This window comes from Flavobacterium beibuense (genome assembly GCF_004151245.1).
Classification (GTDB): Bacteria; Bacteroidota; Bacteroidia; order Flavobacteriales; family Flavobacteriaceae; genus Flavobacterium; species Flavobacterium beibuense_A.
The window spans coordinates 115343-173013 of record NZ_JUIW01000011.1 but is presented as its reverse complement, the minus strand read 5'-3'; the positions used below and the strand labels follow the sequence as shown (position 1 = coordinate 173013).

56 protein-coding genes and 1 tRNA gene (2 of these 57 running past the window's edge) are annotated in these 57671 nt (G+C 37.5%); 23 read left to right on the top strand and 34 right to left on the bottom strand.

Features of this window, described 5'->3' with window-relative positions; translation table 11 throughout:
- The 9 genes from NU09_RS15540 to aspS form a co-directional block, all read right to left on the bottom strand.
- Positions 1–757, bottom strand: partial view of a 2Fe-2S iron-sulfur cluster-binding protein gene (locus NU09_RS15540; protein WP_129752223.1) — the 5' portion only. The gene continues 287 nt to the left of window position 1, outside the view; 757 of the gene's 1044 nt are visible here — the first part of the coding sequence; the start codon lies at positions 755–757; its stop codon lies beyond the left edge, outside the window.
- Positions 758–856: 99 nt separating this feature from the next.
- Positions 857–2224, bottom strand: coding sequence for an NADH-quinone oxidoreductase subunit NuoF (nuoF, locus tag NU09_RS15535; RefSeq protein WP_129752222.1), 1368 nt, complete (start codon positions 2222–2224; stop codon positions 857–859).
- Positions 2225–2248: 24 nt separating this feature from the next.
- Positions 2249–2773 carry a complex I 24 kDa subunit family protein gene (gene nuoE / locus NU09_RS15530; RefSeq protein ID WP_129752221.1) on the bottom strand — a complete coding sequence of 175 codons (525 nt, stop codon included), beginning with the start codon at positions 2771–2773 and terminating at the stop codon, positions 2249–2251.
- 5 nt (positions 2774–2778) lie between these two features.
- Positions 2779–4014, bottom strand: coding sequence for an NADH-quinone oxidoreductase subunit D (locus tag NU09_RS15525; protein WP_129752220.1), 1236 nt, complete (start codon positions 4012–4014; stop codon positions 2779–2781).
- 13 nt (positions 4015–4027) lie between these two features.
- Positions 4028–4564: an NADH-quinone oxidoreductase subunit C gene (locus NU09_RS15520; protein ID WP_129752219.1), complete on the bottom strand. Its 537-nt coding sequence runs from the start codon at positions 4562–4564 to the stop codon at positions 4028–4030.
- Between the two features lie 4 nt (positions 4565–4568).
- Entirely contained in the window at positions 4569–5120 is a 552-nt protein-coding gene (locus tag NU09_RS15515) for an NADH-quinone oxidoreductase subunit B (RefSeq protein ID WP_129752218.1), read from the bottom strand.
- 53 nt (positions 5121–5173) lie between these two features.
- Positions 5174–5539, bottom strand: coding sequence for an NADH-quinone oxidoreductase subunit A (locus tag NU09_RS15510; protein WP_129752217.1), 366 nt, complete (start codon positions 5537–5539; stop codon positions 5174–5176).
- 290 nt (positions 5540–5829) lie between these two features.
- Positions 5830–6027 (bottom strand): cold-shock protein, encoded by a 198-nt coding sequence (locus NU09_RS15505; protein WP_129752216.1) that lies wholly within the window; start codon positions 6025–6027, stop codon positions 5830–5832.
- 379 nt (positions 6028–6406) lie between these two features.
- Positions 6407–8158, bottom strand: coding sequence for an aspartate--tRNA ligase (aspS, locus tag NU09_RS15500; protein ID WP_129752215.1), 1752 nt, complete (start codon positions 8156–8158; stop codon positions 6407–6409).
- 377 nt (positions 8159–8535) lie between these two features.
- Here aspS and NU09_RS15495 point away from each other — a divergent pair, with 377 nt between their 5' ends.
- Entirely contained in the window at positions 8536–8889 is a 354-nt protein-coding gene (locus NU09_RS15495; protein WP_129752214.1) for a toxin-antitoxin system YwqK family antitoxin, read from the top strand.
- A 113-nt stretch (positions 8890–9002) separates the two neighbouring features.
- Here NU09_RS15495 and NU09_RS15490 read toward each other — a convergent pair whose 3' ends face one another.
- From NU09_RS15490 to NU09_RS15455, 8 genes are all read right to left on the bottom strand, one after another.
- On the bottom strand, positions 9003–10157 hold the full coding sequence (locus NU09_RS15490; RefSeq protein WP_262708033.1) for a PepSY-associated TM helix domain-containing protein: 1155 nt from the start codon (positions 10155–10157) through the stop codon (positions 9003–9005).
- A 60-nt stretch (positions 10158–10217) separates the two neighbouring features.
- Positions 10218–10949, bottom strand: a complete 732-nt coding sequence (locus NU09_RS15485) for a DUF4198 domain-containing protein (RefSeq protein WP_129752212.1) — start codon at positions 10947–10949, stop codon at positions 10218–10220.
- A 72-nt stretch (positions 10950–11021) separates the two neighbouring features.
- Positions 11022–13517, bottom strand: coding sequence for a TonB-dependent receptor (locus NU09_RS15480; protein WP_242501891.1), 2496 nt, complete (start codon positions 13515–13517; stop codon positions 11022–11024).
- Between the two features lie 270 nt (positions 13518–13787).
- Positions 13788–17237 (bottom strand): efflux RND transporter permease subunit, encoded by a 3450-nt coding sequence (locus NU09_RS15475; RefSeq protein WP_129752211.1) that lies wholly within the window; start codon positions 17235–17237, stop codon positions 13788–13790.
- Positions 17238–17260: 23 nt separating this feature from the next.
- A complete protein-coding gene (locus tag NU09_RS15470; protein WP_129752210.1) occupies positions 17261–18418 on the bottom strand; it encodes an efflux RND transporter periplasmic adaptor subunit in 1158 nt (385 codons plus the stop codon).
- A 21-nt stretch (positions 18419–18439) separates the two neighbouring features.
- Entirely contained in the window at positions 18440–19813 is a 1374-nt protein-coding gene (locus tag NU09_RS15465) for a TolC family protein (RefSeq protein ID WP_242501890.1), read from the bottom strand.
- 29 nt (positions 19814–19842) lie between these two features.
- A complete protein-coding gene (locus NU09_RS15460) occupies positions 19843–20436 on the bottom strand; it encodes a TetR/AcrR family transcriptional regulator (protein WP_129752209.1) in 594 nt (197 codons plus the stop codon).
- 80 nt (positions 20437–20516) lie between these two features.
- The gene (locus NU09_RS15455; RefSeq protein ID WP_129752208.1) at positions 20517–21116 is read right to left on the bottom strand and encodes a TetR/AcrR family transcriptional regulator; all 600 of its coding nucleotides are present in this window, start codon (positions 21114–21116) and stop codon (positions 20517–20519) included.
- A gap of 143 nt (positions 21117–21259) precedes the next feature.
- Here NU09_RS15455 and NU09_RS15450 point away from each other — a divergent pair, with 143 nt between their 5' ends.
- A complete protein-coding gene (locus tag NU09_RS15450; protein ID WP_129752207.1) occupies positions 21260–22234 on the top strand; it encodes a polyprenyl synthetase family protein in 975 nt (324 codons plus the stop codon).
- A complete protein-coding gene (locus tag NU09_RS15445) occupies positions 22234–22584 on the top strand; it encodes a hypothetical protein (RefSeq protein WP_129752206.1) in 351 nt (116 codons plus the stop codon). The genes NU09_RS15450 and NU09_RS15445 overlap by 1 nt, the downstream gene beginning before the upstream one ends.
- A gap of 38 nt (positions 22585–22622) precedes the next feature.
- Here NU09_RS15445 and NU09_RS15440 read toward each other — a convergent pair whose 3' ends face one another.
- Both NU09_RS15440 and NU09_RS15435 read right to left on the bottom strand, forming a co-directional pair.
- Entirely contained in the window at positions 22623–23021 is a 399-nt protein-coding gene (locus NU09_RS15440) for a hypothetical protein (RefSeq protein WP_129752205.1), read from the bottom strand.
- A 30-nt stretch (positions 23022–23051) separates the two neighbouring features.
- A complete protein-coding gene (locus tag NU09_RS15435; protein WP_129752204.1) occupies positions 23052–23591 on the bottom strand; it encodes a hypothetical protein in 540 nt (179 codons plus the stop codon).
- Positions 23592–23709: 118 nt separating this feature from the next.
- On the opposite strand from NU09_RS15435, the gene NU09_RS15430 reads away from it, so the two are divergent.
- Together NU09_RS15430 and odhB are read left to right on the top strand one after the other, a co-directional pair.
- A complete protein-coding gene (locus tag NU09_RS15430; RefSeq protein WP_129752203.1) occupies positions 23710–26487 on the top strand; it encodes a 2-oxoglutarate dehydrogenase E1 component in 2778 nt (925 codons plus the stop codon).
- 55 nt (positions 26488–26542) lie between these two features.
- Entirely contained in the window at positions 26543–27769 is a 1227-nt protein-coding gene (gene odhB / locus NU09_RS15425) for a 2-oxoglutarate dehydrogenase complex dihydrolipoyllysine-residue succinyltransferase (RefSeq protein WP_129752202.1), read from the top strand.
- Between the two features lie 69 nt (positions 27770–27838).
- Here odhB and NU09_RS15420 read toward each other — a convergent pair whose 3' ends face one another.
- The 3 genes from NU09_RS15420 to NU09_RS15410 all read right to left on the bottom strand — a co-directional run bounded on the left by NU09_RS15420 (position 27839) and on the right by NU09_RS15410 (position 30589).
- On the bottom strand, positions 27839–28288 hold the full coding sequence (locus tag NU09_RS15420) for a hypothetical protein (protein WP_129752201.1): 450 nt from the start codon (positions 28286–28288) through the stop codon (positions 27839–27841).
- 263 nt (positions 28289–28551) lie between these two features.
- Positions 28552–29871, bottom strand: a complete 1320-nt coding sequence (locus NU09_RS15415) for a T9SS type A sorting domain-containing protein (RefSeq protein WP_129752200.1) — start codon at positions 29869–29871, stop codon at positions 28552–28554.
- A gap of 274 nt (positions 29872–30145) precedes the next feature.
- Positions 30146–30589: a retropepsin-like aspartic protease gene (locus NU09_RS15410; protein WP_129752199.1), complete on the bottom strand. Its 444-nt coding sequence runs from the start codon at positions 30587–30589 to the stop codon at positions 30146–30148.
- Positions 30590–30683: 94 nt separating this feature from the next.
- Here NU09_RS15410 and NU09_RS15405 point away from each other — a divergent pair, with 94 nt between their 5' ends.
- From NU09_RS15405 to NU09_RS15375, 7 genes are all read left to right on the top strand, one after another.
- Complete coding sequence (locus tag NU09_RS15405) at positions 30684–31451, top strand: TatD family hydrolase (protein ID WP_129752247.1); 768 nt, start codon at positions 30684–30686, stop codon at positions 31449–31451.
- A 68-nt stretch (positions 31452–31519) separates the two neighbouring features.
- On the top strand, positions 31520–32656 hold the full coding sequence (locus NU09_RS15400; protein WP_129752198.1) for a 1-acyl-sn-glycerol-3-phosphate acyltransferase: 1137 nt from the start codon (positions 31520–31522) through the stop codon (positions 32654–32656).
- Positions 32646–33677 (top strand): asparaginase, encoded by a 1032-nt coding sequence (locus NU09_RS15395; protein ID WP_129752197.1) that lies wholly within the window; start codon positions 32646–32648, stop codon positions 33675–33677. The genes NU09_RS15400 and NU09_RS15395 overlap by 11 nt, the downstream gene beginning before the upstream one ends.
- Before the next feature lie 47 nt (positions 33678–33724).
- Positions 33725–33812, top strand: a tRNA-Ser gene (locus NU09_RS15390).
- 179 nt (positions 33813–33991) lie between these two features.
- Positions 33992–34552, top strand: a complete 561-nt coding sequence (locus NU09_RS15385) for a hypothetical protein (protein WP_129752196.1) — start codon at positions 33992–33994, stop codon at positions 34550–34552.
- A gap of 113 nt (positions 34553–34665) precedes the next feature.
- Positions 34666–35190, top strand: coding sequence for a hypothetical protein (locus NU09_RS15380; RefSeq protein ID WP_129752195.1), 525 nt, complete (start codon positions 34666–34668; stop codon positions 35188–35190).
- A gap of 253 nt (positions 35191–35443) precedes the next feature.
- Positions 35444–36160 carry a YoaK family protein gene (locus tag NU09_RS15375; RefSeq protein ID WP_129752194.1) on the top strand — a complete coding sequence of 239 codons (717 nt, stop codon included), beginning with the start codon at positions 35444–35446 and terminating at the stop codon, positions 36158–36160.
- An 89-nt stretch (positions 36161–36249) separates the two neighbouring features.
- On the opposite strand, the gene NU09_RS15370 is transcribed toward NU09_RS15375, so the two are convergent.
- The 5 genes from NU09_RS15370 to NU09_RS15350 all read right to left on the bottom strand — a co-directional run bounded on the left by NU09_RS15370 (position 36250) and on the right by NU09_RS15350 (position 40372).
- Positions 36250–36891, bottom strand: a complete 642-nt coding sequence (locus tag NU09_RS15370) for an XAC2610-related protein (protein WP_129752193.1) — start codon at positions 36889–36891, stop codon at positions 36250–36252.
- Positions 36892–36970: 79 nt separating this feature from the next.
- Positions 36971–37498, bottom strand: coding sequence for a hypothetical protein (locus NU09_RS15365; protein ID WP_129752192.1), 528 nt, complete (start codon positions 37496–37498; stop codon positions 36971–36973).
- 73 nt (positions 37499–37571) lie between these two features.
- Positions 37572–38489 carry a helix-turn-helix domain-containing protein gene (locus tag NU09_RS15360; RefSeq protein WP_129752191.1) on the bottom strand — a complete coding sequence of 306 codons (918 nt, stop codon included), beginning with the start codon at positions 38487–38489 and terminating at the stop codon, positions 37572–37574.
- A gap of 20 nt (positions 38490–38509) precedes the next feature.
- Entirely contained in the window at positions 38510–39268 is a 759-nt protein-coding gene (locus NU09_RS15355) for an SDR family oxidoreductase (protein ID WP_129752190.1), read from the bottom strand.
- 156 nt (positions 39269–39424) lie between these two features.
- Entirely contained in the window at positions 39425–40372 is a 948-nt protein-coding gene (locus NU09_RS15350; RefSeq protein ID WP_129752189.1) for a S41 family peptidase, read from the bottom strand.
- A 549-nt stretch (positions 40373–40921) separates the two neighbouring features.
- Between NU09_RS15350 and NU09_RS15345 the strand changes: the two genes are divergently transcribed.
- From NU09_RS15345 to NU09_RS15320, 6 genes are all read left to right on the top strand, one after another.
- Complete coding sequence (locus tag NU09_RS15345; RefSeq protein ID WP_129752188.1) at positions 40922–41782, top strand: TraB/GumN family protein; 861 nt, start codon at positions 40922–40924, stop codon at positions 41780–41782.
- Positions 41783–41789: 7 nt separating this feature from the next.
- Positions 41790–42293 carry an RNA polymerase sigma factor gene (locus NU09_RS15340; RefSeq protein ID WP_129752187.1) on the top strand — a complete coding sequence of 168 codons (504 nt, stop codon included), beginning with the start codon at positions 41790–41792 and terminating at the stop codon, positions 42291–42293.
- The gene (locus tag NU09_RS15335) at positions 42283–42897 is read left to right on the top strand and encodes a hypothetical protein (RefSeq protein WP_129752186.1); all 615 of its coding nucleotides are present in this window, start codon (positions 42283–42285) and stop codon (positions 42895–42897) included. Before NU09_RS15340 ends, NU09_RS15335 begins: the two co-directional genes overlap by 11 nt.
- A 112-nt stretch (positions 42898–43009) precedes the next feature.
- On the top strand, positions 43010–43726 hold the full coding sequence (locus NU09_RS15330; RefSeq protein ID WP_129752185.1) for a YoaK family protein: 717 nt from the start codon (positions 43010–43012) through the stop codon (positions 43724–43726).
- A 117-nt stretch (positions 43727–43843) separates the two neighbouring features.
- Entirely contained in the window at positions 43844–44683 is an 840-nt protein-coding gene (locus tag NU09_RS15325; RefSeq protein ID WP_129752184.1) for an alpha/beta fold hydrolase, read from the top strand.
- 7 nt (positions 44684–44690) lie between these two features.
- The gene (locus tag NU09_RS15320; RefSeq protein ID WP_129752183.1) at positions 44691–45842 is read left to right on the top strand and encodes an alpha/beta hydrolase-fold protein; all 1152 of its coding nucleotides are present in this window, start codon (positions 44691–44693) and stop codon (positions 45840–45842) included.
- Between the two features lie 54 nt (positions 45843–45896).
- Here the strand turns inward: NU09_RS15320 and NU09_RS15315 are convergent, their stop codons facing one another.
- Both NU09_RS15315 and NU09_RS15310 read right to left on the bottom strand, forming a co-directional pair.
- Positions 45897–48041 carry a glycoside hydrolase family 97 protein gene (locus NU09_RS15315; protein WP_129752182.1) on the bottom strand — a complete coding sequence of 715 codons (2145 nt, stop codon included), beginning with the start codon at positions 48039–48041 and terminating at the stop codon, positions 45897–45899.
- Between the two features lie 88 nt (positions 48042–48129).
- The gene (locus tag NU09_RS15310; RefSeq protein ID WP_317125781.1) at positions 48130–48351 is read right to left on the bottom strand and encodes a YqaE/Pmp3 family membrane protein; all 222 of its coding nucleotides are present in this window, start codon (positions 48349–48351) and stop codon (positions 48130–48132) included.
- Between the two features lie 114 nt (positions 48352–48465).
- Here NU09_RS15310 and NU09_RS15305 point away from each other — a divergent pair, with 114 nt between their 5' ends.
- On the top strand, positions 48466–49350 hold the full coding sequence (locus tag NU09_RS15305) for a DUF1080 domain-containing protein (RefSeq protein WP_129752181.1): 885 nt from the start codon (positions 48466–48468) through the stop codon (positions 49348–49350).
- Here NU09_RS15305 and NU09_RS15300 read toward each other — a convergent pair.
- The 4 genes from NU09_RS15300 to NU09_RS15285 all read right to left on the bottom strand — a co-directional run bounded on the left by NU09_RS15300 (position 49338) and on the right by NU09_RS15285 (position 53792).
- Positions 49338–50315, bottom strand: a complete 978-nt coding sequence (locus NU09_RS15300; RefSeq protein WP_129752180.1) for a sugar phosphate isomerase/epimerase family protein — start codon at positions 50313–50315, stop codon at positions 49338–49340. The two genes, NU09_RS15305 and NU09_RS15300, sit on opposite strands and share 13 nt — an antisense overlap.
- A gap of 57 nt (positions 50316–50372) precedes the next feature.
- The gene (locus NU09_RS15295) at positions 50373–51425 is read right to left on the bottom strand and encodes an Omp28-related outer membrane protein (RefSeq protein WP_129752179.1); all 1053 of its coding nucleotides are present in this window, start codon (positions 51423–51425) and stop codon (positions 50373–50375) included.
- Positions 51426–51477: 52 nt separating this feature from the next.
- Positions 51478–52212, bottom strand: a complete 735-nt coding sequence (locus NU09_RS15290; protein WP_129752178.1) for a T9SS type A sorting domain-containing protein — start codon at positions 52210–52212, stop codon at positions 51478–51480.
- A gap of 101 nt (positions 52213–52313) precedes the next feature.
- Positions 52314–53792 (bottom strand): T9SS type A sorting domain-containing protein, encoded by a 1479-nt coding sequence (locus tag NU09_RS15285; protein ID WP_129752177.1) that lies wholly within the window; start codon positions 53790–53792, stop codon positions 52314–52316.
- A 316-nt stretch (positions 53793–54108) separates the two neighbouring features.
- On the opposite strand from NU09_RS15285, the gene NU09_RS15280 reads away from it, so the two are divergent.
- Positions 54109–54585, top strand: a complete 477-nt coding sequence (locus tag NU09_RS15280) for a TlpA family protein disulfide reductase (protein ID WP_129752176.1) — start codon at positions 54109–54111, stop codon at positions 54583–54585.
- A 4-nt stretch (positions 54586–54589) separates the two neighbouring features.
- Positions 54590–56287: a DUF6029 family protein gene (locus NU09_RS15275; RefSeq protein ID WP_129752175.1), complete on the top strand. Its 1698-nt coding sequence runs from the start codon at positions 54590–54592 to the stop codon at positions 56285–56287.
- 79 nt (positions 56288–56366) lie between these two features.
- Here NU09_RS15275 and NU09_RS15270 read toward each other — a convergent pair whose 3' ends face one another.
- A complete protein-coding gene (locus NU09_RS15270; protein WP_129752174.1) occupies positions 56367–56681 on the bottom strand; it encodes an HPF/RaiA family ribosome-associated protein in 315 nt (104 codons plus the stop codon).
- Positions 56682–56855: 174 nt separating this feature from the next.
- Between NU09_RS15270 and NU09_RS15265 the strand changes: the two genes are divergently transcribed.
- Positions 56856–57449, top strand: coding sequence for a TetR/AcrR family transcriptional regulator (locus NU09_RS15265; protein ID WP_242501889.1), 594 nt, complete (start codon positions 56856–56858; stop codon positions 57447–57449).
- Between the two features lie 49 nt (positions 57450–57498).
- Positions 57499–57671, top strand: the start of a protein-coding gene (locus NU09_RS15260; RefSeq protein ID WP_129752173.1) for an acetyl-CoA C-acyltransferase. Its footprint extends 991 nt past the window's final position; the window shows 173 of its 1164 coding nt (coding positions 1–173); it begins with the start codon at positions 57499–57501; its stop codon lies beyond the right edge, outside the window.

Here is a 57671-nt window from a genome sequence, read left to right as displayed (position 1 = left end):
TTTGTATTTCGTTGCCAAACATCCATAGGGTAGTTTTACCGCAACACTTATCACAGTTTCTGTGGGCGTTAAACGGTTTGTTAAACCATACCCTTTGCTTAAAACGGAAAGTTTTATCAGTAAGTGCTCCTACAGGACAAACATCAATCATGTTTCCTGAGAACTCATTGTCTATAGCTTTTGAGATACAGGTAGAGATTTGAGAATGATCTCCGCGGTTTACCACACCGTGAACCCTGTTATCTGTAAGTTGGTCAGCAGTCATTACACAACGGTAGCAAAGGATACAACGGTTCATGTGAAGCTGTATCTTGTCACCAATGTTTTCCGGTTCAAACCTTCTTCTGTCTTCTATATAGCGTGTTTTAGCAGATCCGTGCTTAAAGCTAAGGTTCTGTAAATCACATTCTCCTGCCTGGTCGCAAATAGGGCAGTCAAGCGGGTGGTTTATCAATAGGAATTCGGTAACCGATTTTCTGGCATCAAGCACTCTTTCAGATGAGATACTTTTTACCTCCATACCATCCATAACACCTGTTACACACGATGCCATTAGTTTTGGCATTGGTCTTGGGTCGGCTTCACTACCTTTAGAAACCTCTACTAAACAGCAACGGCATTTACCACCGCTACCTTTTAGTTTAGAGTAGTAGCACATTGCCGGCGGTACAGATTCGCCGCCTATCATTCTTGCAGCCTGAAGGATGGTGGTCCCCGGTTCTACATTTATTTCCTGACCGTCTATTGTTACTTTCATAATTATTAAGCCCCCTAAACCCCTAACGGGGGAATTCGGGTAATTAAATTTTACTTACGTTGTGCCTCTCTCCTCCCTTTTAGGGAGGCCGGGAGGGGCCTATATTTCCTGCTTTGCTACCAGGTGTCTTACCTTTTCAAAAGGCTCGGCAACAAAGTGATCTCTGTTCTTAACTTTTTCTGGGAAACGAACGTGGTATTCAAACTCTTCCCTAAAGTGGCGTATAGCTGCTGCTACCGGCCATGCTGCCGCATCTCCTAGAGGACAAATGGTATTACCTTCAATTTTTCTCTGGATATCCCATAGCAGTTCAATATCTTCTTCACGGCCGTGGCCTGTTTCAATCCTGTGAAGTACTTTCTCCATCCATCCTGTACCTTCACGGCAAGGCGAACACTGTCCGCAGCTTTCGTGGTGGTAAAAACGGGAGAAGTTCCATGTGTTGCGAACGATACAGGTAGTATCGTTATAAACGATAAAACCACCTGAACCAAGCATAGAGCCCGACTGGAATCCGCCTTCGCTTAATGACTCATAAGACATTAAACGGTCACCGCCTTCTGCATTCTTATAAATAAGGTGAGAAGGAAGAATTGGCACTGATGAACCTCCCGGTACTAATGCTTTTAACGGCCTGTCGTCCATCATACCTCCAAGGTATTCATCAGAGTTCATAAACTCGTCTACGCTAAGGCCAAGTTCTATTTCATATACACCAGGGTTCTTAATGTGACCTGAAGCAGAAATTAGTTTTGTTCCTGTAGATCTGCCAATACCTATTTTAGCATATTCTTCTCCGGTATTGTTTACAATCCACGGCACTGCTGCAATAGATTCAACATTATTTACCACTGTAGGGTTTGCCCATAACCCACTTACCGCAGGGAACGGTGGTTTAATTCTTGGGTTACCTCTTTTACCTTCAAGCGATTCTATAAGGGCAGTTTCCTCACCACATATATATGCTCCGGCACCACAGTGTACGTGCAGGTCAAGGTCGTAACCAGAACCTAATATATTTTTGCCCAGCCATCCTGCAGCATAGGCTTCTTTAATTGCTTTTTCCAATATGCGGAATACCCACATATATTCTCCACGAATGTAGATGTAAGAAAGGTTACAGCCCAGTGCATAGCTCGAAGTGATCATACCTTCAATAAGCAGGTGAGGGATGTACTCCATAAGGAAACGGTCTTTAAAAGTTCCCGGCTCCGACTCATCCGCATTGCACACAAGGTGTCTTGGCTTTCCTGATTTTTTGTCAATAAAACTCCATTTCATACCGGTAGGGAAACCTGCCCCCCCGCGTCCTCTAAGTCCTGAAGTTTTAACTTCTTCCACAACTTCATCCGGAGTCATGCTTTTTATAGCTTTCTCTACAGAGCGGTACCCCCCGTTTTGGCGATACACTTCGTAGGTTTTAATACCCGGTATGTTTGCGTGTTCTAATAATATTTTTCTAGCCATTGTTACTTGGTATAATGGTCCTTATTAGTGTAAATTAACTTTGCCGTTCCTGCAATCCTCTATAATCTCATCTACTTTTTCTTTAGTAAGATGTTCTTTATAGTAATCTCCCAGCTGCATCATAGGTGCATAACCACAAGCGCCAAGGCACTCAACACCTACTACGGTAAACATACCGTCTGGAGTTGTTTCGCCTTCCTTAATACCTAACTTTTCGCAAGTGTAGTCCATAAGGTTTTCGGCACCGCGAATTGCACAGCAGGATGTTCTGCAAAATTCAAACATGTACTTGCCTATAGGCTTTTGGTTAAACATGGTGTAAAACGAAACCACCTCATAAACCTCGATAGGTTTAATTTCCAGTATTTCGGCAACCTTGTCCTGAAGCTCTATGCTCAGCCAGTTATCGTGAGCATCCTGTACCTCGTGAAGTACCGGAAGCAAAGCCGATTTTTTCTTATCGGCAGGGTAGTGGCTTAATAGTTCGTTGATGCGCTCCGTTAGTTTAGCATCTATATTTATAACCTGTTTTGCGTTTGAAATCTCCATAGTCATTAAGCGTCTAATTCGCCTGCAATTACATTGAGGCTTGATAGTGTTGCGATTGCATCAGAAAGCATTTGTCCTCTAACCATATCATTAAAGGCCTGATAGTATATAAAGCATGGCCTTCTGAAATGTAATCTGTATGGTGTACGGCTTCCGTCGGTAATAAGGTAGAAACCAAGTTCTCCGTTACCGCCTTCCACTGCGTGGTACACTTCAGTTTTTGGTACAGGCACTTCACCCATAACAATTTTAAAGTGGTATATAAGTGCCTCCATGTTGTTGTAAACATCTTCTTTAGGAGGGAGGTAGTAATCCGGTACATTAGCATGGTAAGGGCCTTCCGGAAGTTTGTCTAAAGCCTGACGGATTATGCTCAAACTTTCCCAAACCTCTGCGTTACGCACACAGAATCTGTCGTATGTATCACCTGATTTACCTACTGGTACATTAAATTCAAAATCTTCGTAAGAGCTATATGGTGTGATAACACGAACGTCATAGTCAATGCCCGCAGCCCTTAGATTAGGGCCTGTAAAACCATAGCTCATTGCTTTTTCTGCAGAAATAGGGCCTACATTAATTGTTCGGTCCATGAAAATCCTGTTACGGGTAAGCAGGTTTTCAAATTCTGTCCAGATAGCAGGGAATTCCTCAAGGAATTCGTTTATCTTTTTAAAAGCGGCAGGGCTCCAGTCCCTTTCAAAACCACCTATACGACCCATATTGGTTGTAAGGCGGGCACCGCAAATCTCTTCGTATATCTCGTATATTTTTTCCCTGTACTGGAAAACGTATAAGAAGCCTGTAAGCGCACCGGTATCTACACCCAGTACTGAGTTACAGATAATGTGATCGGCAATACGTGCCAACTCCATTATGATTACCCTAAGGTACTGTACTCTTTTAGGAACTTCTATATCAAGAGCCTTTTCCAGAGTCATCCACCATCCCATATTATTAATAGGAGCAGAGCAGTAGTTCATCCTGTCTGTTAGCGGAGTGATTTGGTAAAACGGCCTGTTTTCTGCAATTTTTTCAAATGCACGGTGAATGTACCCTACAGTACCTTCGCCATCCAGTATTCTTTCGCCATCCATTAACAGGATGTTTTGGAAAATACCATGGGTAGCAGGGTGCGTAGGCCCAAGGTTTAGCACAGATAGTTCGCTGCCATCTTCATTGCGCCTTTCCTCAATCTGTTTGGCGTAGCGGTGTTCTGGTGGTAATAACAGGTCTGACATTTTATATCAAAAATTATTTCAGGTTATTATTAGCATTATCCGGAGTTCTACCAAAGAAGCGGTCGTCCTTATCGGTACGGCCACCATCTTCAAGAGGAAACTCTTTTCTCATAGGGAACGATTCCATTTCGTCCATATTAAGTATTCTTTTAAGCTGCGGATGACCTTTAAATATAATGCCGTAAAAATCATACGTTTCACGTTCCTGCCAGTTAGCACCTAAAAACAGGTTAGTAGCTGTTTCTATTTCAGGGTTATCACCGTTTAAAAAACATTTAAACCTGATGCGCACGTTGTCCATCCAGTTATGCATATGGTATACCACAGCAAACTGTCTCTCTTTTTCAGAGTCAGGGTAGTGCACGCCGCAAATGTCGGTTAGGAAGTTAAAGCGTAAAACGTCGTCTTCTTTTAGAAAACGCATTACCTCGTTCATGGAATCAGAGGCAACTTCAAAGGAAAATATATCTTTTTGCTGGATAAATCCGGTTACATTGTCACCAAATTTTGCTGTAAGCTTGTCCTGTATAACAGATGTTTCTAAAGCCATTACTTTATGAAATATTATAAGAAGCTAATAATTCTTTATACTCAGGAGAATTTCTTCTTCTAACTGATTCTGATTTTACGATTTCCTGAAGCTGCATTATACCCTCAAGAATCTGCTCCGGCCTTGGCGGGCATCCCGGTACATAAACATCTACCGGTATTACCTTGTCAATGCCCTGAAGTACAGAGTACGTGTCAAATATACCACCGGATGATGCACAGGCACCTACAGCGATTACCCATCTTGGTTCACTCATCTGCTCATAAACCTGACGAAGGATAGGGGCCATTTTCTTAGCAATGGTACCCATAACCAAAAGCATGTCTGCCTGACGCGGAGAGAAGCTCATACGCTCTGATCCGAAACGTGCCACATCATAGTGTGATGCCATGGTTGCCATGAACTCAATACCGCAGCATGATGTTGCAAACGGAAGAGGCCATAGCGAGTTAGCACGGGCAAGACCCACTACAGAGTCAAGTTTTGTTGCAAAAAATCCGTTTCCTTCCACTCCTTCGGGAGCGTCTACTAATTTTATATCTGATGAATTGCTCATAGTAATTTAATTTTGATTATCAGGTAATTAAGCCTCAAAAAGCATACCTAATACTATTCCCACTCCAGTCCTTTTTTCTTAATTACATAAAAGAAGCCTACAACTAGAAGCAGCATAAAGATGCCCATTTTGTAAAAACCTTCAAATCCCATATCGCGGAAATTTACGGCCCACGGATACATGAAAATTACCTCTACATCAAATAATACAAATAGTATGGCGACTAAAAAATATTTTACAGAGAACGGTATACGTGCATTACCTACGGATTCTACACCACATTCAAAGTTTTTATCCTTGTTTACCGAGTGCCTTTTTGGTCCTAAAAAGTTAGAAACAATAATGGTCGCAACCACAAAGCCCACGGCAAGCGCCATTTGCATAAATATAGGGAAATAGTCTACCTGATTTGTTTGCATAACTGGGTTAAATTATTAAATCAATTCACAAATATACATGTCCTGCCTGAACTATTTAAAGGATTTGCTCATTGATGAGTCCTATTGCCTTAATTTTTATTTAGAACGAATAAAAATAAAAACTATATTGTTTTCAATCAGAATATTGAATGTTTAAAAATAGATTTTAGTTGTTAATTTATTCTTAAAAAAATATTTAAAAAAATGATTTTAAGTGTGTTATTAACAGAAAAAAGCCGCTCTGTAACAGAGCGGCTTAAGCCTAATAGGTAATCGATAATATTTTTATATTAGTCAATAGCTACTACCTGAGCAGCTACTTTACCTTTTCTTCCTTCTTCTTCTTCATAGCTTACTTTGTCACCTTCACGAAGATCCTCCGTTTTGATTCCTGTAGCATGAACGAAAATGTCTTTTCCTGTTTCGTCGTCTGTAATGAATCCGTAACCTTTAGACTCATTGAAAAATTTTACTTTGCCTGTGCGCATTGTGTAATAAAAAAAATAATTAATAATGGTCAAAGATAAACTTATTTATGACACCGCAAAGAAAAAATGTTAAAAAAATTTAATAATTTTTAATTTTCACATTTTTTATTGAAAATATTTAAAATTAAAGTTCAAAATACCAATTATTAATCATGTAGTGAGTACTTGATTTTACTGAGCTCTTTTGAAAATGACTTGTCTAATTGAGTTTTAAACTATATACTGTCTCTATGTTAAAGTTTTGATTATCTGGTACATTAATTCTTATACGTAGCTTACAAATTAAGCTCCAAATCTGTTGGTTTAAGTCAATATAAGGGAGATAAAAAATAAAAACAGGCATCAATCGATGCCCGTTTTTATTATATGTAGAATTGGCTTATGCCAAATTTACTTTTATGCTAAGCTCTTTAAGCTGTGCATCATCAATAGTTGATGGTGCATCAATCATTACATCGCGGCCTGAATTGTTTTTAGGGAATGCAATAAAGTCACGAATTGTTTCCTGTCCGCCAAGTATAGCCACAAGCCTGTCAAAACCAAAAGCAAGACCACCATGTGGTGGTGCACCATACTGGAATGCGTCCATAAGGAAACCAAACTGTGCTTTAGCCTGCTCTTCGGTAAAACCAAGATATTTAAACATTAACTGTTGTGTAGCCTTATCATGTATCCTTATCGATCCGCCGCCTATCTCGTTTCCGTTAAGTACAAGGTCATAAGCGTTAGCCCTAACTTTTGCCGGTTCGGTTTCCAGTAACGGGATATCATTTGGTTTTGGCGATGTGAACGGGTGGTGCATAGCGTGGAATCTTTCTGTTTCCTCGTCCCATTCCAATAGCGGAAAGTCTACTACCCAAAGCGGAGCAAACTCTTCCGGTTTTCTTAAACCTAAACGGGTTGCAAGCTCCATACGTAAAGCACTTAAGCGTGTGCGTGTTTTAAACTCGTCGCCCGAAAGTACTAATATAAGGTCACCTTCTTTAGCACCTGTAGCTTCGGCCCATTTTTTAAGATCTTCCTGATCGTAGAATTTGTCTACTGATGATTTATAGGTTCCGCCTTCTTCACATTTAACATATACCATTCCGCTGGCACCTACCTGAGGGCGTTTAACCCAGTCAATAAGTCCATCTATCTCTTTTCTGGTATAAGCGGCACCGCCCGGTACGGCAATACCCACAACAAGTTCTGAACTGTTGAATACTCCAAAATCTTTATGTTGGGCAACTTCGTTCAGTTCGCCAAACTCCATTCCAAAACGGATGTCCGGTTTGTCGTTACCATATTTTTTCATGGCCTCATCGTAGGTCATTCTTGGGAATGCGCTTACTTCAATGCCTTTAAGTTCTTTTAATAAGTGGCGTGTTAAGCCTTCAAATATCTGGATGATATCTTCCTGTTCCACAAAAGCCATTTCACAGTCTATCTGTGTAAATTCCGGTTGCCTGTCGGCTCTTAAATCCTCATCACGGAAACACTTAACAATCTGGAAGTATTTATCCATACCGCCTACCATAAGTAGCTGCTTGAATGTTTGAGGTGACTGCGGAAGTGCATAGAACTGACCTTCGTTCATTCTTGAAGGTACAACAAAGTCACGTGCTCCTTCAGGAGTTGATTTGATAAGAACCGGAGTTTCAACCTCGATAAAGCCTTGTCCTGAAAGGTAATTTCTAACCTCCATTGCCACTTTGTGACGGAAAAGAAGGCTATTTTTTACCGGGTTGCGGCGTATGTCCAGGTAACGGTATTTCATACGGATATCTTCACCACCGTCTGTTTCATCTTCAATAGTAAACGGAGGGATTTGTGAAGCATTAAGTATAGTAAGCTCTTTTACCAGGATTTCTATTTCTCCCGTAGCCATGTTAGGGTTTTTAGACTCGCGCTCTATAACTGTACCTTTTACCTGTATAACAAACTCACGGCCTAATGTTGCAGCAAGCTCAAAAACTTCTTTTTGTGTTCTTGCCTCGTCAAATATTAACTGCGTAATGCCATAACGGTCCCTAAGGTCGGCCCATATAAGGAAACCTTTGTTACGCGTTTTTTGTACCCATCCTGCTAAAGTTACTTCCTGACTGATATGCGAAGCGTTAAGCTCTCCGCAATTATGACTTCTATACATTATCTCAATTAATTTTAGATGTGCAAATTTAGCAACAATTACCAATTATGCTCATACTTAGGCAGTCAAAATAAATTATTTTAGAAATATACCTATATATATAAGGAGAGAATTTACTATAACATTTCAATATTGTAGGTTAAATCTTAAAATTTTGAAGTTTTGATGTAAACTTAATGTTATGTAAAAGAATTTTTAATTTAAAACAAGAAATCTCTGAAATGTATAGTATTTATTAGGTATTTGGTTAGATTGATGAAATATTCAATGTTAAATCTTACCTCAATGTTACCAAATTGTTAAGTGAATGTATATTTAGTGTAAAATAATTTTGTATATTCGTAGTAATAATAGTAAATATAAATACAAAACGAGATATGAAAAAGATAATTATTGCCGGATTGCTGTTATCAGCATGTTTTGTTACAGCACAAGAGACTCCAAAGCCAAAATATGAATTAGAAAGCCAAACTGTTAAAGCAACTTTTTATTATGATAACGGACAGGTTAAACAACAGGGTTATTATAATAAGGATGGTAAGCTTCACGGACAATGGGTGGCTTACAATGAAGACGGAACCAAACAGGCGATAGGGGAGTATGTAAACGGAGAAAAAACAGGAAAATGGTTCTTTTGGACCGGGTCTATCCTTAACGAGGTAGATTATAATGACAGCAGGATCGCAGATATTAAGAAGTGGTCTAAAGAAGCTGTAGTTTTAAATAAGTAAGTCGTTAAAAAACTTATTTATTTAAAAAGGCTGTAAGGATTATACTTACAGCCTTTTTTTGTAAAAAATAGAATACACTAACTCAAGATACGGCTCTGGCCGTAAATTACTTTTTATATTGTTTGCTGCTTAGAAACTGTAGGCTTTGTTTTTCCTCCTTTTTTGTTTCTTCGTCCCCACCATATAAGAAACCCGGTAACCGGCAACATACCCGCTATAAAGCTGGCAATAAAGGCAATTATCTTACCCGGAATACCCAGTATGGCACCCACATGTATATCGTAGTTTGCCGTAATAAGTTTCTCACCAAAGTTCTTTTCGCTGTGGTTGCGCTTATGTAATAATTCACCGGTGTATTGGTCAAACATAAGCTGGTGGTATACATAATATTTACCCGGATATTGCTGAACATATACATCAATAACTCCTTTGTCTTCCACCGGTTTGCCTATACTATAGGCATCGGCATCGCTATATTCTTTTTCGGTATAGGCACATGCTTTATCAAAAGCGATGTCTTTATCGTTATTACTTGTAACCGATTCTTTCTTTACAACCTCAGGAAGCGTTATGCTTTGTGAACCTATAACATAAACTGTTTTTTGAAACCAGGTGAATGCCCAAACCATTCCGGTAAAGGCTATAATAAGTACGATAACAGAAATGTAAAAGCCAAGGATGTTGTGCAGGTCATAGTTTTTCCTGCGCCATTGGGTAGAATCTTTCCACTGGAATTTAAAGCGCTGTTTGCGGGCTGCCTTATTTTTAGGCCACCATAGTATAATACCTGTAATAAGCATTATTACAAAAATAAAGGTACCCCAACCTACTATTGGCTGGCCGATTTCGGTTTTAAGTAAAAGGCTCCAGTGAAGCATCTTTACAATATTAAAGAAATCCATCTTTTCATTGTAAATGCCAAGTACTTTACCTGTGTAAGGATCGGTATATACCTTATAATAGTATTCAACGGTATTAAAATACCATATGGATTCTGATTCAGGATTTGCCTTAAAGCAATGAAACTCCAGCGATTTTTCAGGGTTTTTATAAACGTGAACATCGTTTATCTGAATGGTATCGCCTATTGCTTTTTGTGTTTGCTCCCATAAGGCACTTACAGGCAGACGGTTTTCCTTAACCTCAGGAACGTAAATCTCATCGCTTCGCTGCCACTCTATAATTTCCTGGCTAAACACATAAATGCATCCTGTAACCGCTAGGAACAAAACCATCAGGCCGGAGGTTAACCCCAGCCATAAATGCATTTTACAGATCCAATGCTTAAAGCCTTTTTTCTTTTTACCTTTCTTTTTGCTCATAAACTTTTATCCTAAAGGAATAGCATAAGTGGCACAATGCCAAATAAACTGATATTCTTTGCCGTTATAACTTCCAGGAATTTCTTCTTTTGTTGTTACCTCAAGAATATATTTTGTTTTCCACGGGAATGAAAACTGTATCTGTCCGTTTTCATCTGTCCATACTTTTTTAGACCAAAGGTCTGAAATAAATACGGTAACTTCCTGACCTTTTACAGGCTCACCTTTATAAAGCACTTTTAAGGTAGCTTCGCCTTTTTCTTTGTGCTCTTTTTTGGTAATATCTACAATTGTTAACCCTTCAGGGTTAATAGCCGCTGTTTCGGCAGGTTTGTTACCTACTTCTACCTTTGCTACAGAATGGTAATGTGTTTTGAATATCCCAAAGTCATATTGGGTATAATCTATAACGTCAATTTCATTATTATTTAGTACAACAGTATAAGTACCGTTTGTTTTTGGGGTAAAATAACCTGTGAAAAAAGTTTCTCCCGGTGTTACCTCAAGTTGTTGTTTTTCTCCGTTAGGGGAAACAACCCATATCGTAAACTTTTTCATTTTACCAAAGGCTTCCTCATTTACCTTTTCGATTACATTATAAGTGTATTCGCCAAAATAAACTTTTACTTCCTGCTTTTGGTTTACTTTACCTGTTAGTGCGGTTTCAACCCACATAAAGTGTGCAAAAGACTTTGCAGAAACCATAAATAATAATAGTAATAAAACTGACTTTTTCATATTCTCTTTAAATTACGACATCCCTCCCGAAACCCGGAAGGGACTTGCCGTATGGTTTATTTTAGTTTACTCTTAGAAATTATAAGTTACGTTTGCCGAGAAAATTCTTGGCTTTTGCGGACTGATTGTAGACCAGCCTTTGTAATAATCTTTATTAGTAATGTTATCAAGTTTAAATGTTATAGTAAAAGCATCTGTATTATAGAAAACAGAACCGTTTAACACAGTATACTCCGGAAGTGTGAAACTACCGCCCAGATTTCTGTTGAAAATCTTATTCTCACTGGCATAGTTACCTCCAAATCCAAGTCCGAATCCATTTAGTTTACCGTTTGTAAATCTATAACTTGCCCATGCATTAGCTAAGTTTTGCGGGCCTGCACTTTCTGGCCTTCTGCCTACAAAGTCTACATCTCCTTTTGTTAATTTACTGTCGTTGTAGCTATATCCTGCTATAATATTTAGCCCTTTTACAGGTGTAGCTGTTACACTAACTTCAAAGCCCTGGCTTTTTTGCTCACCATTTTGGTAGTTTCTAATGTCATCAAGTAAATTATCAGAAGGATCATCAGGATCTTCGCCAAGATTTTCTGTAGTTATAGAGTAAACAGCATCTTTAACAATAATATTGTAGTAACTCAATGTGGCAGTAAGCTTGTTATTTAAGTTAAGTTTAGCTCCTGCTTCAAACTGATTAGCATGTTCAGGTCCAAAAGTTCTTGGAATATCAATTTCATTAATCCTGTCGTTAGTAGGTGCAGTATTAGAAAAACCGTTAAGATAATTTGCAAAAAGGGCTACTTTATTAAGAATAGGCTGGTATACTAAACCAAATTTAGGAGAAAGTGTTGTTTGATTAAAATCATCTGCCGTAGTACTAAGATTTCCTTTGTTTGAAAAATGATCTAACCTTAAGCTAACCATTGCCGAAAGGGCAGGGGTAAAGTTTATAACATCAGAAGCATAGGCACTGTAAATTTCTTCTTTAGTTTTAGCAGGATTTATAGTTCCGTTAGCCAGTAACGCATCTGTCCCTGCTTGGGTAAGTACGCCCGTTTCATCAACAAAAGTGTCTGGATCTGTATTGCCTAGTACAAGTTCATTAAACTGCTGTAGGTTACTGCCAATATAAATCAAACCATTACCAACATAAGGTGAGCTGTTGTTAACTACATTTCGGTTAAAGTAATCTAGGCCTACCACCATTCTGTTTCTTAATCCGGCAATTTCAAAATCGCCCATAAAGTTTTGCTGAATGTCTGTTCCGTAAGTCTCAGAGTTTTGCTTACTGATATAACGGCTTAGAACAACACCTTCAGTTACAGGAGTATATTGTGTACCCTCATATAGGTATGAATAATAACCGTCTGATTTAGCAGAGGTTCTAGAAAATACAGTTTGTGACATCCATTCTTCAGATAATTTATAATTCATCTGTCCCTGTATATTGAATGTAGGAGTCTCTATATATAAATCGTTTCCTGTATATGAACGTTTATTGTCATATTTAAATTCATTCATATCATGTACCCTAAGTTCTGCACCCCTGTCAAGGAAAAGCATAGGCTGATTAGTACTACTTCCGTTATAAAACTCAGTATTTACAAGAAATGATAACCTGTCATTTACTTTATATGATAATGAAGGAGCTACAAATAGTGATTTTTTAAACCCTGCATCCTGAAAGCTGTTTTCAGTATGATAAGCAGCATTTAATCGCATTAAAACGCTTTTATCTTCATTAAGAGGAGTATTTATATCAACAGTAAATCTATTAAGGCCGTATGTTCCTGCAGTGTAGGAAATATTTCCGCCAAAATAGTTATATGGTTTTTTAGTAGTGATGTTAATTAAACCTCCGTATGATATTAGGCTACTACCATATAAAGTTCCTGACGGTCCTTTGATAACTTCAATACTCTCTATATTTGCAGGATCGGGACTTCCGTTTGTTATAGACGGTAAACCATTAACCATTGTTGGCTGTACAGCAAAACCTCTTAAAGAGAAGTAACCTGCACCGTCTCCGCCACGTCCTGTAGATTCCCATAATTTATCAATACCGGGAGCGTTTTTAAGGGCGTCATCAAAGTTGGTTACTACCTGTTCTTTTAATAGTTCTGATGTGATTACATTGTAAACCTGTGGGTTTTCAATATCTTTTAAAGGCATTTTAGAAACAGTTACACTTTCAGTACGGGCAAATTTGTTTCCTTTACCTTCTATTATAATTTCATCAAGCTCTTCCTGGCTTTCGGCAAGGGTAAAGTCTTTTGTAATGATTTGTCCGGCTGCCAGAGTGATGTTTTCTTCAACAGGCACAATACCTATTGCAGAAACACGAAGTACATAGTTACCCGGTTTTACATTTTTAATTTCGTAATTACCCTGAGTGTTTGTAATCGATGAAAAAGCAGTTCCCTTAAGAACCACCGTAATGTTTTCGGCAGGTGTATTGCCGCTCAAGGTAATTTTACCGTTTATTTTGCCGCGTTCCTGTGCAGTTGCTACCGCTGTACAGATTAGCATTAGGCTAAACAGTGCTTTTTTTAGTATAGAGATATTCATTGTTAGATGGTGTTTATTTTATCGGCAACAAAATTATAAGGCAGTCAAATAGAAACCAAATTATTTTTAATTATTCTAAATAAAATTAAAAATGCTTTATTTAGATTAATTATAAGTAAAAAATTAGCCCTTTTTTTATCAGGATTTAAAAAATTATGAGTTTCTGTTTGTAAATCTTCAGCGTTTTCAGTTGTTTTTTGGATAGGGGAGGACAAAAAAAAGGGCCAATTCATACAAATTGGCCCTTTTAAGATAAATATATATAGAGTATTAATGGTGGACAGATTGTTTTTTAAGTCTGATTTTTATTTTCTGAAGCATGAAGAACATAACCGGAACAATTACCAGGGTAAGGAAAGTGGCAAATATAAGTCCGTAGATTACTGTTTTTGCCAATGGACCCCAAAAGATTACGTTATCACCACCCAGATAAATCTTAGGATTGTACTCAATAAATAAATTAAAGAAGTCTATGTTCAGTCCTATTGCAAGCGGTACAAGTCCCAATACGGTTGTAATAGCCGTTAATAGTACCGGTCTTAAACGGCTGCGACCACCTTCTACAATAAGATCTCTGTATTCCTCTTTTGTAAGCAGTTCATCTTTGTCCATCCCTTTTTCGGCCAGTTTACGGTCTATAAGGAGTTGGGTATAGTCAATAAGTACAATGGCGTTGTTTACCACAATACCTGCTAACGATATAATACCCATCATGGTCATAATAATTACGAAGTCGTCGCCAAAGAATACCATGCCAAAGAATACCCCTCCAAAACTCAATACTACCGACATCATAATGATAACCGGTTTTGATACCGAGTTAAACTGTGCCACAAGAATAAGTACAATACCACCTAAAGCAATTAAAAGTGCTTTTACAAGGAAGACCATGTTTTTAGACTGCTCTTCCTGCTCTCCTGTAAAGGAATAGGTTATTTCGCTCGGCATTTTATAGTCAGAAAGTTCTTTTTTAATCCTTTCCACGATAATGTTACCGTTATAACCTGTGGTTACGTTAGAGTATACTGTAATAATCCTTTTAAGGTTCTTTCTTTTAATAGTATTAAAGGTTACTGAATTTTCAGCTTCTGTAATAGCAGAGATAGGCACCTGTACCAGTTTACCTGTAGCCTGGTTCCTGAAGGTAATAGGCTGGTTATACAGTATGTTGTTATCATTACGCTGATTTTCCTCAAGTCTTACGTTAATTTCATAATCGTCTTTACCTTCTTTATAAGTAGAGATTTTCTCCCCGTAAACCGATCTTCTTAAAGTTTGCCCTACCTGACCTGATGTAATACCTAACTGCCCGGCCTTGTCTATATCCACCTGGATATCTACACCCGGCTTTTGTTTGTTTACATCTATTTTAAGCTCTTCTATACCGGCAATATTTTTACCGTTTATAAAAGTTTTCATCTTTTCGGCTTCCGCAAGCATCTGGTTGTAGTCCTCTCCGGTAATCTCTATGTTGATAGGATAACCAGCCGGAGGTCCGTTCTGCTCTTTTTCCACAATAACCGATACACCGGCATAACCTTTAACTACTTCCCTTATCTCGTCCATTACGTCCTGGCTATTTTTGCCTTTACGATATTTAAACTCGGTCATAGTAAGGGTTACCTTGCCTCTGTGAGGCATGTCGTTTTCCGACCCGCCTTCGGTTTGTGGATTACCTGCTCCCTGACCAACTTGTGCTATGGCGCTTTCTACCATATAATTGCTGCCGTCTTCTACATACTTGTTGGCAATCTTGTATACTTTTTCCTCTATTATTTTAGTAAAGGCATCGGTCTTTTTAATATCGGTACCTTCGGGGAACTCAATGTAAACCATTATCTGGTTAGGCTGGTTTTCCGGGAAAAACAATACATTTGGTTGAGAAACACCTACAGCAACAAAGGAAAGTATTAATAAAATGAAGGTTCCTATAAAGAAAAGACGGGGCTTATAACCTGAAAGGGCAAAGTCAAGGAAACTTTTGTATTTGTTTTCAAGCCATACAAGACTGTTCCTTTGGAATTTGTCCATACGCTTAAGCAGGAAGTATTTGTAAATCCACATCATTATTACAAAGAATAACATTAGGTTACCCATACCTTTTAATGCACCGGAGCCTGTTGCAAACCCGCCTATTAATGTAACTGCACCTATAATACCTATAATAAGGCTTAGTATTATCATTCTCTTTTTAGGCATCTCTTTTTCTTCCAGCCTCATAAAGTCGGAAGTAAGCATGGCGTTAATTACCAATGCCACAAACAGTGATGAACCTAATACAATAGATAACGTCATTGGGAAATAGATCATGAATTTACCCATGGTGCCCGGCCATAAACCAAGAGGGAAGAAGGCCGCAAGGGTAGTTGCTGTAGAGGCGATAATAGGCCATGCAATTTCTCCAATACCTTCTATAGCCGCTTTTTTGCGCGACATACCCTGACTCATGAGCGAGTATACGTTTTCCACAACCACAATACCATTATCCACAAGCATCCCCAGACCCATTACCAGCGCAAAAAGCACCATGGTATTAAGCGTGATACCTAATGAGGCAAGTATCATGTATGACATGAACATTGATAACGGGATAGCGATACCTACGAATAAGGCATTACGCAAGCCAAGGAAAAACATTAGTACCACAACCACCAGTACCACACCAAAGATAATGTTGTTTACAAGGTCGTCTACCTGAGCAATAGTTCTTGAAGACTGGTCGTTAGCATAAGTAATGTTAAGTCCTTTAGGGAAATAATTAGCCTGAGCTTTATCGATAATTGCCTTAACACCGTCTACGGCTTCAACCATGTTTTTACCGCTTCGCTTTTTAATGTCAAGCATAACAACCGGCTTACCGTATTCACGGGCATAGGTTGTTCTTTCCTTTTCCTTAAATGTTACGGTAGCTATGTCCCTAAGGTATACTTTACCGTCCTGGTGCTTAACAATAATGTTTTCAAGCTGTGCAGGGGCATCTATTTCACCAATTACCCTTATGTTCTTTTTAATACCGTCGCGGGTTACACTACCGCCTGATATGGTTTTGTTTTCAAACTTTACGGCATTAATAATGTCGTCAAAGCTAACCTGTGCAGCAGCCATTTTATAAATGTCTACTGCAATTTCAACCTCTTTATCTTCGGCACCGCGAATGGCAGCTTCCTTAATTTGCGGAAGCCTCTCAATACGGTCTTCAAGATATTCGGCAAACTCTTTTAATTTTTCTGAAGTAAAGTCACCGGTAAGGTTCACGTTTAGTATAGGGAACTCTTCTGCAATATTAAGGTCAAATGTGTTAGGCTCAACTTTAGCACCCCCATCCAGGGTAGGCCATTCGGTATCCGCTTTAACTTTGTCAACTTTATCCTTAACTTTTTGCTTAGCGTCTTCTACAGTAATATCCTCATCAAATTCCACTAATATCATCGAGTAGTCTTCCAGCGTATTTGAGGTAATTTTTGTTACCCCAGATATGTTGTTAAACTCATCTTCCAGTGGTTTTGTTATAAGCTTTTCAACATCTTCGGCCGAGTTGCCGGGGTTTATTGAGCTTACATATATCTTGGTCTCCTTAATTTCAGGGAAGCTTTCCCTTGGCATGGAATAGTAGGAGATAAGTCCACCCAAAAATATAATGGCCGTGATAACATATACTGTCATCTTGTTGTTTATGGCCCAGGTGGACATGCCGAAACTTTTTTCTATTTTTTTACTCATGTTGGTTGTATTATGAGTTATGCTTACTTAATAATTTCTACGACTGAACCGTCTTTAATACTCTTGGCTCCGTCTGTAATAATTTCTTCTCCGGTAGTTATACCCGATTTGATTTCCACATAACCATCAGAAGTATAACCTGTTTTTACTTCCTGCTCAACAGCTTTTACTTCATCCTTATCTGATTTGTTTACAGTATAAACTACAAGTCTTCCGCCTGCTTTTTGCTGTATGATGTTTTCAGGAAGCAATAGTGCTTTATCGGTTTTGTAATCTTCTATTTTAAGTACCGCAACCTGATTAGGGCGTAATAGGTTTTCAGGATTAGGAAGTGCTACCTCAATACCAAATGTCCTGTTGTTAGGATTGATGTAGTTACCTATCTGGCGTACTTTACCTTTGTAAGTTTTGCCTATTGCATTAAGGCGTACCTCTACAGGAGCACCAAGTTTAATCTGGCTTAGGTAAGTTTCAGGCACTGTAGCCGATACATACATGTCACCAAGGTTTACTATCCTGAACAGTTCCTGGCCAGGACTTACTACTTTACCTTTTTCGGTCATAACCTCGTCTATAGTACCGGAGAACGGGGCTCTAACTACAGTCTTGTTTAATTGCGATTGTAACTGGGCTACTACTTTTTGCTGACTCTCTAATGATGTTTTGGCTTGTAGGTACTGTATTTCGCTACCTATTTTTTGATCCCAAAGCCTTTTTTGTCTCTCAAAAGTCGTTTGGGCTAAATCTAGCTGCGCCTGTGCCTGAGCAACCTGTGCGCTTACTCCGCCATCGTCTATTCTTGCAAGAACCTGACCTTTAGATACTCTTTGCCCCGCTTTTACATTAAGCTGTTGCAGTATGCCAGAAAATTCCGGGTATATAAGTATGTTTTGTTTAGTGTCTACATTACCCTGTATTTCTATAAAGTGGGTAAATGTGGTGTCTTTAACTGCTATTGTTCTAACCAATATCCTACTTCTGTTAGGGTCAAGCGAATCGATTGCAGCATCAATTTTTGCAAGTTGGGCAGCAAGTACTTCATAATCGGCATGCACCTCTTCACGTGCTTGCCTTATCTTATCGATGTCGTTAGATTTTACAACTTCATCAACGTTTAGTTTTTTCTCTCCGCATGAAAAAAGAAGGAGTGAAAACGCAGATATATATACTAATTTTTTCATCTTTTTAATTTTTAGGGTGTTTTATTGTGCGGTTAGTTTTTCAAGGGCTGCCCTTTTATCTATCACTTGGGTCATAGAATCTAAATAATCCTGTTGTGCAGCATAAAGCTGACGCTGAGCCTCAGTAAACTCAAAGCTGCTGGACAAACCTTCCTTAAACTTTATTTGTTGTTTGTTTTCTATACGCTCGGCTAATCTTAAGTTGTTTTTAGATGTAAAGTATTCTTCTATACTGTACTCATATTCACTTTTAGCCTGCTGATATCTTAACTTAAGATTTTGCTCAAGCTCTTCCTGTTGCGTTCTTGCCTGCTCTAAAGCTATTTTAGCCTGTTGCGTTCTTGCACTTCTTTGAAGGCTGCTGAAAATAGGCACATTAAGACTAACACCTAAGTAAGAGTAATTAAGCCATTGTTGATTGCTCTGGAAAAAGCTAAAATCGTTATTAAAACCATTGTAACCAAAAGCCAGATTTGTTGAAAGGGTAGGCAGAGCCTTGCTTTTTTCCTGTTTCATCAACAGCTCTTGTTGAATAGTGTTGATTTTACCTAACTTATAGTCTATGTTTTGCTCCACGTTAAACTCTTCTGCAGCAATACTCAGGTCTAGATTTTCCTCGGTTAGGCTTTCCAGTTTATCGGTAAGTACCAGTTCATCATTAAGTTCTATACCTAATATTATCTTAAGCATGTTAAGCGAGATGTCGCTAAGCCTTACAGCATTTTTAAGTGAGCTGTCAATTTTTGCAAGTGTAATGGAAATCTGCTCTACATCTTCTTCTTCCGAAAGTCCGTTCTTATAACTTTCGTTTGTTTCTGTGTAATTCTTTTGTAATGTAGCTTTGTTTTTTTCAAGAATAGCAACGCTTTCCTGTAGTAGCAACACATTTCCGTATGCATTAATTACCTGCTCCTTTACTTCGATGTCTGTTTTTTGCTTTGAGTTTTCGTAGTAGGCTAAATATACTTTAGCAGCTTTAAGGCCTACTATATAACTTCCGTCAAAAATAAGCTGGTTTAGTGTAGCCCTGGCATCAACAGAGTGTTTAGTGCCAAATGCCACTTCTACAAATTCTCCCGGATTGCCGCCAAAGAATTCGGCCGGGACAACGTTTTTCTGTAGCTCAAAATTGTACTGATAATTACCGCTGGCACTAATTTGCGGCAAACCTGTAGCAATGGTTTCCCATTTTTTCTTGTTTGCTGCGGCGATATCTCTTTCAGAGTTTATAACCGTGCGGTTATACTCAAGGGCATGCTGTATGGCTTCGTTAAGGGTAAAGGAGAAATTTTGTGTTTCATCCTGTGCCTGTATGGCCGGTGCTGCTAAGAGAATCATTGCTGCAACAAAACATTTTAAGGTTTTGTTGTTAAAATAAGTGATGATTTTCCTCATACCTAACTGTGATTAATTGATTGATGTATTTATTTAAAAAGGGTATTCATTATTATTTCTTTACGCTCATCTATAATGGCGTCATAAGATTCGTCGCTTATCCCCATGTTTTCCTGAAGTAATGGCCTCATGGAAACCGGGAACGAAGTAAGTGATATCATGTTTAGAAGAAACTGCTCCGGTCTCATTTTATGGATATTGCCTTTTTCCATTTCCAGTGCTATTTCCAGATAAAACTTATCCAGCATTCTGTTCATGGCTTCAGAATCTTTAAAACAGCTGCCCTGATTCATTTGGGTAACCATATAAATTTCCAGGTAAGGATATTTTTTGGCCTGCTCAAAAAACAGGTCCAGGTATTTTTCTATCTTTTGATGAAAAGGCAGGTCAGAAAAAATGATTTGCTCTCCCATATCCTTTTCTTTTTTCTGTGCATCCTCAAAAACAATTTCAAAAAGATTGTCCCTTGATCTGAAATAGTAGTTTATTAATGTCCTGTTTACTCCGGCAGCATCTGCAATTTCCTGTGTAGTGGCTTTAAAACGGCCTTCACCAAAAAATATCTTTTTGGCAGTCTCTTTTATCAACTCTTCAGTATCTATATCCAGTTCTTGTGTTGACATTTTTGTTTAACTTTTTTGTTTGACATTTTTGTTAACGCAAAAGTAGCGGGTTTGTAACAAATAAATATGTTAAAATTTTGTTAAGGAGATTTAATAAGGTCTTCCAGTATTTTTACACCCTTTTGCGTAGCTATAGCTCTTAAATGATATTCTAAGAATTTTTGTGTAAGGTCGTATGCATTAAACTGATCTGTAGGAAAAACATCACCATCCTTAATACCGGTTAATCCTGTAAAATACATTCTGGATATAAAGTTTATATCGATATCCGGTCTGTACAGGCCGTGTTCTATGCCTTTAGCCAGGTTTTCTCTCATGCAGCCATTCATCTTTTCAAACTGTTTGGCACGAAGGCATGAGAATATTTTTGGGAAAAACTTTTGCAGCTGATAAAACGGAGAGGCACTTTCGTTATTTAACTGCTGCATCATAAAACTACGGATGATAAAAATCTCCTCAATGGAGTTTTTACCCTGCTCCCTAATGTTGTCTATACCGCACGATACTGTTTGAAACAGATAGTCGGTACTTGCCTCTACCAGGTCGTTCTTATTGGCAAAGTGCTGGTATATCGTTTTTTTGGATATGCCCAGTTCGTTTGCAATATCGTCCATGGTAACGCTCTTAAAGCCATAGGCAAGAAACATTTCCATTGCTTTATTTAAAATAGTCTCTCTCATTAATCCTTTAAAATTGAGGCAAATGTATAAAGGAAACTTTTAATACCAAAAAAGTTTCCAAAGTTTTTACGTTATTTTTTTAGTGCAGAAAATAATGCTTGGTAAAAAAGCCTAAAGGATTTACTTTAGCAAAAAAAATATTCATGCAGCAAATAGGGCATTATCAGCAGGTAATTTCAGATTATTTCAATACACTTCAGGTAGTAAAAGATCCGGTAAATCTTTATGAGCCAGTAAAATATATTTTATCGTTAGGAGGTAAAAGAATGCGTCCGGTTTTAACGCTGATGTCTGCCGAAATATTTAATGCCGATTGCCGTGAAGCATTGCCTGCGGCTGTTGCAGTGGAAATTTTTCATAATTTCTCCCTGGTACATGATGATATTATGGACGATGCCCCGCTTAGGCGCGGTAACGAGACCGTTCATGAAAAATGGAATATAAACACGGGAATACTATCGGGCGATGCTATGCTTATAATGGCTTACCGTTATTTTGAGGAATATGAGCCGGAAACTTTCCGTTCGCTTGCTAAGCTTTTTAGCAAAACCGCGCTTGAGGTATGTGAAGGTCAGCAATGGGATGTGGATTTTGAGGAAAGGAATGATGTTACTATACCGGAGTATCTTAAAATGATAGAATACAAAACAGCGGTACTTGTAGCAGCAGCCATGAAAATGGGTGGTATAGTGGCAAAAACTTCTGTTGAGAACTGCGACTTGATATACGATTTCGGGTTAAACCTTGGTATAGCTTTCCAGCTTCAGGACGATTACCTTGATGCTTTTGGCGATCCTGCCACGTTTGGTAAGCAGGTAGGTGGGGATATTATAGAAAACAAAAAAACATACCTATACCTAAAAGCGCTTCAAAAAGCAGATGACACAAGTAGGAAGCAGTTAACAGAACTGTTTAGTATGCAGCCGGTAGACAGTGCCGAAAAAATAGAACTTGTAAAAAATATTTTTACCACATCGGGTGCTGATGCCGAAACCAGAAAGGCTATAGAGGAGTATACACATAAAGCATTTGATACTCTAGCCCAACTGGATATTGAAGAAAATAAGAAAGCCATGCTTAGAGCTTTTGGTGAAAACCTGATGCAACGCAAAGTATAATGTATATAGCGCCTGCAAATACCGATTTATTACTTTCTGAAGCCCAGAAAGAGCAGCTCTATGTTAAGTTGGTAGAGCAGGTAAATAAAGATTTTACACTGGCCAATGAGCCTGTGGATTTTGAAATTACCATTAGCCCCATAAATCTTAAAGTGGGGTTACACGAGAAGATATACCGACTTATCCAGCATAAGTTTGGGGAATATCTTAACCTCCTTTATATTATTGATGTTCCTGAAAAAGAAATAAAAAGCCTTAATGGAGGCGACCTTAGTGAACTTGCCGAGCAGGTTGCATTCCTGATACTAAAAAGGGAATGGCAAAAGGTATGGTTTAGGAACAGGTTTTAAAAGGGAGGTGTATCTTGTTAGGATAAATATTGATATTCTTAAGGCTTCCTCTTAATGTTGAAGGTTTCGTTTTGATTGCCTATTTTTAAAGTCAAACTATTTTCAGATTTAGATATGATTTTATAACGAAGAGTGTCTTTAGGTTTGTGTATTGTTAGATATTCTCCAACTTTATTTTCAGTATTAGAGGATATGTAGACAGAGTCTATAAGTTCATACTCGTAAACTTTGTCTGATGTGAATTTCATATCCTTGAAAAATGCTAACCTGTCTTCTCGAATGCTTATTCCAGACATTGAATCAATCTCGCTTATCCACTCTCCCGGCTTAAGTAATTTTTGAGCATTAGGTTTTGCTGCTTTTAGTGGTTTAGGTTCTCTTTTATTACAACCGATTAGAAATATAGTTATCGCTATGAGAATTAAATATTTCTTCATTATAGTAATTTGGGATTTAAATCATTGTGTTTAAAAATAAACCCTTATAAACGGCATCCAGGAGTCGCTGTAAACATAATCGTTGTCATCAAACAATACATTGTAGCGAATGCCTATGGTGACATTTTGTGTACGGTAACCGGCTCCCAAAAACAGGGCTGTATTCCAAAAATCCCTGTCCTGATTACCATAAATTTCTGTAAACCTGTCATCAAAATCAAGGTTAACCCTAAGCTGTTCCAGTTCGGCAGAAAGCTGGATTTGCGGTATCGGGTTAAAAACGTTAATTATAGAGCCCCCATACATCCATGAATCATAAATATCCCTTTGTTGAATGTAGCTTCCCTGTACCGATAAACCCACGCCATAGTACTGGTTTACCTCATACAGTGCTCCTGGAGCAATCATTACATCAGTGTAATTGTTGCCAAAGGATGCACCTATGGCACCCCCAAAGCGAACCTTACTCCAAAAATCACTATTATTCTGCGCATTGGCAGAAAGAAAACACAAGCAGAAAGCGATTGCTATGCCTGATTTTGTTAAAAAAGTGAAAATACCTGATTTCATGTTGGTAAGGGCTAAGAATTTATAATCATAAATATATGAAAAACACTGAAAGATTATTACAAATATTGTACTTTTGCATAAATTTTTTTAAACACACACAGGTCATAAAGACATTAGTATGGACAGGTTTTCCTTTTTAAACGCAGCACATACTGCTTTTTTTGCAGATTTATACGAGCAATATATAGAAAATCCGGATAGTGTAGAGCCAAGCTGGAGAAGCTTTTTCCAGGGTTTTGACTTTGCCAGTTCAGATTACGGTTCAGGTTTCTTTGAGGCCGTACCGCAACAAAACGGTGCCGTAGTGCCAGACTATTCAGGGGTTCCTGAAAAGGTACAAAAAGAATTTAAGGTACTTAACCTTATTGAAGGTTACAGGACAAGAGGGCACCTTTTTACCAAAACCAATCCGGTTAGGGAGAGAAGGTCGTTTACTCCAACACTGGACCTTGAGAACTTTGGCCTTTCAAACGCTGATTTAGATACGGTATTTGACGCGGCCAAAGAAATTAACATGCAGCCTTCTACACTTAGGCAAATTGTAGACCACCTTACAAAGGTGTACTGCCAGCATATAGGTGTGGAGTATATGTACATCCGTGATCCTGAAGTAAGAAAATGGATTCAGGACAGGCTTGATGTTAACGAAAATCAGCCTAACTTCTCTACAGAGGCTAAAAAACATATCCTTTTAAAACTTAACGAAGCGGTTTCTTTTGAGAACTTCCTGCATACAAAATATGTGGGTCAAAAACGTTTCTCGCTAGAAGGTGGTGAGTCGTTAATACCGGCACTTGATGCACTTGTTGAGGCTGCTGCCGAAAAAGGCGTAGAGCAGTTTGTAATGGGTATGGCACACAGGGGTCGCCTAAACGTGCTTGCTAATATTTTTGGCAAGTCTACTTCAGATATTTTCAGTGAGTTTGACGGTAAGGATTATGACGACGATGCCCTGTTTGACGGTGACGTAAAATACCACCTTGGCTTAACTGCTGATAAGAAAACAAGAACAGGTAAAAGTATTAACATAAACCTTGCTCCAAACCCTTCGCACCTTGAAACTGTAGGTGCGGTTATAGAAGGTATTGCAAGAGCAAAACAGGATAAGTATTACCCTGAAGATAACTCTAAGGTACTACCTATAGCACTTCACGGAGATGCTGCCGTTGCCGGCCAGGGTATTGTATATGAAATTGTACAGATGGCTAAGCTTGACGGTTACAAAACCGGAGGTACTATTCACCTTGTAATAAACAACCAGGTTGGTTTTACCACTAACTACCACGATGCGCGTTCGTCTACTTACTGTACCGATATTGCTAAGGTTACCCTTTCTCCGGTACTTCACGTAAATGCAGACGATGTAGAGGCAGTGGTACACGCAATGCTTTTTGCGCTTGATTACAGAATGACATTTGGCGGAGACGTATTTATCGACCTTTTAGGTTACAGAAAGTACGGACATAACGAAGGTGATGAGCCTCGTTTCACGCAGCCTAAACTTTATAAGATTATCGCGAAGCATAAAAACCCTAGGGATCTTTATGCAGCAGAGCTTTTAAAAGCAGGTGTTATTGAAGACGGGTATGTAAAAGAGCTTGAAACCGAATACAAAGCGGTACTTGAAGAAAATCTTGAGGCTTCAAGGAAAAAAGATCTTACTATAATCACTCCGTTTATGCAAAACGAGTGGGAAGGTTTCTCTCAGGCTTCAGAGGAGCAAATGCTTCAAAAAGTAAATACAGCATTCTCTAAAGAGATGCTTACAGATATTGCTAAGGTTATAACAGAGCTTCCGTCTGATAAGAAATTCATCAGTAAGATACAAAAGCTTATCAACGACCGTAAAACAATGTATTTTGATACGGATAAGCTTGACTGGGCTATGGGTGAGCTTTTAGCTTACGGATCGCTTATAACTGAGGGTTATGATGTTCGCCTTTCAGGACAGGATGTGGAAAGAGGTACTTTCTCTCACCGTCATGCTGTTGTTAAGGTAGAGGACTCTGAAGAAGAAGTAATACTTCTTAACTCATTAAAAGAGCAAAAGGGTAAACTTCATATCTACAACTCACTGCTTTCTGAGTATGGTGTTGTAGGTTTTGATTATGGTTATGCCCTTGCAAGCCCTAAAACATTAACCATTTGGGAAGCACAGTTTGGTGACTTCTCAAACGGTGCACAAATTATGATTGACCAGTACATTTCTGCTGCTGAGGATAAATGGAACAACCAGAACGGACTTGTTATGTTGCTTCCTCACGGGTATGAAGGCCAGGGTGCAGAACACTCTTCTGCACGTATGGAGCGTTACCTGCAGCTATGTGCTAACCACAATATGTATATTGCTGACTGTACTACACCTGCTAACTTCTTCCATTTGTTAAGAAGACAGATGAAAACTACATTCAGAAAACCGCTTATCGTGTTCACTCCTAAGAGTTTACTACGCCATCCTGCAGCAGTATCATCTGTAGATGAGCTTGCAGAAGGTACATTCCAGGAAGTACTTGACGATCCGATCGCAGATACTAAAAAAGTAAAAACACTTGTATTCTGTACAGGTAAATTCTATTACGATCTGGTAGCTGAGAGAGAGAACCTGGGCCGTGACGACGTAGCCTTTGTGAGGCTGGAGCAGCTGTTCCCGTTACCGATAGAGCATTTAAAAGCGGTTATTGCCAAGTACTCTAATGCCGATGATTATGTATGGGCACAAGAAGAACCAAGAAACATGGGTGCTTACAGCTATATGCTAATGAACTTTACTGAGGTTAAATTCAGGGTAGCTTCATTAAAAGCATACAGTGCTCCTGCCGCAGGTAGTTATACACGTGCTAAAAAACGTCATGCCGCTGCTATAGCAATGGTTTTTGATAAAGATTTATTTAATTAATCGTATTTTTGATTTTCAATAGTTAACAACAACGCAAATATAAAATTATACTGACATGATTTTAGAAATGAAAGTTCCTTCACCGGGGGAATCGATAACAGAAGTTGAGATTGCAACATGGCTGGTAAAAGACGGGGATTATGTAGAAAAGGACCAGGCTATTGCCGAAGTTGATTCAGATAAAGCAACACTAGAACTGCCTGCAGAAGCAAGTGGTATTATAACACTTAAAGCAGAAGAAGGAGACGCTGTGGCTGTAGGCCAGGTGGTTTGCCTTATAGATACTGGTGCTGCAAAACCGGAAGGTGCTGCTCCTGCTAAAGAGGAGAAAAAAGAAGAAGCTCCAAAAGCGGAAGAGAAAAAAGAAGAGCCTAAAAAAGAAGCTCCTGCAGAGAAAACGTATGCTACAGGAACACCTTCTCCGGCTGCAAGAAAAATATTAGACGAGAAAAATATAGACCCTGAAACTGTATCTGGTACAGGTAAAGGTGGCAGAATAACAAAAGACGATGCGGTAAACGCTAAAGCTTCTATGGGTACTCCTACAGGTGGTAGCCGTGGCTCTGAGCGTACTAAACTGTCTATGCTTAGAAGAAAAGTGGCAGAGCGTCTTGTTTCGGCTAAGAACGAAACAGCGATGCTTACTACTTTCAACGAGGTAAACATGACGCCAATCAACAAAGTGCGTAATGAGTTTAAAGATGAATTTAAAGCTAAACATGCTGGTGTAAGCCTTGGCTTTATGTCATTCTTTACTAAAGCTGTTGTAAGAGCATTACAATTATATCCGGATGTAAACTCTATGATGGACGGAGACTATAAAGTTTCTTATGATTTTGTAGATGTTTCTATTGCAGTATCAGGTCCTAAAGGGCTAATGGTACCGGTAGTAAGAAATGCAGAAGCATTAACTTTCCGTGGTATTGAGGCAGAAATTAAGCGTCTTGCACTTCGTGCACGTGACGGACAAATTACTGTAGATGATATGACAGGCGGTACATTTACTATTACAAACGGTGGTGTATTCGGTAGTATGTTATCTACGCCTATCATCAACCCTCCACAGTCAGGTATCCTTGGCATGCACAATATCATTGAGCGTCCTATTGCTGTAGACGGTAAGGTTGAGATTCACCCAATGATGTATGTGGCTCTTTCTTATGACCACAGAATCATCGATGGACGTGAGTCGGTAGGTTTCCTTGTAGCAGTTAAAGAAGGATTAGAAAATCCGGTAGAACTGCTTATGGACGGTAATGCAAGAAAAGCGTTAGAACTTTAATAACAAGTCAGTATAAAAGTAAAAAGCCCCACTGTTAAGTGGGGCTTTTTTTATTTTGAAATAAAACGTTTAGTAATGAACGTCAAATTCACCGTCGGTAATAGTTATGAATTCGTCATCATTGGCAAGGTTGCTTCTAAAAGTTCCTGAGAAAGTCCCTTTAAGGTGCCCGTTACTGTTAACGGATACGTTAGTTTGATATTCACCTTCATTAGCAACCATTACCTTATTGGTAAGTTGATAAGCCATAAATTCAGGAGTTACATTTCCCGTAACACCCGGTGGTATTTCATAACGAAATACTCCTGTTTCTTCTGTATTAGATGAAGTAAGTGTCAGGATGTATTCATTTGGCTGTACTTCGGTTTCAACTACAATACAAATAACATGTTCTTTTTGTGTGCCGTCAAGTTTAAACTTTACAGAACCTCCCTGAGAAGGGCTGTCGTCTTCTCCTGTGCACGAACTAAAAGCGATTGCGAATAAGCTGAACAAAGCCAGCATAAGTGTTTTTTTCATGGTTAATGAGTTGTTTGGTTTGGGTGCACAATATACAGAAAAAAGTTTCAGGATATAAAAAATAAAACCCCACGTAAAAGTGTGGGGTTTAAGTGCATAAAAAACATTTGGCAGTTTTTGTATACGTATAATAATAGCAGTTTGTTTATAAGCAGACAGATATGTGTTATCTATCTATTAATAAAGATGCTAAAAGGTATATAAATGGTTGGAATAAGAAAAAAAAGCCCTGCATTGCAGGGCTTTAGTTGTATATAAAAGCATTACTGTTTTTGTATACGTATAGTAGTTGTTAGTTTTTCCTGAGATGTAACCTTTAGAAGGTAAATCCCGGCTTCAAGAGAGCTTATGTCAACTTGTGCTTCTGTAGTGCTAAAATCTTTAGCAAGTACCTTTTGGCCTAACAGATTATAAGCTTCTACCTTGCTAATTTCGTTAGCATTGCTTAATGTAAGTATATTTCTTACCGGGTTAGGGTAGTAAGTCAGGTTTTTAAATGCCTGCTCCTGGTTTGATAGTGTAGTATACACTTTTACAGGTAAACGATAAAAGCTTTCCGAGTCGTTTATGGTTTGTGTTGCATAATAAATGGTCTCATTAGCAAGTGCTGTGTTTGCAGGAAGAGGTGTCTCTTCATCATTCGTATCCATAGCATCATCGGTAGTAAAAATATCGTTTGCATACCATAAAATATTTTCACCTTCCACTTCTATATCAGCAAGCGTTTGGCCTTCTGTAAAGTATTGTTCAGATTCTCCTGTAGGTGGATTAGGGATGGTAATTTCAAATTCAAAAGTTAAGGTTCCACACCCGTTTAAGTCATACACATATCCTGTATGTGTTCCTAATTCCAAATCGGTAAAATAGTTCTCTGCCTGCATAGGCCCTTCATCAATACCGTAATTATATTCGCCATAACCATTTACAGGTATAACTATGTTTTGAGAATCTGAAAGTAATGTACCTTCTCCCAACAAAGCAGCTGGTCCGGATATAGTAATATCGGCTCCCTCGGTTGTGCTGCAGCCGTTAACTGCATCTGTAACCATTACCTCATAATGGCCCTCTGTTGTAGCAGTATACGTACTCATGTTTGCGTCATCAATAATAACCCCATCTTTAAACCATGCAAATGTATAGTTCTGCATGTTAAGTGATGTATCTAAAGTATATCCATCAATAACTTCATCTGTGTTGTATTCTACACAAATGGTACCGTCGCTAATACTAAAAACAGGTGCGTTTGCTACATTTATTGTAAAATATGCAACGTCATAGTTTGATGAGTCTGCATTTTCGGTTAACCTTACATAGATAGTTTGTGTAGAAGATACAAGGTTGGTATAGCTTACCGGGTTTACAATGGCGTTAAGATTATAAACTGCATCCATTTCGGTTTCATGGTAGCTTACTGTATAGGCATTGCTGTCCAATCCGTTAAGTACCGGGTCGTTGTTTAAGGTAAGGTTGAATGCTGTGAACGAGTCTAAATCATCATCACAGGCCGATAAATCATTAGGAGTGCCCATATTTGGCTGAGCGTAAGCGATACTGCCCAATAATAATAGTAGTAATTTTTTCATGTTTTTGGTTGATTGGTTATTAATAAAGATGCTAAAAAGTTAATGAATAGTTGTAAAACAAAAAAGCCCTGTATTGCATTACAGGGCTGGTGTATATAAAAACATTACTGTTTTTGTATACGTATAGTAGTAGTTGTTAGTTTTTCCTGAGATGTGACTTTTATTAAATATTAGCCTTACTATTAATAAAGATGCGGGAATGTATGCAGATGGTTGTAATGGTAAAAAAAAATCCCCACGATTTGAGTGGGATTTAATATACTGTAGTGATGTATTACTTTGATTTTAAGTAAACACAATGGTTGTAATAATCAATTATGGCTTTGCCTTTCATTAAAATATCGGCGCCTAAAATACCCTGTACGGGCTTTGCCTTGTATTGTCTTAAGGCCTCATTTACATGAGACATGTCAAAAATTACCAAACCGAAATTCTTATCGGTCCATCGGCCAAGCTTTAGGGTGTTTTTTACCGATGTTTGGGTAATCATCCCTGTACCGCCGGCACCGGCTGCTTTTGTGTCGGAATCTTTAGCGAAAAGTTCAAAACGTTCTATGTCCTTAAAATCCACGCAGCTGTTAGAAGCGCCGGTATCTAATATAAAATTGCCTTCAACACCGTTTATTTTTCCTTTTACCAGTAGGTGCTGCGTTTTAGATATTTTAAATTTTATGCGTTTGTAGCCTTTTTCTTTTAATGTGAGGTGTATATTCTCCATGTTTTTTTGATTGATCCCAAAAATACTTTAAAATATAATATTATTAAGGTAAAAACGCTAAGGCTTTGTAATTTTGCATCCCAAACTAATAATGATGATACTTACAGATACACATACCCATTTATACAGCGAAGAGTTTAGTGATGACCGCGACCAGATGATACAACGTGCTTTTGATGCCGGAGTGAAACGTTTGTTTGTTCCGTCAATAGATTCATCGTATACGCAGGCTATGTATGATCTGGAGGCTAAGTATCCGGAGAATGTTTTCCTGATGATGGGGCTTCATCCTACTTATGTGAAGGAGAATTATGAAGAGGAGCTGGCGCATGTTGAACGCGAACTTGCCAAACGTAAGTTTGCCGCCGTGGGTGAGATAGGTATCGATTTGTATTGGGACAAGTCTACCCTAAAGCAACAGCAGTATGCTTTTAAGCATCAGATCCAGTTGGCAAAAAAATACAACCTGCCTATTAACATACATTGCAGGGATGCTTTTGATGAGGTTTTTGAAGTGCTTGAAAGCGAAAAGGGAGATGACTTGTTTGGGATATTCCATTGTTTTACGGGCGACTTTGAGCAGGCACAAAAAGCAATATCATACAACATGAAACTTGGTATTGGCGGAGTGGCAACCTTTAAGAATGGGAAGATAGACCAGTTTTTAAACGAGATACCTTTAGAACATATAGTATTGGAAACCGATTCGCCTTATCTGGCACCTGTACCGCACAGAGGGAAAAGGAATGAGAGTAGTTATACGCTTTTGGTAGCCCAAAAACTGGCCCTTATTTATAATCTTCCGGTAGAAGAAATAGCCCGAATTACAACACAAAATGCTGTAAATGTTTTCGGGATTTAACAAAGAATTCCCTTAAAATTGATAAATTTTTTGTTCATTTGTGAATTGTTTTAACCCTAGAGAAGTACATGTCGAAATTTGACCATATCAGGCCTTTTTATGATACAGAGGTGAATGACGCCATTAAAAGCGTAGTCCATCACCCAATGATGAAAGCGCTTATGAGCTTTACCTTTCCTGATGTAGAAGAGTCTGTTTGGGTTGATCAACTGTTGAAGACCCACTCAAAAAGAGATTTTCAGATAAACTTTATCTATCAGGCAGTACAAAAAGTCCTGCAAAAAAGCTCAGAAGGCCTTACCACTTCAGGGTTCGAAAAACTGGAACCGCATACGCCGTACCTTTTTATTTCAAACCACAGGGATATTATCTTAGATACCTCACTTATCAATGTATCACTTTATGACCATGGACTGGTAATGACTGCCTCTGCCATAGGTGATAACCTGGTGCAAAAAGCATTTTTACACGTTCTGTCAAGGCTTAACCGTAACTTTTTGGTACAGCGTGGCCTGTCGCCAAGAGAACTGCTTCAAAGCTCTAAGCTGATGTCTGAATACATTTGTCAGCTGCTTACGCGTGAAAACCGTTCGGTTTGGATCGCACAGCGTGAAGGACGTACAAAAGACGGTGATGATGCCACACAGCAGGGTGTTTTAAAAATGCTTGCGATGGCATCGGACGAGGAAAACCTGATGGTTTATTTTAAAAAGCTTAAAATAGTACCGGTTTCCATTTCTTATGAGTATGACCCTACCGATGCGCTAAAAATGCCGCAGCTTATGGCTAAGGCTAACGATGAAATTTACATTAAAGAGAAAAATGAAGATTTCATGACGCTGTTAAGCGGTATTATGGGGCAGAAAAAAAGGATACACATACATGTAGGCGATATACTTACAAACGAGCTTGATGAGATAGCTGCCGAATTTGATAATCAGAACAAACAGATACAGGCACTTGCACAGGTAATAGACGATTCTATACTTACTACCTACAAGTTGTGGCCTACTAATTTTATAGCTTACGACCTGTTGCATGATACCACACGTTTTTCCAAGCATTATACCGAAAAGGAAAAGCTGCTTTTTGAAAGACGCCTTGAAATGCGAATTGATAACGAGAACAAAGTTTTAAGGGACGGATTCCTGGCCATGTATGCCAATCCGGTGGTTAACAAAATGAAATACCAAAATGCAATCTAAACCTACTATCCTGCTTATATATACCGGGGGTACCATTGGTATGGTAAAGGATTTTGATACCGGTGTACTAAAGGCATTCAACTTTAAGAAACTATTACAAAGGATACCCGAACTTAAGCAGCTGGACTGTAACATAGAAACGGTGTCTTTTGATACTCCTATAGACTCTTCTAACATGGATCCTTCCCAATGGGCTGTAATGGCAAAGATGATAGAAGAGCATTATGACGATTTTGACGGCTTTGTAATCCTTCACGGGTCAGATACCATGTCTTACTCCGCTTCAGCGTTAAGCTTTATGCTGGAAGGTTTAAATAAACCTGTGGTGTTTACGGGCTCGCAACTGCCGATAGGTGATTTGCGTACAGATGCCAAAGAAAACCTTATTACGGCTATCCAAATCGCTTCGTTAAGGCATAATAACCATCCCGGGGTAAGGGAAGTTTGCCTGTATTTTGAATACAAGCTTTATAGGGGTAACCGAACCACAAAAATAAGTGCCGAGCATTTTAATGCCTTTACTTCTCCTAACTATCCTGCACTGGCAGAATCGGGGGTGCATTTAAAGCTTAATAAAGAGCTTTTGCTTAGGGCAGATACCGATAAAGAGTTTACTGTGCATTATGAGCTTGATGATAATGTGGTTATCATAAAAATGTTCCCGGGCATAAGCGAAAGGGTACTTTCTTCCATTCTTAATATCGCCGGACTTAAAGGCGTAGTGTTGGAAACCTATGGGTCGGGTAATGCACCAACGGAAGACTGGTTTATAAACATACTTAAGGAAGCCATAGACAAAGGGCTTCATGTGGTTAATGTAACACAGTGTTCGGGAGGTAGCGTAAACATGGGGCATTATGAAACCAGTACACAGCTTAAGGAGATAGGTGTTATATCGGGAGCCGATATTACTACCGAAGCCGCTATTACAAAACTGATGTACCTTTTGGGTAAGAAAGTTGCTCCTGCCGATTTTAAAACGGCTTTTGAAACCTCACTTTGCGGAGAATTGTCGCAATAATTTTTGATATCTGCTATTTAGTGCTATTTTTGCAGCCTCAATAATTTAGAGAGGTGGCCGAGTGGTCGAAGGCGCACGCCTGGAAAGTGTGTATGCTCCAAAAGGGCATCGAGGGTTCGAATCCCTTCCTCTCTGCAACTTTTAAACCCCTGTATTTACAGGGGTTTTTGTTTTTATGTAAGTTTTCTAAATCTCGTTAATTTACTTTTACATAACTTTTTTGTTTATATTCGTTAAGTCGGCTAGAGGAGTCTTATGTCAGCAAAGGTTAGAACTATAAAAAATAATTTTATATCATCAATCTAATAATCGAAATGAAATATATCATTTTTATAAGTCTGCTATCATGCTTGATTTCATGTGATACAAGGAATAAACAATCAGATAGAGTTGAAACAAAAGAAAGTCCTCAAGAGTTGTTTTTCCCTAATTATGCGAGAGGAGATGTAAAAAATGACACATTATATCTTGAAGTAATGATTGATGATTGTGGTGAGTTTGGTGGACCTTCCGATAACTTCAAAGTATATGTAGATTCATACAGGAATTACAGGTTAGAATATAAAAGATTTCGATTTAATTGTGATTCCATACAGTACTACTACGAGTTGGAAACTAAACCTATTGGACTTAAGGAAGATATTTTATTAAATGATAATAAAAAGAGGATTTTGTCTTTATTTATGGAAAATTTATTAATGGGTAAAGTATCAGAACAAGTGTCTACCAATGCAGGGAGCTACTACCATTTGTATAATAGTGATTCTACATTAAATATAAGCGTTCATTCTGAAAATGGAAAGTTGGAAAATGAATTCTATAATTTTAAAAAAGAATTAGGATTTCCTGAAAATAAGAGAAAGTTTGATGAATGAAGTTGAGGATTTACAGACTAATACAATCTGGGTAAGTGTATAATCTCTACAAGGCCAGTTAAAGTCCAATAATTTGTATTATGAATAAATTTCTTTACTTAGCTATTATTCTCTTGCTACTATTCAGTTGTGATAAAAATGACGATGGAAGAGCTGTTTCAAATGAATATCTATTCTATATGGAGGGTAGGTATGTTTTAAAAGAGATGTATTCTGAAGAGCCGCTGGACTTAAATTTTGACAATATATATAATACCGACCTGTTTGAGGAAATGGATTGCCAGGTCGTATACCCATTACAGTTGTATGATGCAAGTGTAGAATATCATGAAAGTTCAGATAGATTAGAAATAATTTTTGACGTTTCGAATTCACAGGTATATTCTGAGTCAGAACCATATCAGCAATGTTTTGTCAACCAGAGCTTATATTATTCTAAGATTCTGGTTGATGAAAGTACAGGTGATGTTAGCGTGATAACAAGCGGTACTCCCGAAAGGGAAGAAGAATTTGGTTATCTAACCGGAGGGCACTATAATGAAAGAAAACTGCATTTAAATGTAGATAAGATATTGTTTACTTCCGAAGGCTGGCAAACTATTCCAATTCATATTGTTTACGAATGGAATAACCCATAATCAAGACAGGCTGCTATATGCAGCCTGTTCTATTATACATTCCTTTGATTTAATTATTAAGCAAGTCAAATGCTTTCTAAGGTCTAAACAAAACCTTTCGGTACGCCGTTCAGGATTTGTTTTTGTATTGTGCCAAGAGCATGCTCTTTCAGGCATGCACTTTTAGAGATCAACTATATTCCAAAGGCTTCAAACATTGAATAAAAGATTGCGCAGGAAATGAGTATCTTTATTCTAGAAAATCATCAAATAAATGTTTCGTCATAAAGGTAAAAGAAGGTCGTATGGGCATAACCTAAGGTTGGCATCTATCTTATCTTTTGTGGCAGGGATTGTAAACATTGTAGGCCTGTTGTCGGTAAATGTTCTTACTACAAATGTAACCGGGCATTTTGCTTTCTTCTCAAGCACTTTTGTAAGCGAAGAGTTTTCAAATGCCGTTATTTATCTTTGGTTTCTGGTAAGTTTTCTTGCGGGTGCTTTTTGTTCCAATCTTATAAGTGAGACTATTGTCCGCATAAGGGAGAACCTTTCTTATGTTGTTCCCATCCTGCTTGAAATTATTCTTTTGGTTTTAGTGGCTACTTTGCATTTTAATAAACCTGATGTTTTAGCCTGTATTCTATTGTTCGCAATGGGGTTGCAAAATGCTTTGGTAACGAGAGTATCGCAGTCGGTTGTAAGGACAACACACTTAACAGGAATATTTACAGATCTGGGTATAGAACTTTCTCAGCTTTTGTTTTACAAAACAGCCAATGAGAACTTTACACTAAAAAGGAGTATCTATTTAAAGTTGGCTATTATACTGTGTTTCTTTGCCGGAGGAATAGCAGGTGGTTTTGCTTACTATTACTTAAAGCTGAAAGTACTTTTAATTGCAAGCTTAGCTCTGCTACTAGCTTTGCTTTACGATTATATACTACTTAAATTCTATGTCATTAAAAGAAAGGTGTTGCACAGGTATTGATACTTTCGGTTCTGTCATTGCGGTCATAGCTCATAGTTAAAAAAAAGACTAAGTCAAAATATCTTGCTGGCTCACCACTCTTCGGGGGCTTATTCCCATTTTATGGTATCACTTTGAGTTCTTTCATTAATGGTCTCTCCGTTTACAATTTTCTTGTAAGTTTTATATTCTATCCAGGTAGTATCTTCTAAAATGCGATAATGAGAAAATTCATCTGTGAATTCAACTTTTCCGACTTTATCAAAGTGATGAATAATACTATCTGTTCCGTATCGGTATTCATTGCTCGTAATAAGCTTTCTATTTTTCTTGTCAATTAGTTCTATTCGGTTAGCTTCTAAGTATTCCGCTGAGGTATATTTTCCTTCTTTATGATTAAAGAGATACACGTACACTCTATCATTCATAGCCATACTGCCCGAATAAATTTTTAATAAGATATCGGTGTAGCCGTCAAAATTCACATCTACCAAACTCTCATTATTTATATTGTCAAAGTAATTTTTTGCATTGTAGTTTAGCGGAGGGTAAATATCGTGATGTTTTAAAAGTAACTTGTCTGTCTTATAATCGAAGAGTTTTATAATGATTTCTTCACCACTTATGAGTTTATGTTCCCAATAACATTTAGTTCCATTTAATATAAAAGGGCTGCTAATTTTTGCCAATGTATCCGCTATGATTTCAGGCACTGGTGATTTAGTCACAGAGTCAGTAGTGATTTCATTCATCCGGATGTTGTTCTGTGTTTTGTTATTACAGAATGTGAGAATAAAGCACACAAAAATTAAAAAGCTTATATTTCTCATCTTATTCTAATTTTAGCACCTTATCTCCCCAAACCAATGAAGCCTCCCGGTCGCAATTCCCAAAATAATTTCCGAGTATGTAAACCACCCTTTCACCATTTGATATTTTTAATACAATAGGAAAACTTTCGTTTTCCCTTGTGGTAAATAACAAGGTAGATTTAATAGTCCCTTTTTGTGCGATTGCAGATGTATCTAATAGCTTTTGCAGCTTAGCATTGAGTTTAGGATCATTATTGTCAATAATCTGATCTACGAATATTTTACCAATTATGCTGCCGCTTTTTTGAACATCTTTAAAAAGCGAATATTCCGGACAATCTTTATATGTTTTTATTGTTAGCTTATCGTAGTAGTTTTTTTGAAGAAGTTCTCTGGAAACAGGGAATATTTCATAGTCAAATTCTTTTATATCTTCACCATTCAAAGTGTAAATATTGAACGTAAGTATGCCACCACCACATACCTGTGAAAAACTTTTTGGAGAAAGTAAAAATGAAAAAAGAAAAATTAGAGCGAATCTTTTCATAGTATCGAATTTGTTGTAACAGGTTTAGTAGTAAAGAAAAATATTTTTTATTTAAACAATTAGTATTATAAACTTACTGATTAAAAGCACTTCTAAACTTTAAAGGAGATACATTTGTTTTGTTCTTAAATAATTTTGAAAAGCTCTGACTGTGTTCGAACCCCAGTTCAAAAGCGATTTCCGAAACAGTTAATTCAGTTGTAGATAATTTTTCTTTTGCTTTTTCTATTAATTTCTCGTGAATATGCTGTTGTGTTGTTAACCCGGTTAGAGATTTTAATAAGTTGCTTAAATACATGGGAGATATATTGAGAGACTGGGCAATATATTGAACTGTAGGCAGACCGTTTGCATCTTCATTATCAAAATAATCTTCGATAGTCTTCTCTACATTTTCTAAGATTTTATGATTAGAGGCTTTACGGGTTAAAAATTGCCTTTGATAGAAGCGGTCGGAGTAATTTAGTAAAGTCTCTATTTGAGAAATGATTATGCTTTGACTAAACTTATCCAAATTAGCATTGTATTCCTGTTCAATGTTTTTAACAATAGTGGTAAGTGTCGTTTCTTCCTTTTCAGAAAGAAACAACGCTTCATTAACTGCATAATCAAAAAACTCATATCGGCTGATGTTTTTTGCCAGTAAGGTACCCCATAAAAAATCGGGGTGTATCATTAACACCCATCCACTTTTAGCTGTGGCAATTTCTTCAATCTTTTCAATCCCGAAAACCTGGTTAGGAGCTATAAAAAACATCACGCCATCATCAAAATCGTAGTGATTTTGACCGTATTTAAATTTGGCGCCAATACTTCGTTTTATGGAAATATGATAAAAATCAAATACAAAATTTTTGTGGTTTATCTCTTTGGAGCACTGAAAGGCTCCATAGTCAAATAAGCTGATTAAAGGATGTTGAGGTGAGGGCAAGCCCTTCATCCTGTGGAACTCAGCGATTGATTTGACTCTATGTACCGGATGTTGGCTCATTACTCAAAATTATAAAATAATTATATCATCATACCTCCGGATAGCTCAATTCGCTGTGCGTTAATCCACCCGGCTTCAGGAGAGCATAAAAAGGCAACTACACCGCCTATATCTTCGGGTTCGCCAACTCGGCCTAATGCAGTAAGATTAGCTATTACAGCTCTTTTATTTTCATCTGATTTATTTGAGCCTCCGCCAAAATCGGTGGCTATGGCACCAGGGGCAATAGTATTTGCAGTAATTTTTCTTGGCCCTAATTCTTTAGCGAGGCATCTGGTGTAAGTTTCTATAGCTCCTTTCATGCTGGCATAAGCCGATACATTAGGAAAAGAAACTCTTGTTAATCCTGATGAAATATTGATGATTCTTCCTCCGTCATTTAGTAAAGGCAAAAGCTTTTGAGTTAAAAAATAGACACCTTTAAAATGAACATTCATCATGGTATCAAAAGCTTCTTCAGAAGTTTGTGTAACAGAGCCATATACTCCTGTACCGGCGTTGTTAACTAAAAAATCAAAATTTGGTGATCCTTCATGGGCTTGCAGATGCTTGCTTATTGTATCAACAAAAGTATCAAAGGTTTTAATTGCGCTCACATCTAATTGGCAGGCAAAGGCTTTTTGGCCTAATGATAACACTTCTGCTACTACCTTATCCGCCTCAGATTTATTACTATGATAGGTAAAAATAATATTATTCCCATTTTTGGCTAAATTGATGACCATATCCCTGCCTAAGCCACGGCTGCCACCGGTTACTATTGCAATTTTACTTGACATAACTTATTTGTTTAAAATTATTATGACAAAGTTCTTTATATCTTAATTTATCGGTGTAGTCAAAATATAGGTTGTTGTAGTCATTTCTATTGACTGTTGTTTCTCATTTGTCCTTATCTTTAAATATCAATTTTCAGCGCTATGTCAGAAAAGCAATTATTTATTCATTTTATAAATCCATTCAATTCCGGCTTTTAATGCCTGGTCTTCTTCAACTTCAAAATCAGGAATTATACTTGAGCCATATTTTGTTTTTTTCCTGTCTGCAAATATGGTTTCGGTCAGATTTATTGTAGAGCCATCCGACAATTCATGTGAAATACATCCGGTTGAAACCCCAAAAGTAGGCTTGCCAAATGATTTTGAATTTTCTCTGAATTTAAAAGCTACAGCAATTGCTTCGCCTGAACTTGCTGTTTGGCCATCGGTTAATACCGCTAAAAACGCATTACTTAAATCTTTTTTGAAATGAATATTTGTTTCAATAATAAGTTGGTCATCTATATAAGCTTTTCCTTCAATTAACTTCCAGGCCTCATATTTGTTATCAGCATCTGCAAAATAACCTAAAGTTCCATTTCCTATTAATGGTTCTATTGAAAGTAACATTGGCCACATATTACCTCCAAAATTATCTCTTAAGTCAAGTATCCATCCTTTAAGCTCTTTATTAGACTCTGCCTCTATTTTCTCTCTGATTTTTGCAATATAGACATCGTAATCGCTTTCTGTTCCGATACAAAAAGGTATTCTGATGTATCCAATGTCTTCGGGAGTGATTTCATCAGATAATATTGGCAAAGGCTTGTTTTCCGAATCTGCTTCAGTTTCTGTCACGGGTTTAAAATAGCTATGACTATCATTAAGTTTTGATACAGCATAACTTATAGCAGGGTAGGTGTCCTTAATGTTTTTTGCATTTCCTGCTTTTTGAAAAATATCAATTCTAAATTCATTCCAGTCAATTTCATTTCTGTTTACTGATTTTTGTTCGAGTAGGTTAATGGTTTCTGTTAGGTATTCAGATACTTCTTTGGGTATGGAGTTTTGGGTTTGACAGCTTGTAAAAGCTAGAATTAGGAATATGTGATAAAAGATTTTCATTTGCTGTTATCAGGTTATTGTTTTTGGATTATGAACGATTTTGTTTCGGAAAATCTAAAAGATCCTTTTTTTGACAGAATCCAAAGATAATCAATTCCTTTGCCCATAATGACTAAAGTAATCTGTATGATTAACACTTATGTTTTTGAGATTGTATTCAAATCTTTTCTCCTCTGAAGCTTTTAAATCCCTTATAAGTACAGAGTTTTTTTATTTTTTTACATAAAAAAACATTTTTTCTGTAACGTTTCGATATTCTCATTACTTACCCTACATAAACAGCTAATCGAAACAATTATGAAAAATCAGTTACATTCAGGATTAACACTAAAAAGTATAATAGATTATGTTTTGGTGTTTTTTGCAGCGGGAGGTATAAGCTATACATTAGTTAGCCATTTCGTTTTTGTAAAAGACTTCAATTTACTTCTTTTTCTTTTTTCTGTGATTTTCTTAATGAAAGGGCTAACACCAACCGTTACAAACTGTTTTAAGAAATAACAGGAGTTTAATCATCATTTTAATCAAAAAACTTAAATCAATCAAAAAATGAAAAAATTAATCAAATTAGCAGCGGCATTAGTAATATTGTTTTTATCGGTAACAGTAAAGGCACAGGACAAATCGCAAAAATTAGAGAATTCCCTTTTATGGGAGATAACCGGGAACGGACTTAGTAAACCATCTTATTTGTATGGTACCATGCACATGATGTGTGAAGATGACTTTGTGGTTAAGGAAAAAGTGAAGAAAGCTCTTGAAAATACAGATAAGCTGGCTCTGGAGCTTGATTTTGATGATCCTGCCGAACTGATGGCTATGCAAAAGATGACTACTTCTGGCAAACCCCTTAGCGAAAGGTTAAGCAAAGAGGATTATGCCGCCTTAAACAGCTTTTTACAGAAGGAAATTGGTACAGGGGCTAGCCAGTTTGAGAATTATACTCTGGTGGGCATTATGAGTGCGGTAATGTTTAAAAGCCTTAACTGTCCGCCAAAAATGTATGAGGTAGAGTTTATACAGCAGGCAATGGCAAAGCACCAGGAAATACTTGGTCTTGAAAAAGTAGAGGTTCAGGTTACTGGGTTTCAGCAATCTTATACCGATAAGGAGTTTATAGAACAATTAAAGTATTATAATTCATCTTTTTTTGATGAAATGGTTGCCATATACAAAGAAGAAAACCTTAATGGTTTATATGAAATGGTTACTGATGAGAAGTTTATGGATACAAATGCAAAAACCATAATGCTTGATAACAGGAATAAAAACTGGGTAGTAAAAATGCCGGAGCTAATGAAGGCACAGCCAGTGTTTTTTGCTGTAGGTGCGGGTCATTTACCGGGAGAAAACGGTGTTATAAATTTATTGAGAAAAGCAGGCTATAGCGTGAAACCAATACTGAAATAGTAGTATTTTGAAACAGAAGGAACAGGAATTTTTAGCAAAGGTCGAAAGCCATAAAGGAATTTTATATAAAGTTTCTAAAATGTATATGGATAATCCTCTCGATCAGCAGGATTTGTTTCAGGAAATTGTCTGTCAGCTATGGAAAGCCTACGATACCTTTATGGGAAAAAGTCAGTTTTCAACCTGGATGTACAGGGTTGCCATTAATACATCCATTGTCTTTTTAAAAAAGGAAAAGAGAAAGGTTGATAAATATGATATGGTGCAGAAGGATGTTAAGGATGATGAAGGGGACTCAGGAGTTAAAGAGGATCAGTTAGAGCATTTTTACAGGGCGGTTCAAAAACTGGACAAAATAGATAAAGCCATTATTTTTTATCAGCTTGAAGGGTTTTCGCATAAGGAAATTGGAGAGAACCTTGGTATTTCTGAAGGGAATGCGAGAGTAAAGCTAAACAGGGCAAAAGAAAAATTAAAAGAAATTATTAAAAATCAGGGATATGGATTTTAACGATATACAATCAGCTTGGGATAACGAAAAGACAGATAATGTCGTTTTACCCGATAACTTAGAAAAAATACAATCGGCAAATACGCCGTTGGATAAGATTAAAAAGAATTTAAAAAGGGAGTTTATCTATCAGGCACTGGCTATTGTGTTTTTAGCCTTTACACCGGTTATTTATGGGTTTCCTAAAGAAACATACATGTTGTTTTATCTTTTGTACAGCCTGTTTACAGCAGTTAGTATTTATTATCTGGTAAAATTGTTTTTGTTTTATAAACGGTTAAATGCCGTTGCTCTTAAAACCAAAGACAGCCTGTATGAAACTTATTTTGATATACGCCTTAATATGGAACTGTACAAAACTTTTGGTTTTGCCCTAACACCTTTCCTTGTGTTGTTCTTAATAGGTTTTATGTACTATTCCTTTTATCAGGAATCAGGGGTAGATATGAATAATATAGACAGCTCTTTTATAATAGTCATGTTTGTAACTATAGTAGGGTCAGTTTTAATGATGGGTGTAATGCTTGAACTATGGGTATATTATTACTATGGTAAATATGCAAGGGAGATAAGAAAGGTTATAGACGAATTAAAAGAAGAGTAATAATCGTGTTTTAGTGCTTAACTTTATAGGGATAGATAGAAACTTTATATGTAATGAATGTTAAAATAATGCTTTGAAAAGACTATTTTTATTCTGCAAAAATTAGAAATAAATGTTTCGTCATAAAGGTAAAAGAAGGTCGTATGGGCATAACCTCAGGTTAGCATCTGTTTTATCTTTTGTGGCTGGAATCGTAAACATAGTAGGACTATTATCGGTAAATGTCCTTACAACAAATGTAACAGGACATTTTGCTTTCTTTTCAAGGACTTTTGTGAGCGAAGAGTTTTCAAATGCGGTTATTTACCTTTGGTTTCTGGTAAGTTTTCTTGCCGGTGCTTTTTGTTCCAATCTTATAAGTGAGAATATTGTCCGCAAAAGAGAAAACCTCTCCTATGTTGTTCCTATTCTGCTTGAAATTATTCTTTTGGTTTTGGTGGCTACTTTGCATTTTAATCAGCCTAATGTCATAGCTTGTATTCTTCTGTTTGCGATGGGATTGCAAAATGCTTTGGTAACCAAGGTGTCACAATCAGTCGTAAGAACGACACACTTAACAGGGGTGTTTACAGACTTGGGTATCGAATTGTCTCAGCTATTGTTTTACAGAAAGACCAATGAGAACTTTGCCCTTAAAAAAAGTATTTATTTAAAAGTGGCTATTATAGTATGTTTCTTTGCCGGAGGGATAGTAGGTGGTTTTGTTTACTATTACTTAAAACTGAAAGTACTTTTTATAGCAAGTTCGGGTCTGGTATTAGCTTTGCTTTACGATTACATATTGCTCAAATTCTATCTTATTAAAAGGAAGGTACTACACAGCTACTAATGTAACTTTCATGTCTGTTATTCTTTTTGATGACCCGATTACCCCTTTTTATTGACCTGTTACCACCTCTTTTGTTAAAATAGAGAAAGTTACATTTGTTAAGAAAAAAAGAAGTGTATGAGTCGTATTACTTATTTATTAATTTTGATGGTATCGTTATTATTTACTAAAATGAGTTCACAAACCAATCAGGGACAATTTGCAACCGTTAACGGACTGGAAATGTATTATGAAATACAAGGCAGTGGGAGTCCGCTCGTGTTAATTCACGGAGGCGGTTCCACCATTAATTCCACTTATGGGAATGTCTTGTCACAATTTGCCAAAAAACATAAAGTAATAGCTGTGGAGCTTCAGGCACACGGACGGACTAAAGACAGGGGAGTGCCCCTTAGCTTTGAGCAGGATGCCGACGATGTAGTGGCACTGCTACAACAACTGGCCATTGCAAAAGCAACTGTTATGGGTTTTAGTAACGGAGGGACTACCGCGTTACAGATTGCCATTCGCCATCCGGAAGTTGTAGACAAGCTGATATTATGTTCGGCGGCTTACAGCAGGGCCGGCTTGATTCCCGGTTTTTTTGAAGGAATGAAACAGGTAACTATAGATATGATGCCTGCACAATTGAAGGAGGCTTTTCTACAGGTGAATCCTGATAAGGCAGCACTACAGGTTTCTTTTGACAGGGATGTGGAACGTATGCTTAATTTTAAGGATATACCGGAAGAAATGATTAAAGCTGTAAAAGTACCTGCCCTTGTTATTAATGCGGATAAGGATGTAATAATAACCGAACATGCCATGGCATTATCACGTTTACTGGCCGATGCACAGTTAACCGTTTTGCCGGGAGCACATGGGGAGTATATAGGCGAAGTGTGCTCTGTAAATAAGGCTAGCAACGAATACAAATTAACCGTTGAGCTGATAGAGGAATTTTTAGCCGACAAATAGCTAACGTATGAAATTTAGACTGATAGCATTTTTAGTACTGTTTTTTTCTGTTTCCGGGTTTGGACAACAAACAGATACGCTTACATTTTATTCCGAAGCCTTTAAAGGGGAGAGGAGTATTTATGTAAAAACACCGGCACAGTATAAATATGGTTCTGAGTCAGTACGTCTGCCGGTAATATACGTGCTGGACGGACAGCATGAATGGTTTGTTAACCCAATGCTTAACGATATAGAGTATTTACAGTATACGCATGAGATACCACAGGCTATTATCGTGGTAATTCCGTTAACAGACCGTATACAGGAATGCGGAATAGATAATCTTGAAGCAATATTGCCCCTTCATACTTTTATAACCGAAGAGATTAACGAAGAAATTAAACAATATCATCCGGGCAACTACAGGGTGATAGTGGGACATTCTTTTTCGGCTTCTTTTGCGTTGTATTCCTATTTCCATGCGCCGGAGTTTTATTCGGCAGTAATGGCTCATTCCCCTTATGACAGTTTAGAAAAGCTGGTTACAGCAATGGATAAGAATGAGGGGATAAATAAATCGGATATCTTTATTTCAATAGGAAGTATAGCTGAGGTAAAGGACTATAACCACAGGAAAAAATATGATGAGCTAAAAGCTAAGTACCCTTCCTTTTTTAAGGCAGTAAACCTTTTTGAGGCCGATGACTCCACTCATAATGCTGTGCCTATAACAGCAGGCCCTACGTTTTTTACTAAGGCTTTCTTTAATTTCAGTGCCAGGTTTGCTTCTATAGCAAAAGTTGACAGGGAATATAAGATTATAGAAAAACCCCTAACAGTAAAAGAGGAAGAAGAGAAGATGCTTAAGGCATCTATGCTGCGGGATTATTTTTACGCCCCTGAAATTGCTGAGATAAACGGTATGGCTTCGCGATACCTTGCCAGCGGATATAACTACCATGCCATAAGGCTTTATGAAACGGGGGTTAAGTATTACCCCAACTATTATGAGTTTTATCTTTCATTATACCAACTACTGGAACCTATAGATGTTAAAAGGGCAAAGCCTAATTTAGAGAAGGCAGAACTCCTTTTGCAGCAAATGGAACCGCGCACAGAGGATAACTTAAAATTATTGCAGGAAATAAAAGAGATCCGTAACAAGAAAAGATGGTAATAAAAAAGCCCTTTCAGTCTGAAAGGGCTTTTCTTTATATATAAATGTACTTTATTACAATTTGTCTAAACCTTTAGTTTCAACTTTTGTAGCTTCTACTATACTAACTGCATAACCACCACCGGGCGCCACAAACTGAGACAGTTTTGATTTGTTGGTTACGATACCTTTGTAGATAAAATAAGCCTGTGGGTTGGTTTTGTAATGTGCGTTATTGGCATCTGCATAAACAGTAGCTATATAGGTTTTCCCTTTATCAAGGAAGTCAAGCTTAATGTTAGATGTACGTGCATCATATCCGCCTACACTACCCACAAACCAGTTGTTAGTGCCTTTTTCCTTACGGGCAGCAGTAATATACTGGCCAGGCTCTGCTTCAAGGTATTTGCTGTCATCCCACTCTACAGGAACATCTTTAATGAACTGGAATGCATCCAGGAACTGATTGTAATGTTCCGGCATGTCGGCAGCCATTTGTAGAGGACTGTACATTGTAACATATAACGCAAGCTGATTTGCCAGTGTACTGTTTACATGTGAGTTATTGTTAGGGCTGAATTTGCTTATTTCCATTTCAAATATACCCGGAGTATAATCCATTGGCCCGCCAATAAGGCGTGTAAAAGGAAGTAAGGTAACATGGTTAGGCTTGCTTCCGCCAAATGCCTGATATTCTGTTCCTCTCGCCGATTCGTTACCAATAAGGTTAGGGTAGGTACGGCAAATACCTGTAGGCCTTACAGCCTCGTGAGCATTTACCATTATTTTATATTGTGCTGCTTTTTCTATTGCATACTGATAGTGGTTTACAATCCATTGGCTGTAGTGATTTTCGCCTCTTGGTAATATATTGCCTACATAACCGCTTTTTACGGCGTCATAGCCGTTATCTTTCATAAACTTGTAGGCAGCATCCATATGGCGCTCATAGTTGCGTACAGAGGATGAGGTTTCATGGTGCATAATCATTTTTATACCTTTTGATTTGGCATAATCCCTTATTCCTTCCACATCAAAATCAGGGTAAGGAGTTACAAAATCAAAAACGTAGTCTTTAGAATGGCCAAACCAGTCTTCCCAGCCAACGTTCCATCCTTCTACAAGTACTGCATCAAAACCGTGTTTAGCGGCAAAGTCAATATATTCTTTTACGTGAGCTGTATTTGCTCCGTGTTTTCCGTTAGGGGTAGCTTTGGCATAATCAGTAACGCCAAGCTGTACAGAAGGGAAATCATCTGTATAAGCCCATGTACTTTTACCGGTAATCATTTCCCACCACACACCTATGTATTTTACAGGTTTAATCCATGAAGTATCGTCTATTTTACAAGGGTCGTTAAGGTTTAAGGTCATTTTAGAGGCTAATATATCGCGCGCATCATCACTAACAATTACTGTACGCCAAGGTGTGCTGCGCGGAGCCTGCATATAACCTTTATCGCCTTTAGCATCCGGAGTTAACCATGATTCAAAAGTCATGTTTTTGTCATTCAGGTTAAGATGCATACAGGCATAGTCTATAAGTGCTGCTTCATGCAGGTTGATGTAAATACCGTCTGCACTTTTCATCATAAGCGACGTTTGTACACCTGTAGGAGAAAAAGAAGTCTGTGAAACATTAGCAGTAATCGATTTTTCCATCAGGCCTCTTATTTCACTAAGCTTTGATGTTGTATAATCATATTCCTGAGTATCATAATCTCCCGGAATCCAGTAAGCCGTATGGTCACCTGCCATTGCAAATTGTGTTCTTTCCTCTTTTATTACAAAGTATACAAGGTTTTTTTGCTGGGGGAATTCATACCTGAAACCCAGTCCGTCATCAAACAGTCTGAAGCGGATAACCATTTCTCTGTCGGTACCTTTTTGGTTAAGTGATATGGCAAGTTCGTTATAATGGTTTCTTATAGCTTTTACTTCGCCCCAAACAGGAGTCCAGTTTTCATCAAAAGTTGAGGTTTTTGTGTTGGTAACGGTAAAATCATTAAGTAATGATTTTTCTTCTTTTTTAAGCTCAAATCCCAGTTTACTTGGTTTTATTACATCTTTTCCTTTATAGGTTAGTGAGTAAGAAGGGGTTCCGTCTTTTTCAAGCGAAAATCTGAGCGTAAAATTTCCGTTAGGAGATTTAAGTTCCTGTGCACGGACACTAGCGATAGCTGCCAGGCAGAAACATAAGGCGAAAATTACTTTTTTCATTGTTTTTATTAATAGATGATAGTTAAAGAAATATATTGATCCCTGAGGTAAGGGGATAATATCGGTACAAAGATAAGCTTACGGTTGCTTATCGTTTAGGCATTGCTGCTATAATTTTGCGCGTTCTTCTGTCGGCATACATTCTGTTTAAAGAGGTAAAGGCCCATATAAAGGCAGGAAGCCACCCTATTATGGTTATCTGGAGTATAAGGCACACTATACCCGAGAGTATTTTACCCTGCAAAAACAGAGAAAGCCAAGGCAGAAAAAAAGCTATTACATAACGCATAATCAAAAAATATGAAGGCATAAAAATAATAGTTATAGCTGCTATTTGCAAATTAAGTATAACGATATGATTGTTTTAGCGTAGATTATGTTGAAAATAAAAACTATATTTCGCGTTTTGTAAAATCTATCTTACATGTTTAGAGCTATTCTTACTACTGTTTACTTCTGTTTTTGCGCCATCTGTTTTATAAGTTGTGGAAAGCAGCAGGAAGAAGGATGGACAAATCTTTTTGATAAGGATATGTCGCAATGGGGAAAATACCTAAGCTATAAGCACACAAATGAATATAATGGCAGCCTTCCTGTAAATGCTAATGGCGATACCATACAGCCTTTGGGTTATAACAATGATCCGGAAGGTGTATTTACCATGATAGAGGAGAATGGTGAGCCTGTTTTAAGGGTTAGCGGAGAGCGATATGGCTGTGTGTTTACCAAAGAGGAATTTGAAAACTATCATTTAAAGGTAAAAGTGAAGTGGGGCGATAAGAAATGGATTCCCCGTGAAGACAAATTAAAAGATTCAGGCATATTATATCATTCTGCTGGAGATGCCGGAAAGGATTACTGGAGAGCATGGATGCTTTCGCAGGAATTTCAGATAATGGAAGGACATATGGGAGATTATTGGAATATAGCCAATTCTGCCATAGACATAAGAGCTTTTTTGCCTGAAGGTATGATGAATGCTGTTGCAGGAAATAATCAGTCTTTTTTGCCTATGGGTACGGGTTCTCAATATGGAGGGTTTTGCCTTAGAAGCGAAAACAATGAAAGTCCTGACGGAGAGTGGACAGAGCTTGAGCTTGTTTGTTATGGCGATAAAAGCCTGCATATAGTTAACGGAAAAGTAGTGATGGTACTGCAAAACTCGCGTTATGTGGAAAATGGCGAAAGCTTTCCGCTTACAAAAGGAAAAATCCAGTTACAGAGCGAAGCTGCCGAAACGTATTTTAAGGATGTAAAAATTAAAAAGCTTAACGGGCTGCCCGAAGAATATACTTCTTATTTCAACTGATTTGCGGCTTTAAGCAAAAGAGCTTTGGTTGCCAGGATTCCCTCTTCTTCACTTAATCTGTTGCCTTCATATTCTACACCAATAAAACCATTATAGCCTGCGTCTTTCACAATTTTAAGCATCCTGTAATAGTCTATGGTAGTCTCATCGCCTTTTTCATCAAAATCATAAGATTTGGCGCTAACGCCATAAGCAAAAGGCATCATTTCGAGTGTTCCCTTATAGCGGTCGTATTCTTCTATGCATGGGGAACCCCAACGCTCGCCATTTTTTCTTTTTACACAAAAGTTACCAAAGTCAGGTAACAGGCCACAGTTCCTTTTATTGATGGATCGTATTACCTGTATAAGTTTTTCTGCGTCGGATGATAAGCCACCGTGATTTTCAACTATAATATTAACGCCACTTTTAGAAGCATAACGTGAAAGTTGACTTAAGCCGTCGTAAGAGGCGGCCTGCCATTTATGAAAGTCATGCTCTGTTCCGGTGCCAAAAAGATTTACCCTTATGGAGTGGCAACCCAGTTCGGCAGCTGCATCTACCCATTTTGAATGATTAGAAACGGCCTGGTCGCGTTCTTTTTTATCAGCAGCAGCCAGTTCACCTTCATTATCTACCATTATCAATACATTCTTTATTCCCTGGTCATTGCTTCTAAGTTTTAGCTCCCTAACCAGTTTTGCCAGTGAGGCTTTTTGATTGCTTTCATCAAGCTGATAAAGCTGGGAAACATATTCTATACCTTCAAAACCTAATTCTTTAGCCTTTTTTGCAAAATCCAGGTTAGAAAGTGTTTTGGTTTCCTGTATAGCCTTATGCAGCGACCATTGTGCCAAAGATAATTTAAAGAAGGGTTTTTCTTCAGGGTTTTCAAATAGGCTGAATAGTGAAGGAATAATGTTTCCTGCCAGACCGGTTGCTATTCCGGCTTTTCCGGTTGCTGATATAAAATTACGTCGGTTCATAATGATAGAAATAAAAAAGCCTCCCGTTTGGGAGGCTTTAAAAGTATAAAATATTTTTTATAACTCTTCAAATTCCTGAACAACACCCGGTAATGCACTTCTTACGTTAAGCGAATTGCCGTTTTCATCTGTAACAAAAGCTACAAACTCAATGTTTGCTGCATTTTCAACCGTAGCTGGTACAGTAACATTAAATGATTTAGTATAAACATTTGCTAAATAGGTTTGAGAAGTTTCTATATTTTCGCCAAGTAATGGAGTAATACATTCTCTTAAAACATGGTTATGTTCAAAATCCTCTAGTATATCAGCACCGCCATAATAAGTAGTGTAGTTATGCTGCTCATGTATAAGTCCGTTTTCAAGAACATACACTACTAATTTAAGTCCGCTAAAGTCTTTACCAAACTTAACCTTAACATCAATGTTTATATTTCCGTTATCAACAGTAGAGCTTAATGCCAGTCCAAGCTTAGGGTTTTCTCCCTGGGTAAGGTTTACGGCCTGGGCAATATTGTTAGTTTCCAGTGCTCGCCATTTTGTAAACCTGTTAAGGTATCCTTTAGGATATCCGGCAGCTCCAAGTAAATTTTCAAGTTCACTACTATCATAGGTATATGGGTCGTAATTAGCACTTGCTGGGTTTAGGCTTGATCTGTGTATAGCAACAGCAACAAAATTTTCTGTCTGCTCTTTTACAAGTTCAATAGCATGGGCAACCCTAGGGCAGAAGCCACACCATGTACCTGTATAATCTTCAATAAGAAGGCGTTTTTTGAAATTAATTTCAGAGCCGTCATGAAAATATACCGTAACATCGTCTGATAAAACACCTAAATATTCAGCTTTAACCTCAAAATTTCCTACAGTTTGTGAAGTAAAGGTATAACCTTCAATAGCATTTCCGTCTATAAAGATGGTGCTTAAAGAAGTTATGTCCTCTCCGTCTTTGTCCCTAACTGTAAAAGTAATAGGGTCTCCAATTTTTCTTGACGAAAAGTCGGCAGTTAATATGTGTGTTTCAATAGAATCTAATATTAAATAATCAGATGAACATGAACTTAATATTAAAGCAAGAACTGAAAAAAAAGAGAATAGTATGCGTTTCATTTGCTGTTTTAAATATTACAAAACCTACCTATTGGAAATACCGGTTTTCAAATTAATTTTTTACAAGTTTTATTTGAGTCGACTTTTTGTCTTCAGTCATAAACTTAGCGATATAAACAGCTGAATTCAGAGATGAAAGATCGATTGTCTGAGATCCGTTTTCAACAGAGGCTGTTTTAACAACTTTACCGTTAATATCATACACTTGTAATGTAGCATTAACTGTTGCATCAATATTAAGGGAATTGTTTATCACTGTATTGTTTACAGTTATTCCCATATTTTTTAGAGTTTCAAAATCATTAACACCAGCAGTTGGTGAATATATGTAAGTAAAAGATACTAATTCATTTAGAGGATCTCCGTTTTCGTCTGTTTCAAGTACAGTAAATGAATACTGTACAGGGCCTTCACCATTTCCGGGGTCAGAACTATAAAAATGATCGGCTTCAGAGGTTGAAGTGTTAGGGTTAAGAGCTACTATGTCTCCAGGAGGATAGCTAACACCAGCTGTTACGCCTGTGTAACAAATCTCTAAAACACAAAACTGTAAATTGTCTCCGGTATTATTACCAAGAGTTGTGTTAAGCACCTCATCAACTCTTATTTTTACATAAACCGTTTCAGTTGTTGATGTATTGTTGATTAGGATAGGAAGCTCAGTTCCCGGAGTGTTATAAGTAAAAGTTTCTCCATCCTCAAAAGGTATTCCTTCATGAGTTACAGTTATCTGAGCGTTAACTGACCCTAAACAAAGTAATCCTGCTAAAAGTAATAATTTTTTCATCTGTGTAATTTTAACATTTAAGCTATTTTTTTTAAGTAAAAAGGCTATCAGGAACTGTTAGATTCCCGATAGCTTTTATAAGGTGTATTTCTGTTAAGAAATTATTTTATAACAACTTTCTCAATTCTTTCAGTGCTTGTACCTTTTATTTTAGCAATGTACATACCTGCCTGAAGAGAACTTAAGTTTACTGAGTCACCATTGTTAATGTTTGATGCTGTAAACACTACCTTACCTGTTAGGTCAACAATTGATACATTAACTGCTTCTTGTGTAGCAAAGTTAAGTATACCGTTTGTAGGGTTAGGGTATATTGAGAATTTAGCTGTTTCAAAAGTCTCATTTCCTAAGATACCATTTGTTTTGAATGCAGACTCGGTAGTAAGTTCATCACCAAAATTAAGAGATCCAACTATTTTTTGGAATATAGAAACAGTACCATCATGGCTGAAAATTTCAATACCGTGTTGTGTAGATCCATATATCCATCCGTCACCAAATCCATCATACATTACAACAGAGTAGCAGTCAATAGCTTCCGGTAATACTACATAATGAGTTTTTGTAGTGTTAGCATCTGGTCCTCCTGCACCATATTCATCCTCATCACCTGGTTGATAAGGACCACCGTTGGCAACAGTTGTACCGTTACTGTCTTTAATAGCCCAAGAAACTTCACTTGGATAATTGTCTGTGTAAACTTTTACTACTGCATTGATTGAAGTTTCATTAGCTTCAACAATATTGAAGTTGTTGTTAGCCGCACTGTATGGAGCAGCACCATTAATACTTGCTATTTCTACTGTATATTCGCCTGTAGCATATGCTGCATCATCAAATGTTACAGTTGCAGAAGCATATGTTGCAACATTACCAGTATATTCTTTAGTAGCTACAACTTCATTAGAACTATTTTTAATGTTAAATGTAGCTGATGTAATAGCATTTGTACCATAGTTTGTAAAAGAAGCTGAAGCAGCAGCATTACTGTTAGCAACACAAACTCTTAAATCTTCACTTTCTATTTTAGCGTGATTTGAAGCACCTGTAAGAGTACCACAAACATTCATACTGTTTATGATGTTTTGGATATTACCCATCTGGCTGTTTGGTATTTGTACATAAGTACCGTCCGGGCATATTCTGTATAAAGAAGGGAAGCCTGTTAATCCTACCGCATTTATAAGGTTATCATCGTTAATGATAGGATAAGGTACACCTTCTGTCCAATCTCCAATTGGTGGGCGTGGCGGGCTGTAGTTTATTGAAGTTCCTTCTCCGTAAAGATTGTTTGCAGGAGTCCAAGGATCTCCTTCAACGAATATAACAACAACTTCATCAGAACCTCCTGGGCCATAAGTTTCATATATCTTCTCTAATGTATGAGCATTATGGAAGTTCCAGCATGGTGCACACCATGTTGCAGAAATATCTAACAGAACAGTTTTGCCCTCTGCAAGATAATCCTGTACAGAATGCATGTTTCCGTTAATATCCTCTGCCTCGAAAGTAGGGAACTGCTGAGCTTTCGCAGAGTAAGCCCCTAAAAGCATTAATCCTAAAAGTAAAGTTTTTTTCATGTAATGATGGTAGTTTTAAGTTAGTGTTTCCTATTTAATAATTTGTTTAACAAAAAAATAATTTGGAAAATTTTTCCGAAAGTATGTAAAAAATATTAACGGCAAAAAAAAAATCATTAAAAAATATAATTTGGCATCATTTTTAACAGTATTGTTGCTTAAACAGTGTCAAAAGTTTAGTAATCAGGCTATTTCTCTACTAAATTGGTAGGGTTTAGGTTTGTTTTTTTAAGAAAAAAAGTTCTGATTACTGTTAAAAAATTTTTAATATTGCGACCTGACTGGAAAACTGTAAATTAATAAAAATCAAATCGGAATGAAAAAGATTCTAATGTTATTTCTATTTCTTGGTTGTGCAGCTTATGCACAAAAGGAAATGCCAAATGTGACTATTAAATCGGCTGATAATAAAAGCTTTAATGTAAAAAACGATTTTTCTGAAAAAGATAAGATATATGTGTTCTCTTTTTGGGCAACATGGTGTGCTCCATGTATTAAGGAGCTGGACGCGATAAATGAAAAATATGCGCAGTGGTCTAAAGAGCTTGATATGGAAGTTGTTGCCGTGTCTGTAGACGATAGCCGTACGCAAAAAAGAGTTAAGCCTTTACTTAACGGAAAAAAATGGCCTTATCAGGTGCTTTTAGATACTAATCAGGATTTAAAAAGAGCATTAGGTATTGTTAATGTTCCTTACACGGTTGTTGTAAAAAACAAAAAAGTGGTTTATGTACATAATGGTTACAGTCAGGGAGCAGAAGAGGAATTGTACAATCAGTTGAAGAAGTTGTAGCCTGATGAAAAAAGTATTATTGCTGTTATTGCCGTTATCTTTTAGTGCCCCTTTATTTGCACAGGATGATGCTGAAGCTGAAAAGAAAGATTACGGTAAAGTATATGGTAGTTTTGAGTCCAACTCCCAATGGTATCTTAATGATAAGGAAAGGAATTTGCAACATCCTGAAGATCCGTTTAGGTCTAACAACTACCTGTATGTAAATTATCAGTATAAAAAATGGACGGCAGGTATACAGGGCGAAGCCTATGAGCCTAATGCACTGCTTAATTATAATCCCGGTTTTAAGGGAACAAATGTAGGTACTTACTATTTAAGCTATAAAACTGAAAAGTTTGAAGCTACTGCCGGGTATTTTTATGAGCAGTTTGGTAGCGGACTTTTGTTAAGGGCCTGGGAAGACCGTTCTTTAGGTATTAATACTGCACTTCGTGGAGGAAGGATTGTTTTCAGGCCTAGTGATAATGTTAGGCTAACGGCTCTTTATGGCCAGCAAAGAACCGGTTTTGATGTATCTGACGGAAAGATATACGGATTTGATTCTGATTTTAATCTTGACAAACTTCTTTCTTTTGAGGAGTCTGATCTTTCTCTAGGACTTACCTATGTTGGTCGCTATGAGAAGACATATATCCCGAATCCTAATTTTGACGAACTTACTAACGCAGTAGCGGGTAGGCTAAACTTTATTCACGGGTCTTTTTATCTTTCCACAGAGTATGACTTTAAACAGAAAGATGCCGTACTTGATGCGCAAAACACTATTAATAATGATTTTATTAAATCTGGAAATGCTGTTTTGCTAAATCTTGGGTACTCTGCAGATGGACTTGGTGTTGATGCTACTTTTAGGAGGATGGAGAATATGAGTTTCCTTTCTGAGAGGGAGCCAACCGTAGTTGACGCAACCTCTACAAGCTTAAACTTTAATGATAAGGTGCTTAATTTCACACCCGCTTTAACTAAACAGCATCATTCTAACCTTGCAAACATATATGTTTATCAGGCACAGGCTAAAGTGGATTTTCAAAGTGGTGAAATAATGAAAGCAGGTGAAACCGGAGGTCAGATTGATATTTTTTATGATTTTACTCCCGAAACTTTATTTGGAGGGAAATATGGTACTAACGTAGGTGTTAATGCTTCAAGCTGGTATAATCTTCCGGGAACTTACAGGCTTTATCCTTCTGAATATGATACCAAGTTCTTTGGTGTTGGTGAAAGATATTATACAGATGTTAACTTAGAGGTTAAGAAAAAGCTTTCAGAAAGCTGGCACACCGGTTTCTATTACGTTAACCAGTTCTATAATAAAGAATGGTTACAGGGAGGTGAAAAGGTACATACTAATATTGTAGCTGCCGAGGCTACTTATAACTTTGATCCGTCAAAATCTATACGTGTAGAAGGTGAGCACATGTGGGCCAATGCCGATTTTAAAAACTGGGCCGGAGGTACTGTAGAACTTAACCTTAACGATAAGTATTCTTTCTATGTATGGGATATTATTAACTACGGTAATGATGATTCTGAGAAAAGAAATAACTACTACAATTTTGGTGGTGCTTACCGTGTGGGTGCGTCAAGGTTTGCCGTTAACTACGGTAGGCAGCGTGGTGGTCTTGTATGTGTGGGCGGTGTTTGCCGCTTTGTGCCGGAGAGTACAGGTTTCTCTTTCTCTATAAGTACAGCATTCTAAAACTACTATACTTTACATACTTAATTAAAAAGCCGCTTCAGTTACTGAGCGGCTTTTTTTATTTAAGAGCATTAATTTTTTAATGCGTTTTCATTTTATCAAATGTTGTGTCTAACAGTTTCTTGATTTTGTCTAATGCACCGTCTATGGCTTTTTCAAGAGTGTTAGCATGATTGGTGGCAGCGACTGGCTGCATTCCGGCAATACGTGCTTCAATAGTACATTTTTTATCGGCATCGCCAGACTTGTGGCTGTTCTCATCACCTACATGAACTTCTATTCTGGTTACTTTGTCTTCAAAACGTTTAAGGGAGTTGGTAATTACTTCTCTAAAGTAAGTTTCCATTCTTTCATGTCCTTCAACATGGTTGTTTGTGTTTATCTGTATTTGCATAATTCTGAAATTTAAGGTTATTTCATTTTAATTATTTTTCCATCAAAAGGCTGATGTACTATGCAATTTACGAAATAAAAGTAGATTCGCTATTATAACATTTATTAAAAAAGATGTAAAAATATTTTGTAAATAATACCGATTGGTATAATTTTGTATCCTAGATTTTACACGATGTTGACCAAAGCAGAAAAGACAAGACAGTTTATAATTGAAAAAACGGCACCCATTTTTAACAGGAAGGGATATGCCGGAACTTCTCTTTCTGACATAACCGAGGCTACGGGATTAACCAAAGGAAGTATATACGGTAACTTTAAAAATAAGGATGAAGTGGCTATTGCTGCCTTCAATTATAATTTTGACCTGCTATCGGAATGGATAAAGGAGAAGAGGGATAATGAACCAGATCCTATTAAAAAGCTGAAAATATATATTAATGTCTTTTCAAACTTTACAGATAACCCTGTATTACGTTGGGGATGTCCCGTACTTAATTCGGCGACAGAAGTTGATGATACACACGTAGACCTGCGTGAGAACGTAGTTAATGCCATAAGGAAGTGGCATGACAGTATTGTTAAGGTTATAAATGACGGTAAAAAGAATGGCTTTATCAAGCCTGATGTTGACGCTTCTGCTTTTGGGTGGACTCTGGTAGCGCTTATAGAAGGTGGCGTTATGCTGGTTAAGGTTACAGGTAAAATAAACACGCTTAATGCTGCTATGAACCATGCAGAAAATATAATTGATGAATTAGCGATATAAATTTTTTTATTACAAAATATACCGATTGGTATAAAATAGAAATAATATTATGAAAGATGTATTTATAGTGGCTGCAAAAAGAACCCCAATAGGAGGGTTTTTAGGTAGCCTTTCGGGTTTTACTGCAACAGAGTTGGGTAAGATTGCTGTTGAGAGTATAGTGAATGAGATAGGGTTTCCAAAAGAGAAGGTAGACTCTGTATATATGGGAAATGTGCTTTC

Excerpts from the sequence above, each read along its gene's own strand:
- NU09_RS15345 (WP_129752188.1), top strand. The coding sequence starts at position 40,922 with ATGAAAAAATTAATCAAATTAGCAGCGGCATTAGTAATATTGTTTTTA.
- NU09_RS15510 (WP_129752217.1), bottom strand. The coding sequence starts at position 5,539 with ATGCAAACAAATCAGGTAGACTATTTCCCTATATTTATGCAAATGGCG.
- NU09_RS15525 (WP_129752220.1), bottom strand. The coding sequence starts at position 4,014 with ATGTCAGACCTGTTATTACCACCAGAACACCGCTACGCCAAACAGATT.
- NU09_RS15370 (WP_129752193.1), bottom strand. The coding sequence starts at position 36,891 with ATGAATGAAATCACTACTGACTCTGTGACTAAATCACCAGTGCCTGAA.
- NU09_RS15300 (WP_129752180.1), bottom strand. The coding sequence starts at position 50,315 with ATGAACCGACGTAATTTTATATCAGCAACCGGAAAAGCCGGAATAGCA.
- NU09_RS15405 (WP_129752247.1), top strand. The coding sequence starts at position 30,684 with ATGATACTTACAGATACACATACCCATTTATACAGCGAAGAGTTTAGT.
- NU09_RS15505 (WP_129752216.1), bottom strand. The coding sequence starts at position 6,027 with ATGCGCACAGGCAAAGTAAAATTTTTCAATGAGTCTAAAGGTTACGGA.
- NU09_RS15305 (WP_129752181.1), top strand. The coding sequence starts at position 48,466 with ATGTTTAGAGCTATTCTTACTACTGTTTACTTCTGTTTTTGCGCCATC.
- NU09_RS15465 (WP_242501890.1), bottom strand. The coding sequence starts at position 19,813 with ATGAGGAAAATCATCACTTATTTTAACAACAAAACCTTAAAATGTTTT.
- odhB (WP_129752202.1), top strand. The coding sequence starts at position 26,543 with ATGATTTTAGAAATGAAAGTTCCTTCACCGGGGGAATCGATAACAGAA.
- NU09_RS15395 (WP_129752197.1), top strand. The coding sequence starts at position 32,646 with ATGCAATCTAAACCTACTATCCTGCTTATATATACCGGGGGTACCATT.
- NU09_RS15430 (WP_129752203.1), top strand. The coding sequence starts at position 23,710 with ATGGACAGGTTTTCCTTTTTAAACGCAGCACATACTGCTTTTTTTGCA.
- NU09_RS15360 (WP_129752191.1), bottom strand. The coding sequence starts at position 38,489 with ATGAGCCAACATCCGGTACATAGAGTCAAATCAATCGCTGAGTTCCAC.
- NU09_RS15325 (WP_129752184.1), top strand. The coding sequence starts at position 43,844 with ATGAGTCGTATTACTTATTTATTAATTTTGATGGTATCGTTATTATTT.
- NU09_RS15410 (WP_129752199.1), bottom strand. The coding sequence starts at position 30,589 with ATGGAGAATATACACCTCACATTAAAAGAAAAAGGCTACAAACGCATA.
- NU09_RS15520 (WP_129752219.1), bottom strand. The coding sequence starts at position 4,564 with ATGGCTTTAGAAACATCTGTTATACAGGACAAGCTTACAGCAAAATTT.
- NU09_RS15295 (WP_129752179.1), bottom strand. The coding sequence starts at position 51,425 with ATGAAACGCATACTATTCTCTTTTTTTTCAGTTCTTGCTTTAATATTA.
- NU09_RS15420 (WP_129752201.1), bottom strand. The coding sequence starts at position 28,288 with ATGAAAAAAACACTTATGCTGGCTTTGTTCAGCTTATTCGCAATCGCT.
- NU09_RS15470 (WP_129752210.1), bottom strand. The coding sequence starts at position 18,418 with ATGAAAAAATTAGTATATATATCTGCGTTTTCACTCCTTCTTTTTTCA.
- aspS (WP_129752215.1), bottom strand. The coding sequence starts at position 8,158 with ATGTATAGAAGTCATAATTGCGGAGAGCTTAACGCTTCGCATATCAGT.
- nuoE (WP_129752221.1), bottom strand. The coding sequence starts at position 2,773 with ATGGAGATTTCAAACGCAAAACAGGTTATAAATATAGATGCTAAACTA.
- NU09_RS15455 (WP_129752208.1), bottom strand. The coding sequence starts at position 21,116 with ATGAGAGAGACTATTTTAAATAAAGCAATGGAAATGTTTCTTGCCTAT.
- NU09_RS15490 (WP_262708033.1), bottom strand. The coding sequence starts at position 10,157 with ATGCATTTATGGCTGGGGTTAACCTCCGGCCTGATGGTTTTGTTCCTA.
- NU09_RS15385 (WP_129752196.1), top strand. The coding sequence starts at position 33,992 with ATGAAATATATCATTTTTATAAGTCTGCTATCATGCTTGATTTCATGT.
- NU09_RS15290 (WP_129752178.1), bottom strand. The coding sequence starts at position 52,212 with ATGAAAAAATTATTACTTTTAGCAGGATTACTTTGTTTAGGGTCAGTT.
- NU09_RS15280 (WP_129752176.1), top strand. The coding sequence starts at position 54,109 with ATGAAAAAGATTCTAATGTTATTTCTATTTCTTGGTTGTGCAGCTTAT.
- NU09_RS15315 (WP_129752182.1), bottom strand. The coding sequence starts at position 48,041 with ATGAAAAAAGTAATTTTCGCCTTATGTTTCTGCCTGGCAGCTATCGCT.
- NU09_RS15350 (WP_129752189.1), bottom strand. The coding sequence starts at position 40,372 with ATGAAAATCTTTTATCACATATTCCTAATTCTAGCTTTTACAAGCTGT.
- NU09_RS15265 (WP_242501889.1), top strand. The coding sequence starts at position 56,856 with ATGTTGACCAAAGCAGAAAAGACAAGACAGTTTATAATTGAAAAAACG.
- NU09_RS15440 (WP_129752205.1), bottom strand. The coding sequence starts at position 23,021 with ATGAAGAAATATTTAATTCTCATAGCGATAACTATATTTCTAATCGGT.
- NU09_RS15320 (WP_129752183.1), top strand. The coding sequence starts at position 44,691 with ATGAAATTTAGACTGATAGCATTTTTAGTACTGTTTTTTTCTGTTTCC.
- NU09_RS15375 (WP_129752194.1), top strand. The coding sequence starts at position 35,444 with ATGTTTCGTCATAAAGGTAAAAGAAGGTCGTATGGGCATAACCTAAGG.
- NU09_RS15445 (WP_129752206.1), top strand. The coding sequence starts at position 22,234 with ATGTATATAGCGCCTGCAAATACCGATTTATTACTTTCTGAAGCCCAG.
- nuoF (WP_129752222.1), bottom strand. The coding sequence starts at position 2,224 with ATGGCTAGAAAAATATTATTAGAACACGCAAACATACCGGGTATTAAA.
- NU09_RS15480 (WP_242501891.1), bottom strand. The coding sequence starts at position 13,517 with ATGAATATCTCTATACTAAAAAAAGCACTGTTTAGCCTAATGCTAATC.
- NU09_RS15400 (WP_129752198.1), top strand. The coding sequence starts at position 31,520 with ATGTCGAAATTTGACCATATCAGGCCTTTTTATGATACAGAGGTGAAT.
- NU09_RS15495 (WP_129752214.1), top strand. The coding sequence starts at position 8,536 with ATGAAAAAGATAATTATTGCCGGATTGCTGTTATCAGCATGTTTTGTT.
- NU09_RS15285 (WP_129752177.1), bottom strand. The coding sequence starts at position 53,792 with ATGAAAAAAACTTTACTTTTAGGATTAATGCTTTTAGGGGCTTACTCT.
- NU09_RS15450 (WP_129752207.1), top strand. The coding sequence starts at position 21,260 with ATGCAGCAAATAGGGCATTATCAGCAGGTAATTTCAGATTATTTCAAT.
- NU09_RS15330 (WP_129752185.1), top strand. The coding sequence starts at position 43,010 with ATGTTTCGTCATAAAGGTAAAAGAAGGTCGTATGGGCATAACCTCAGG.
- NU09_RS15460 (WP_129752209.1), bottom strand. The coding sequence starts at position 20,436 with ATGTCAACACAAGAACTGGATATAGATACTGAAGAGTTGATAAAAGAG.
- NU09_RS15355 (WP_129752190.1), bottom strand. The coding sequence starts at position 39,268 with ATGTCAAGTAAAATTGCAATAGTAACCGGTGGCAGCCGTGGCTTAGGC.
- NU09_RS15485 (WP_129752212.1), bottom strand. The coding sequence starts at position 10,949 with ATGAAAAAGTCAGTTTTATTACTATTATTATTTATGGTTTCTGCAAAG.
- NU09_RS15515 (WP_129752218.1), bottom strand. The coding sequence starts at position 5,120 with ATGAGCAATTCATCAGATATAAAATTAGTAGACGCTCCCGAAGGAGTG.
- NU09_RS15310 (WP_317125781.1), bottom strand. The coding sequence starts at position 48,351 with ATGCCTTCATATTTTTTGATTATGCGTTATGTAATAGCTTTTTTTCTG.
- NU09_RS15270 (WP_129752174.1), bottom strand. The coding sequence starts at position 56,681 with ATGCAAATACAGATAAACACAAACAACCATGTTGAAGGACATGAAAGA.
- NU09_RS15275 (WP_129752175.1), top strand. The coding sequence starts at position 54,590 with ATGAAAAAAGTATTATTGCTGTTATTGCCGTTATCTTTTAGTGCCCCT.
- NU09_RS15335 (WP_129752186.1), top strand. The coding sequence starts at position 42,283 with ATGGATTTTAACGATATACAATCAGCTTGGGATAACGAAAAGACAGAT.
- NU09_RS15365 (WP_129752192.1), bottom strand. The coding sequence starts at position 37,498 with ATGAAAAGATTCGCTCTAATTTTTCTTTTTTCATTTTTACTTTCTCCA.
- NU09_RS15415 (WP_129752200.1), bottom strand. The coding sequence starts at position 29,871 with ATGAAAAAATTACTACTATTATTATTGGGCAGTATCGCTTACGCTCAG.
- NU09_RS15435 (WP_129752204.1), bottom strand. The coding sequence starts at position 23,591 with ATGAAATCAGGTATTTTCACTTTTTTAACAAAATCAGGCATAGCAATC.
- NU09_RS15475 (WP_129752211.1), bottom strand. The coding sequence starts at position 17,237 with ATGAGTAAAAAAATAGAAAAAAGTTTCGGCATGTCCACCTGGGCCATA.